Source organism: Paracoccus sp. Ld10 (assembly GCF_045064235.1).
In the GTDB taxonomy this organism is placed as follows: Bacteria; Pseudomonadota; Alphaproteobacteria; order Rhodobacterales; family Rhodobacteraceae; genus Paracoccus.
Genome location: NZ_JBISHD010000024.1, coordinates 1 through 46417 on the forward strand (window position 1 = coordinate 1; position 46417 = coordinate 46417).

The 46417-nt window shown below is 64.2% G+C and carries 46 protein-coding genes, 1 tRNA gene and 1 pseudogene; 15 read left to right on the forward strand and 33 right to left on the reverse strand.

Annotated elements, in window-relative coordinates; genetic code table 11:
* Positions 1 to 315 (forward strand): hypothetical protein (locus ACJJVR_RS07760; RefSeq protein WP_405403569.1); only part of this gene is annotated, 315 nt, incomplete at its 5' end.
* Positions 316 to 719: 404 nt separating this feature from the next.
* On the opposite strand, the gene ACJJVR_RS07765 is transcribed toward ACJJVR_RS07760, so the two are convergent.
* The 5 genes from ACJJVR_RS07765 to ACJJVR_RS07785 all read right to left on the reverse strand — a co-directional run bounded on the left by ACJJVR_RS07765 (position 720) and on the right by ACJJVR_RS07785 (position 4921).
* Complete coding sequence (locus ACJJVR_RS07765) at positions 720 to 1703, reverse strand: YdiY family protein (RefSeq protein ID WP_405403570.1); 984 nt, start codon at positions 1701 to 1703, stop codon at positions 720 to 722.
* Positions 1704 to 2148: 445 nt separating this feature from the next.
* Positions 2149 to 2631: a transcription antitermination factor NusB gene (gene nusB / locus ACJJVR_RS07770; RefSeq protein ID WP_405403571.1), complete on the reverse strand. Its 483-nt coding sequence runs from the start codon at positions 2629 to 2631 to the stop codon at positions 2149 to 2151.
* Positions 2628 to 3167 carry a 6,7-dimethyl-8-ribityllumazine synthase gene (locus ACJJVR_RS07775; RefSeq protein ID WP_405403572.1) on the reverse strand — a complete coding sequence of 180 codons (540 nt, stop codon included), beginning with the start codon at positions 3165 to 3167 and terminating at the stop codon, positions 2628 to 2630. The genes nusB and ACJJVR_RS07775 overlap by 4 nt, the downstream gene beginning before the upstream one ends.
* Before the next feature lie 4 nt (positions 3168 to 3171).
* Complete coding sequence (ribB, locus tag ACJJVR_RS07780; protein ID WP_405403573.1) at positions 3172 to 4290, reverse strand: 3,4-dihydroxy-2-butanone-4-phosphate synthase; 1119 nt, start codon at positions 4288 to 4290, stop codon at positions 3172 to 3174.
* Positions 4291 to 4312: 22 nt separating this feature from the next.
* The gene (locus ACJJVR_RS07785) at positions 4313 to 4921 is read right to left on the reverse strand and encodes a riboflavin synthase (RefSeq protein WP_405403574.1); all 609 of its coding nucleotides are present in this window, start codon (positions 4919 to 4921) and stop codon (positions 4313 to 4315) included.
* Positions 4922 to 5110: 189 nt separating this feature from the next.
* On the opposite strand from ACJJVR_RS07785, the gene ACJJVR_RS07790 reads away from it, so the two are divergent.
* From ACJJVR_RS07790 to ACJJVR_RS07800, 3 genes are all read left to right on the forward strand, one after another.
* Complete coding sequence (locus ACJJVR_RS07790) at positions 5111 to 6457, forward strand: capsule biosynthesis protein (RefSeq protein ID WP_405403575.1); 1347 nt, start codon at positions 5111 to 5113, stop codon at positions 6455 to 6457.
* Between the two features lie 156 nt (positions 6458 to 6613).
* Positions 6614 to 7702, forward strand: a complete 1089-nt coding sequence (locus ACJJVR_RS07795; RefSeq protein WP_405403627.1) for a polysaccharide biosynthesis/export family protein — start codon at positions 6614 to 6616, stop codon at positions 7700 to 7702.
* A 130-nt stretch (positions 7703 to 7832) separates the two neighbouring features.
* A complete protein-coding gene (locus ACJJVR_RS07800; RefSeq protein WP_405403577.1) occupies positions 7833 to 9710 on the forward strand; it encodes a capsular polysaccharide biosynthesis protein in 1878 nt (625 codons plus the stop codon).
* On the opposite strand, the gene ribD is transcribed toward ACJJVR_RS07800, so the two are convergent.
* Positions 9707 to 10714 carry a bifunctional diaminohydroxyphosphoribosylaminopyrimidine deaminase/5-amino-6-(5-phosphoribosylamino)uracil reductase RibD gene (gene ribD / locus ACJJVR_RS07805; RefSeq protein ID WP_405403628.1) on the reverse strand — a complete coding sequence of 336 codons (1008 nt, stop codon included), beginning with the start codon at positions 10712 to 10714 and terminating at the stop codon, positions 9707 to 9709. The genes ACJJVR_RS07800 and ribD overlap by 4 nt on opposite strands.
* Positions 10714 to 11178: a transcriptional regulator NrdR gene (gene nrdR / locus ACJJVR_RS07810; RefSeq protein ID WP_405403579.1), complete on the reverse strand. Its 465-nt coding sequence runs from the start codon at positions 11176 to 11178 to the stop codon at positions 10714 to 10716. The genes ribD and nrdR overlap by 1 nt, the downstream gene beginning before the upstream one ends.
* A 162-nt stretch (positions 11179 to 11340) precedes the next feature.
* Here nrdR and ACJJVR_RS07815 point away from each other — a divergent pair, with 162 nt between their 5' ends.
* The gene (locus ACJJVR_RS07815) at positions 11341 to 12012 is read left to right on the forward strand and encodes an SDR family oxidoreductase (RefSeq protein ID WP_405403581.1); all 672 of its coding nucleotides are present in this window, start codon (positions 11341 to 11343) and stop codon (positions 12010 to 12012) included.
* Here ACJJVR_RS07815 and ACJJVR_RS07820 read toward each other — a convergent pair.
* From ACJJVR_RS07820 to ACJJVR_RS07845, 6 genes are all read right to left on the reverse strand, one after another.
* Positions 12003 to 12428, reverse strand: a complete 426-nt coding sequence (locus ACJJVR_RS07820; protein ID WP_405403582.1) for a secondary thiamine-phosphate synthase enzyme YjbQ — start codon at positions 12426 to 12428, stop codon at positions 12003 to 12005. The genes ACJJVR_RS07815 and ACJJVR_RS07820 overlap by 10 nt on opposite strands.
* Positions 12425 to 13828 (reverse strand): DNA recombination protein RmuC, encoded by a 1404-nt coding sequence (rmuC, locus tag ACJJVR_RS07825; protein WP_405403584.1) that lies wholly within the window; start codon positions 13826 to 13828, stop codon positions 12425 to 12427. Before rmuC ends, ACJJVR_RS07820 begins: the two co-directional genes overlap by 4 nt.
* A gap of 65 nt (positions 13829 to 13893) precedes the next feature.
* Positions 13894 to 14319, reverse strand: a complete 426-nt coding sequence (locus ACJJVR_RS07830; protein ID WP_405403585.1) for a BLUF domain-containing protein — start codon at positions 14317 to 14319, stop codon at positions 13894 to 13896.
* Entirely contained in the window at positions 14309 to 16282 is a 1974-nt protein-coding gene (gene rpoD, locus ACJJVR_RS07835; protein ID WP_405403630.1) for an RNA polymerase sigma factor RpoD, read from the reverse strand. Before rpoD ends, ACJJVR_RS07830 begins: the two co-directional genes overlap by 11 nt.
* A gap of 153 nt (positions 16283 to 16435) precedes the next feature.
* On the reverse strand, positions 16436 to 18343 hold the full coding sequence (gene dnaG, locus ACJJVR_RS07840; RefSeq protein ID WP_405403587.1) for a DNA primase: 1908 nt from the start codon (positions 18341 to 18343) through the stop codon (positions 16436 to 16438).
* A gap of 42 nt (positions 18344 to 18385) precedes the next feature.
* Entirely contained in the window at positions 18386 to 18970 is a 585-nt protein-coding gene (locus tag ACJJVR_RS07845) for a TetR/AcrR family transcriptional regulator (RefSeq protein WP_405403589.1), read from the reverse strand.
* Between the two features lie 74 nt (positions 18971 to 19044).
* On the opposite strand from ACJJVR_RS07845, the gene ACJJVR_RS07850 reads away from it, so the two are divergent.
* Positions 19045 to 19293 carry a hypothetical protein gene (locus tag ACJJVR_RS07850; protein WP_405403591.1) on the forward strand — a complete coding sequence of 83 codons (249 nt, stop codon included), beginning with the start codon at positions 19045 to 19047 and terminating at the stop codon, positions 19291 to 19293.
* A gap of 58 nt (positions 19294 to 19351) precedes the next feature.
* Positions 19352 to 20530, forward strand: coding sequence for an L-lactate dehydrogenase (locus ACJJVR_RS07855; RefSeq protein WP_405403592.1), 1179 nt, complete (start codon positions 19352 to 19354; stop codon positions 20528 to 20530).
* On the opposite strand, the gene ACJJVR_RS07860 is transcribed toward ACJJVR_RS07855, so the two are convergent.
* Positions 20527 to 21507, reverse strand: a complete 981-nt coding sequence (locus tag ACJJVR_RS07860) for an acyltransferase family protein (protein ID WP_405403593.1) — start codon at positions 21505 to 21507, stop codon at positions 20527 to 20529. The two genes, ACJJVR_RS07855 and ACJJVR_RS07860, sit on opposite strands and share 4 nt — an antisense overlap.
* A gap of 188 nt (positions 21508 to 21695) precedes the next feature.
* On the opposite strand from ACJJVR_RS07860, the gene ACJJVR_RS07865 reads away from it, so the two are divergent.
* From ACJJVR_RS07865 to gluQRS, 3 genes are all read left to right on the forward strand, one after another.
* Positions 21696 to 22325, forward strand: a complete 630-nt coding sequence (locus ACJJVR_RS07865; RefSeq protein ID WP_405403595.1) for a 50S ribosomal protein L25/general stress protein Ctc — start codon at positions 21696 to 21698, stop codon at positions 22323 to 22325.
* A 101-nt stretch (positions 22326 to 22426) separates the two neighbouring features.
* A complete protein-coding gene (gene trmFO, locus ACJJVR_RS07870) occupies positions 22427 to 23764 on the forward strand; it encodes a methylenetetrahydrofolate--tRNA-(uracil(54)-C(5))-methyltransferase (FADH(2)-oxidizing) TrmFO (RefSeq protein WP_405403596.1) in 1338 nt (445 codons plus the stop codon).
* A complete protein-coding gene (gene gluQRS, locus ACJJVR_RS07875; protein ID WP_405403598.1) occupies positions 23746 to 24570 on the forward strand; it encodes a tRNA glutamyl-Q(34) synthetase GluQRS in 825 nt (274 codons plus the stop codon). The genes trmFO and gluQRS overlap by 19 nt, the downstream gene beginning before the upstream one ends.
* Here gluQRS and hisI read toward each other — a convergent pair.
* A complete protein-coding gene (gene hisI, locus ACJJVR_RS07880; RefSeq protein WP_405403599.1) occupies positions 24567 to 24941 on the reverse strand; it encodes a phosphoribosyl-AMP cyclohydrolase in 375 nt (124 codons plus the stop codon). The genes gluQRS and hisI overlap by 4 nt on opposite strands.
* A 54-nt stretch (positions 24942 to 24995) precedes the next feature.
* Here hisI and ACJJVR_RS07885 point away from each other — a divergent pair, with 54 nt between their 5' ends.
* The gene (locus tag ACJJVR_RS07885; protein WP_405403600.1) at positions 24996 to 25433 is read left to right on the forward strand and encodes an iron-sulfur cluster assembly scaffold protein; all 438 of its coding nucleotides are present in this window, start codon (positions 24996 to 24998) and stop codon (positions 25431 to 25433) included.
* Positions 25434 to 25706: 273 nt separating this feature from the next.
* On the opposite strand, the gene recG is transcribed toward ACJJVR_RS07885, so the two are convergent.
* From recG to ACJJVR_RS07905, 4 genes are all read right to left on the reverse strand, one after another.
* Positions 25707 to 27803, reverse strand: a complete 2097-nt coding sequence (gene recG, locus ACJJVR_RS07890; protein ID WP_405403601.1) for an ATP-dependent DNA helicase RecG — start codon at positions 27801 to 27803, stop codon at positions 25707 to 25709.
* Entirely contained in the window at positions 27800 to 29974 is a 2175-nt protein-coding gene (gene ligA / locus ACJJVR_RS07895) for an NAD-dependent DNA ligase LigA (RefSeq protein WP_405403602.1), read from the reverse strand. Before ligA ends, recG begins: the two co-directional genes overlap by 4 nt.
* A gap of 90 nt (positions 29975 to 30064) precedes the next feature.
* Positions 30065 to 30775, reverse strand: a complete 711-nt coding sequence (gene ctrA, locus ACJJVR_RS07900) for a response regulator transcription factor CtrA (RefSeq protein WP_405403604.1) — start codon at positions 30773 to 30775, stop codon at positions 30065 to 30067.
* A 99-nt stretch (positions 30776 to 30874) separates the two neighbouring features.
* Complete coding sequence (locus ACJJVR_RS07905; RefSeq protein ID WP_405403606.1) at positions 30875 to 31150, reverse strand: DUF1153 domain-containing protein; 276 nt, start codon at positions 31148 to 31150, stop codon at positions 30875 to 30877.
* A gap of 177 nt (positions 31151 to 31327) precedes the next feature.
* On the opposite strand from ACJJVR_RS07905, the gene mnmA reads away from it, so the two are divergent.
* Positions 31328 to 32497 carry a tRNA 2-thiouridine(34) synthase MnmA gene (mnmA, locus tag ACJJVR_RS07910; protein WP_405403607.1) on the forward strand — a complete coding sequence of 390 codons (1170 nt, stop codon included), beginning with the start codon at positions 31328 to 31330 and terminating at the stop codon, positions 32495 to 32497.
* Here mnmA and ACJJVR_RS07915 read toward each other — a convergent pair.
* Entirely contained in the window at positions 32469 to 32879 is a 411-nt protein-coding gene (locus ACJJVR_RS07915) for a SufE family protein (protein ID WP_405403609.1), read from the reverse strand. The genes mnmA and ACJJVR_RS07915 overlap by 29 nt on opposite strands.
* A gap of 119 nt (positions 32880 to 32998) precedes the next feature.
* On the opposite strand from ACJJVR_RS07915, the gene ACJJVR_RS07920 reads away from it, so the two are divergent.
* Both ACJJVR_RS07920 and ACJJVR_RS07925 read left to right on the forward strand, forming a co-directional pair.
* Positions 32999 to 33502: a hypothetical protein gene (locus tag ACJJVR_RS07920; protein ID WP_405403610.1), complete on the forward strand. Its 504-nt coding sequence runs from the start codon at positions 32999 to 33001 to the stop codon at positions 33500 to 33502.
* Positions 33503 to 33544: 42 nt separating this feature from the next.
* Positions 33545 to 33634: transfer RNA gene (locus ACJJVR_RS07925), tRNA-Ser, on the forward strand.
* 514 nt (positions 33635 to 34148) lie between these two features.
* On the opposite strand, the gene ACJJVR_RS07930 is transcribed toward ACJJVR_RS07925, so the two are convergent.
* The 13 genes from ACJJVR_RS07930 to ACJJVR_RS07990 all read right to left on the reverse strand — a co-directional run bounded on the left by ACJJVR_RS07930 (position 34149) and on the right by ACJJVR_RS07990 (position 46327).
* Positions 34149 to 34772 (reverse strand): SOS response-associated peptidase, encoded by a 624-nt coding sequence (locus tag ACJJVR_RS07930; RefSeq protein ID WP_405403611.1) that lies wholly within the window; start codon positions 34770 to 34772, stop codon positions 34149 to 34151.
* A 6-nt stretch (positions 34773 to 34778) separates the two neighbouring features.
* Positions 34779 to 37643, reverse strand: a complete 2865-nt coding sequence (locus tag ACJJVR_RS07935) for a class I SAM-dependent DNA methyltransferase (RefSeq protein WP_405403612.1) — start codon at positions 37641 to 37643, stop codon at positions 34779 to 34781.
* Positions 37644 to 38170: 527 nt separating this feature from the next.
* Entirely contained in the window at positions 38171 to 38452 is a 282-nt protein-coding gene (locus ACJJVR_RS07940) for a hypothetical protein (RefSeq protein WP_405403614.1), read from the reverse strand.
* Positions 38439 to 38984, reverse strand: a complete 546-nt coding sequence (locus ACJJVR_RS07945) for an HGGxSTG domain-containing protein (protein WP_405403616.1) — start codon at positions 38982 to 38984, stop codon at positions 38439 to 38441. Before ACJJVR_RS07945 ends, ACJJVR_RS07940 begins: the two co-directional genes overlap by 14 nt.
* Before the next feature lie 397 nt (positions 38985 to 39381).
* Positions 39382 to 40884, reverse strand: a complete 1503-nt coding sequence (locus ACJJVR_RS07950; protein WP_405403617.1) for a DUF3987 domain-containing protein — start codon at positions 40882 to 40884, stop codon at positions 39382 to 39384.
* Positions 40881 to 41762 carry a toprim domain-containing protein gene (locus ACJJVR_RS07955; RefSeq protein ID WP_405403618.1) on the reverse strand — a complete coding sequence of 294 codons (882 nt, stop codon included), beginning with the start codon at positions 41760 to 41762 and terminating at the stop codon, positions 40881 to 40883. Before ACJJVR_RS07955 ends, ACJJVR_RS07950 begins: the two co-directional genes overlap by 4 nt.
* Positions 41755 to 42054 carry a hypothetical protein gene (locus ACJJVR_RS07960; protein ID WP_405403619.1) on the reverse strand — a complete coding sequence of 100 codons (300 nt, stop codon included), beginning with the start codon at positions 42052 to 42054 and terminating at the stop codon, positions 41755 to 41757. The genes ACJJVR_RS07955 and ACJJVR_RS07960 overlap by 8 nt, the downstream gene beginning before the upstream one ends.
* Positions 42055 to 42162: 108 nt before the next feature.
* Positions 42163 to 42345 carry a helix-turn-helix transcriptional regulator gene (locus ACJJVR_RS07965; RefSeq protein ID WP_405403620.1) on the reverse strand — a complete coding sequence of 61 codons (183 nt, stop codon included), beginning with the start codon at positions 42343 to 42345 and terminating at the stop codon, positions 42163 to 42165.
* Positions 42346 to 42447: 102 nt separating this feature from the next.
* Positions 42448 to 43179, reverse strand: coding sequence for a hypothetical protein (locus ACJJVR_RS07970; protein WP_405403621.1), 732 nt, complete (start codon positions 43177 to 43179; stop codon positions 42448 to 42450).
* A complete protein-coding gene (locus tag ACJJVR_RS07975; RefSeq protein ID WP_405403623.1) occupies positions 43179 to 44375 on the reverse strand; it encodes a tyrosine-type recombinase/integrase in 1197 nt (398 codons plus the stop codon). Before ACJJVR_RS07975 ends, ACJJVR_RS07970 begins: the two co-directional genes overlap by 1 nt.
* A gap of 228 nt (positions 44376 to 44603) precedes the next feature.
* Positions 44604 to 44951, reverse strand: coding sequence for a hypothetical protein (locus tag ACJJVR_RS07980; protein WP_405403624.1), 348 nt, complete (start codon positions 44949 to 44951; stop codon positions 44604 to 44606).
* Entirely contained in the window at positions 44935 to 45804 is an 870-nt protein-coding gene (locus ACJJVR_RS07985) for an alpha/beta hydrolase (protein ID WP_405403626.1), read from the reverse strand. Before ACJJVR_RS07985 ends, ACJJVR_RS07980 begins: the two co-directional genes overlap by 17 nt.
* Positions 45805 to 45853: 49 nt before the next feature.
* Positions 45854 to 46327, reverse strand: a complete 474-nt coding sequence (locus ACJJVR_RS07990) for a TonB-dependent receptor domain-containing protein (protein WP_405403631.1) — start codon at positions 46325 to 46327, stop codon at positions 45854 to 45856.
* Between ACJJVR_RS07990 and ACJJVR_RS07995 the strand changes: the two are divergent.
* Positions 46259 to 46417: pseudogene (locus ACJJVR_RS07995) on the forward strand (IS5/IS1182 family transposase); the annotation flags it as partial. The gene ACJJVR_RS07990 and the pseudogene ACJJVR_RS07995 sit on opposite strands and share 69 nt — an antisense overlap.

The following is a 46417-nucleotide window of genomic DNA, read 5'->3' on the forward strand; positions in this document are numbered from 1 at the left end:
ATATCTCTTCAGATATCCATCAATGTCAAAAAGCAAGAGAACCAAAATCACGATCACGACGTCAACTCGACGCCACAACCGTCACCAAATCCCCAGAATGTCTCCCGATCCAACCGCGCCTCTCAGCACCGCCTTCCCGGCCCCTCCAGCGTTCCCGCCTTCGGTGAAGCGGTGTTTAGGCCGAGCAATCCAAACCCGCAAGCGAAAAAACGACGCTATCGCAAATATTGTTGCAAGCTACTGGTTTTACTTGAATTTAATGCTCACAATTTGGGCTTTGTGACTAGGCGAGCGGAGAATCAGAAACCCGCGTGACGCATGACATGCCTGCTGCCCCTGCCCTTTCGCACGACATACAGCGTCGTCACTTGAACAATGACCTGCTTGGACCTAGATTCAGGGCGTGGCGGGCTTCTGCTCTTCTCGCGAACGGCCAAATTTCCACTGGCCTATAAGTTTTCCGAGGGCGCTGGCTCTGTTGTGACCTTGGTCACATTACCCGGTACCCACCTGTTCAATCAGGCTTTCGGGAAATCTGATGCCGTTGCGGTCGCTGCGGTTCCCGCCACACCATCCCACTCATGACGCCAGACACGCTGCAGACCATCCATGGCGCTGTCTGGTGTTATTCGCGTCGTCTCACGCCCTCAGCGGTGTGGAAACGCAAAAGGGCGGCCCGAGGGCCGCCCTTTCGTGATCCGATCATCCTGTGGGATGGATCAGAAGCCGTAGACCACTGCCAGACCGACGGTGTTGTCGGTGCGGATCGCACGGTCTTCCTGGTATTCGGTGGTGTAGCTCAGGCGGGTCGCCAGCTGCTCGGACACACGGAAGTTCACGCCAAATTCGTTCGTCAGAACGTCCGCGGATTCATCCGAACCAAGGTAGTCGGTATCGTTCGTGATGAAGACGTTCTCGTTGAAGCGGTGGTACAGACGCGACGACGCGATGTAACCGACATCGGTATCCGACGAATCGGCAACAGTGTTGCCCAGTGCGTCAAAGCCGGCTTCCTGTGCACCCGTCTTGGTGTAACGAACGCCGACGCCAGCCTGAACGCGCCAAGTGGTGTCCTGGGTATTCAGGATACGGTAACCAGGACCAAAGCCCAGGAACGCGTCAGTGCGCAGGTCGCCGAACTCGTCCGTAAAGTCGGTGTCGCCGGTGTAGTTCGCAACACCGTCAACAAGGCCATCCTGGCTGATACGACCCAGTGCGAATGCATAGAACTGATCGTTGAAGTAATACTGCGCGTCATAGATCGCGTTGATTTCTTCTTGATCTTTGTTGCCGTTGTCGTCCTCACCGAACTCAACCGACAGACCAACGCTCTGCGCAAAGACGCCTTGGTTGTAGTTCACGCGACCACCGATCGCCAGATCCTGGTTCTCGGTGTTACCGGTACGGCCGGTGTAGCTCAGCGACATGGTGCCGAACAGACCCTGACGACGGTCAGCCGGACCAAAGCGGTCGGAATCGTTGTCGCGGTCGAACCGGTCGGTCACGTCGTCTTCGATATCCGTGATACGGTCATCGATTGCCGAGATGCCCGTCGCGTCGGCGCCGGTCGAAATTTCGGATTGCGCGAATGCCGGAACCGACAGGGCGGCCAGGATTGCGGCGGTGCTGGTCAGCAGCGTAACTTTTTTCATTTTGTCGTCCTCACGAGCTGAGTAGGATTGTCCCGGCCCCACGTCGGGCACCAGAGCATCTCTGCTGCGAGAACAATTAGCGCGCCCCCATTCTGGTTCACAGGCCACGACGTTTCTTCTGCGGGTCGCGCAATCGTGAGGGTTCGTAGACCTTGACACAAAATGGCGAAACTTTGCCGAAATCGACGTGTAATGTTTGGTGATGCAACCAATCAGCGATTCGGGCAATGCGCTTGCAACATGGCATTTTTATGGCATCACGTCGCTGCATTGATGAGGTGCACCTTGGCGTGCATAATGAAACATCGACGTGATCGCCTAATTTAAAGGCAGGGCGCTAAACATGTCGAACTGGCGTAATTGTTGCACAGATGCCACGATACAGCGATCAGAACACCACGACATTCCTCCCATTCGCGGGCTCTCAGCTCCGGGCCTCGCAACGAAAACGGCCCGGATCGTCGATCCGGGCCGTGAAACTGTGCTGTCAGCCCGCCTAGTCGAGGGAATCGGGTTTGAAGTCGCGGGCCATATGATCCAGCACGGCGTTTACGAACCGCGCCTCACGACCGTCGGGGAAAAAGGCCTGGGTCAAGCGGACGTATTCGGTGATGACCACCTTGGCCGGTGCACGCTCTGCCACCAGTTCTGCGCCAGCGGCACGAAACACGGCGCGCAGGACCGGGTCGATCCTGTCGATGGGCCATTTGGCCACCAACCCCCGATCCGTCGCCTGGTCGATTCTGGATTGCCACATGACGACGTCATCAACGATCCGGGTGAACAACGCCTCGTCCGCCTGATCGGTCGGGCCGTCGCGGTCATCAAAATCGATCCGAAAGCTCTGGAACTCGCGCGTGACGCGGTCGGCGGACTGGCCTGCAGCCTCCATCTGGAACAGGGCCTGAACCGCGTACATCCGTGCCGCACTGCTCAGCGCGCGCCTGTTGGGGCGCTTGTCCTGGTGGTGGTCGGTCATGCCTTGCCCTGCCCTTCAAATTCGCCCGCCAGGCGGATCACGTCATGCGCCGCCTTTTGGGGTGTCGCCGCCCAACGACGGGCCAGCGCCACCAGATGCAGCGCGGCTGCAGCAGCCCCACCGCCCTTGTTCTGGCCTGCAGGGTCCGCGCGGACCTGCGCCTGTTCCAACGTCTCGACCGTCAGGATGCCATTGCCGGCGCAAACGCCCTGCAACCCCAACAGCGTCAGCGCGCGAGAGCTGTCGTTGCAGACGGTGTCGTAATGCGTCGTCTCTCCACGGATGACGCAACCCAGGGCCACAAAACCGTCATACTGCCCGCTGCGGGCGGCAAGGCCGACCGCCGTCGGAATCTCCAGCGCGCCGGGCACCTCGATCACGTCAAGGCTTGCGCCTGCGGCATCCGCCGTGGCCCGAACCCCCGACAGCAACCCGTCGGTGATATCCTTGTAATAGGGTGCAACGACCGCCAGCAGGCGCACCGGAGCATCCAGACGCGGCAGCGCCAGTTCGTGATGTTGCGTGTTCGAGGCCATGTACCTAGTCCTTGGGGATAGGCCGGGTGGAATGGATGGAAAGCCCGTAGGCGTCAAGCCCAACCACCTTCACCGGCGCCGAATTGGTCAGCAGGATCAGGTCCGACAGACCCAGTGCCGACAGGATCTGCGCCCCCAGCCCATATTGGCGCAACGTGTGCGGCCCGACATCGCCCGGATCGGCAATGGCATGCGACAGGTCACGGATCAGCACGACGACGCCGCGCCCTTCATCCGCGATGGCTTGCATCGCGGCAGGCAGGCTGCCCGCGCTTTCGCGCCCGACACCCAACACGTCGTGCAACGGGTCCAGCGCATGCATGCGCACCATGACCGGCTCCGCAGTCGTCAGATCGCCCTTGGTCAGCACGATATGCTCGGTGCCCTGCGTCTCGTCGGCAAAGACCCGCATCGTCCAGTCGCCACCATGGACGGAATGGACCGCCCTCTGGGATCGTTCGGCGATCAGGTTGTCGTGGCGGCGGCGATAGCGGATCAGGTCGCTGATCGTGCCGATCTTCAGGCCGTGACGCTGCGCGAAATCGACCAGATCCGGCAGGCGGGCCATGCTGCCGTCATCGTTCATGATCTCGCAGATAACGCCCGACGCGTTCAGCCCTGCCAGCCGCGAAATATCGACCGCGGCCTCGGTATGGCCCGCACGCACCAGCACGCCGCCGTCGCGCGCGCGCAGCGGAAAGATGTGGCCCGGCGTCGCGATATCGGGCGCGCCCTTGGTCGGGTCGATCGCCACGCTGATCGTGCGCGCCCGGTCGGCCGCGCTGATGCCGGTGGTGACGCCTTCGCGCGCCTCGATGGACATCGTGAACGCGGTCTCGTGACGGCTGGAATTCTTAGGGCTCATCAGCGTCAGGCCAAGGGTCTCGATCCGGTCGGCGGTCAGGGTCAGACAGATCAGACCGCGCCCGTGGGTCGCCATGAAGTTGATCGCGTCTGGCGTGGCCATCTGCGCGGGAATGCACAGGTCGCCCTCGTTCTCGCGGTCCTCGTGGTCGACCAGAATGAACATGCGGCCGTTGCGGGCCTCGTTGATGATGTCCTCGATCGGAGAGATGGTGCCGGAGAGGTCGCGTTCGACGGGGCCGGGTTCTTCGAATTGCATCTGTTCGTCCTTCACGCAGGCGTCACGCGCCGATCGGTTGTCCGGCTTCGGCCAGCCGCGCGACATAGCGGGCCAGCGTGTCGATTTCCAGGTTCACGGCATCGCCCACCGCCGCATCGCCCCAGGTTGTCACCTGCTGCGTATGCGGGATCAGGTTGATGCCAAAGCTGTTGCCCGCGACCTCATTGACGGTCAGAGAGGTACCGTTCAACGTGACCGACCCCTTTTGCGCGATGAACCGCGCCAGATCGGCGGGCGCCTCGAAGGTCAGGCGCAGGCTGTCGCCCTCGGTCATGGCGGCGGTGATGCGGGCCACACCGTCGACATGGCCGCTGACAATATGCCCGCCCAGCTCGTCACCCACACGCAGCGCGCGTTCCAGGTTCAGGCGCTGGCCGACCGACCAGCCCGCGCCGCCGATGCTGGTCTTGGACAGCGTCTCGGCCGAGATGTCGACATCGAACCAGTCCTGCCCTTTGGCCACGACCGTCAGACAGACCCCGTCGCAGGCGATGGACGCGCCCAGATCGACGCCCGCCATGTCATAGGCGCAGCCGATGCGCGCGCGCATGTCGCCGCGCATCTCGACCGCGCGGACGATACCGATATCCGTGATGATGCCCGTGAACATCGCAGCCCTTCCCTGATGATCCCCGTCCGAACTAGGCCATCGGCCCTGTCCGTTCAAGCACCAAGCCCCCACCCCTGCCCCGGGTCGCTAAAGCCTGACGCATAAAAGGATGGATCGGCGCTGCGTGACATGGCATGTCTGAACCATGGCCCCGGGCATCGCGGCCGCCCCTTTTGATCAAATCCCCACATGTTGCACACCGGCGCCACCACCCTGCCCCAGACCTCGCACGCCCCATCGCGCGGTGCACCCGTCCGCGATGGCGCGGTGTTTCTGATGCTGCAGGGACCGCACGGACCGTTTTTCGACCGCCTTGGACGGCTGTTGCGGGCGGCCGGTGCGGCGGTCTGGCGCTGCGGCTTCAATGCGGGTGACGAATTCTTCTGGTCTGACGCCAAAAGCTTTATCCGTCATCAGGGCAGCGCGGACGATTGGCCTGACCACCTGGCCGCCATCCTGGACGACAAAGGCGTGACCGACATTGTTCTGTACGGCGATGTCCGCCCCATCCACGCCACCGCCCGTCGCCTGGCAGCAGAGCGGGGCTTGCGTGTCCACGTCTTCGAAGAGGGTTACCTGCGGCCCTACTGGGTCAGCTATGAACGGCAGGGGTCGAACGGCAATTCGGTGTTGATGCGCATTCCGTTGGCCCAGATGCGCGCCGCGCTGCGCGAGCAGATCAACGAGGTTCGTCGCCCGCCTGCGCATTGGGGCGACATGCGTCACCACAAATTCTACGGCGCCTTTTATCATTTTCTGATCCTGATCGCGAACAATCGGTATCGCGCCTATTCCGGGCACCGCGCGATCAGCGTGGCACAGGAGTTCCGGCTGAACCTGCGCCGGCTGGTGCTGGCCCCGGCCTACAATCTGGGCCGCGCACTGCAATGGCGTCGCCTGCGGCTGTCGGGTTGGCCCTACAACCTTGTCCTGATGCAACTGGAACACGATTCCAATTTCCTGGGTCATTCGCCTTTCACCCGGAACGCCCAGTTCGTCCGCACCGTGATCGAGGGGTTCGCCCGTGCCGCCCCCCGCCACCATCACCTGATCTTCAAGGCCCATCCGCTGGAGGACGGGCGTGCGGGCAATCGCGCCGCCATCCACGCCGCGGCGGTGGAACATGGCGTGTCGGACCGCGTCCACTATGTGCGCGGTGGAAAATTGGCGGAAATCCTGTCTCATGCCCGCGCCGTGGTCACGGTGAACTCCACCGCCGGCCAGCAGGCCCTGTGGCGCGGCATTCCGGTCAAGACCCTCGGCCGCGCCGTTTATGAAAAGCCGGGACTGGTGTCGGAACAGACGCTGGATGAATTCCTGGCCGATCCGGATGCCCCCGATCCACAGGCATATCGGGTGTTCCGCGACTATCTGTTGCAGACCAGCCAGATTCCCGGCGGCTTTTATGCAAGCCGCTCGCGCGCCCATGCCCTGCGTTTGGTGGCCGACATGCTGCTGTCTCCGGACGATCCCTATCAGGCGCTGGCAACCGGCCGTATCCTGCCAAGACAACAGCTTACGGACCGACATGGCTGAAAGGCAACGCTTCGTCGTCATTGCTGAAGATGTTATAGCCTGTCTTTGCAGACAGGGTTACAGTGCGTGCAAACCGGCATACAACGCCAGAGCCAGATATTAGGAGTATTAGAGGTGACAGTTTTATCCCGGTCGTCGACCACCCTGCGGCTGTTGATGATCGCATCGGTCAGCCTGCTGGCGGCCTGCGCGCTGCCCCGTTCCGGTCCCAACAAGAACGAGATTTTTGACGGTGCCGTCGAACGCGGCGGCAACACGCAGGTCATCTATGTCAACGACCACGTCACCCGCGCTTCGGCCTTTGCGCCGGCCTATGGCTTTTCGAACAGCTTCCGAAGCGCCGGACAGGTCGGCGCCGACGAAATCCGCGCCGGCGACACGCTTGGCCTGTCGATCTGGGAAAACGTCGATGACGGCCTGCTGACCTCGCTTGGCGCCAGCTCGACCACGCTGACCGAGATTCAGGTCGACAGCGACGGGTTCATCTTTGTGCCATATGCGGGTCGGGTCCGGGCGGCGGGCAATACCCCCGATCAGCTGCGCTTGGTCATCACCGAGGCGCTCAGCGCGCAGACCCCTGATCCGCAGGTCACCGTCCAGCGCGTTGCCGGCAACGGGGCGACCGTGTCGGTTGTGGGTCGCGTCGGCGCTCAGGGCGTCTATCCGATCGAACGGCCGACCCGGTCGCTGTCCGCGATGCTGGCACGTGCCGGCGGCGTTGCCATCGAGCCTGAGGTTGCGGTCGTGACCGTCAAGCGCGGCAACGACAGCGGCCGCGTCTGGCTGACCGACCTGTACAGCAGCCCGACCAACGACATCGCCCTGCGCCCGGGCGACCTGATCGTGGTCGAAGAGGATCAGCGGACCTTCACCGCGCTTGGCGCCCTGGGTGGCCAGACGCGCGTTCCGTTGGGCAACGAGGTCATCAACGCCGCCGAAGCGATCGCCATGGTGGGCGGCCTCAGCAGCGCGCTGGCCGATCCGACCGGTGTCTTCGTCCTGCGCGACGAGCCTGAATCGGTGGCCTCCCGCGTCCTGGGCAAGCCGGTCACCGGCACGCAGCGCTTTGCATATGTGCTGGACCTGACGCGCCCGAACGGCCTGTTCCTGGCCCGCGATTTCGTCATCCGCGACGGCGACACGGTCTATGTCACCGAAGCACCGTACGTGCAGTGGCAAAAGACCCTGTCGGCCGTCACAGGCAGCGCCGCGACAGCGGACAGTCTGTCCAGCATCGGCGACTGATCTGCTGCCAAAGCGACAGATCGACCTTTCAGCCGCCGGGGAAACCCGGCGGCTTTGCGTTTTCAACCTGGGCTTTCTGACCCGCCCGCGAATCGCGCGCATCCTGACCCTTGCGGGATACCGCCCGGTCGTGTCCCTTCCCCGTCCGGGTGACGCGGTGGGCATCTGGGGCAACAGCCCCACCGCCTGGCGTGGCCGGTCCCTGGCCCGGCGCCATGACTGCCCGTTGATCACGGTCGAGGATCCGTTCCTGCGTTCGGTGCTGCCCGGGCGGGCCCGGGGTGCACTGGCGGCACGCGGTCCGATCGGGCTGATGATCGACCCACACGGCCTGCATTTCGACCCCGATCAACCATCCCGCCTGGAACATCTGATCGGCCAACCGCTGGCACCGACAACACGCGACCGCGCGGTGCGTTTGTTGACGCGGCTGCGTGCGGCGGATCTGTCAAAATACAACATGCACGACCCCGACGCCCCCCTGCCACCGCCCGGCTATGTCCTGGTCATCGACCAGACGCGGGGCGACGCATCTTTGCGTGGGGCAGGCAGAGAGGTGTTCATAACCATGCTGCAGGCCGCACGCGATGAATATCCCGGCAGCCGGATCATGATCCGCAGCCATCCGGAGACCGCTGCGGGCCTGCGTCCCGGCCATTTGACCGAAGCGGATCTTTGCCCGGGTGACACCCTGTGCGACGGCCCCGTCTCCCCATGGCGGCTGGTCGATGGTGCGGACGCGGTCTATGCTGTCAGCTCTCAGCTGGGATACGAGGCGCTGCTGGCTGGCCACCGTCCGCGCCTCTTCGGGCAACCATTCTATGCCGGCTGGGGCCTCAGCGACGACGAAACGCCACCCCCCCGTCGCGGACGCGCCACGCGCGAGGCGTTGTTTGCCGCCAGCCATCTGACAGGCCCGGTGTGGTACGACCCCTGCCGCGATCGACTGACCGACTTCGAAGGTGCCCTGGATCAGCTGGAGGCTGAGACGCGTGCGTTTCGTCAGGACCGGAACGGCCACATCGCCTATGGCATGCGCCTGTGGAAACGACGCTTTGTGGCGCGTGAGTTCGGCGACGCCCGCCCGTTGCGCTTTGCCCGCGAGCCGGGGTCGCAGGTCACCTTGGCCTGGGCCGGATCGGCGGCGCAGGTTCCACAGGCGATCCGGGTCGAGGACGGCTTTCTGCGGTCGAACGGCCTTGGCGCCGCGTTGACCCCGCCACTGTCGGTGGTGGCCGACGATCTGGGGATCTATTTCGACCCGACCGCCCCCTCCCGACTCGAAGCGCTGATTTCACGCGGTCCACCGCCATGCGGGCGGGATCGTGCGCAACGGCTGATCACCGCGCTGATCAGCACACGGCTGACAAAGTACAACCTGGGCGGGGCCACGGACCTGCCACCGCGTGACAGTCGCCGCCGCATCCTGGTGCCCGGACAGGTCGAGGATGACGCGTCGATCCTGAAGGGCGCAGGTGCGGAACGCACCAATCTGGCACTGTTGGAACGGGTACGCAGGGATAATCCGGATGCCTGCCTTATCTACAAACCGCACCCGGACGTGGAGGCGGGCCTGCGGCCCGGTGCGATCGATGCCGCGACATTGGACGCACTGGCCGATCACGTCGCCCACGATGCGGACACTGTCGCGCTGATTGATATGGTGGACGAAGTCTGGACCATCACCTCTACCCTGGGATTCGAGGCACTGCTGCGCGGCAGGCAGGTCACGGTTCTCGGCGCGCCCTTTTACGCGGGCTGGAGCCTGACACGCGACCTTGGGCCCCTGCCCGCCCGCCGTCAGGCGCGACCCGATCTGGCGGCGCTGGTCCATGCGTGCCTGATCGCCTATCCGCGTTATCGCGATCCGGTAACAGGCCTGCCCTGCCCGGTCGAGCTGGCGTTGGAACGCCTTGCCGCGGGACAGGCGCATCCGCCCCCCGCGCTGCGGCTGCTGGCCAAGGCCCAAGGCGCGCTGGCCGGCCACGCGTGGATCTGGCGTCGCTAGGTGCGCGTCCAGCGATGGAACAGGTCGCCGCCAATGGCCCGCGTCTCGGCCAGACGGAACCGGGGCGCATCGGCCAGACGGGTCCAGCCGGTGGCCCCCAGAAACGGCCGCGCCTCGGCCCCAAGCGCCAGACCGGCGGTATACCCGACCAGCTGATCGACCAACCCCGCCGCCAGCAGACTGGCCGCCAGCCGCCCGCCCCCTTCGCAGAAAACCCGCGTGATGCCGCGAGCTCCCAGATCCGCCAGCATCTGTCCGGGCGCCCCATCGACCCGCCACAGCGGTCCATGATCGGCGTCCTGCGGGGGCAACGCGGGCAGCATCTGCCCCGAAACGATAATGCGGACCGGCTGCTGCGGTGTGCGGATGCCCCGCACGTTCAACTGTGGGAGGTCGGTTCGCGCGGTCGCGCCTCCGACCATGATCGCATCATGCTGGGCGCGCAGCGCATGGACATGCGCCCGTGCGGCGGGACCGGTGATCCAGCGGCTTTCCCCACTGGCCATCGCGATCCGACCGTCCAGGCTGCTGGCCAGCTTGAGCGTCACAAAGGGGCGGCCCGCGGTGATGCGCAGCAGGAACCCCGCCTGCAGGTCGGCAGCGTGATCCGCCAGCACACCTTCGGTCACGGGAATGCCCGCATCGCGCAGCATCTGATGTCCACGACCTGCCACCCGAGGGTCGGGGTCGGTCAACGCGGTGACCACGCGCGCCACACCCGCACCCACCATCCCTTCGGCGCAGGGGGGCGTGCGGCCGTGATGGGCACAGGGTTCCAGTGTCACATAGGCGGTCGCGCCTGCCGCCAGCGGGCCCGCATGGTCCAGCGCCATGCGTTCGGCATGCGGCCTGCCACCGGGTTGGGTCCAGCCACGCCCGACCACGCGCCCGTCACGCAGCAGAATGCACCCCACCGCGGGGTTCGGCCAGACATTGCCCAGACCGCGCCGCGCCAGGCGCAGGGCATGGGCCATGTGCCGGGCGTCGTCTGTCGGATCGGGTATCAATCGTTGGCGGCGCCGGGGCGCAGCTCGGACACGAACTTGTCGAAATCATCAGCGTCCTGAAAGTTCTTGTAGACGCTGGCGAACCGAACATAGCCGACATTGTCGATGCGCGACAAAGCCTCCATCACGATCTCTCCGATCGCCTTTGAGGGTATGTCGGTCTCTCCTGTGCTTTCCAGCCGGCGCACGATGCCGCTGATCATCTGTTCGATGCGTTCCGGCTCGACAGGGCGTTTCTGCATGGCGATGCGGATCGAACGCGCCATCTTGTCGCGATCGAAATCCTCGCGCTTGCCGTTGGTCTTGACCACGACAAGATCGCGCAGCTGCACGCGTTCGTACGTGGTAAAACGCCCACTGCAGGACGGGCAAAAGCGGCGGCGGCGGATGGCCACATTATCCTCCGCGGGTCGCGAGTCCTTGACCTGCGTATCGGCGTTTCCGCAAAACGGGCAGCGCATTCCGTTGTCCCTGTACTGAGGCAATCCGCCGTAACCATAGGCAGCTTGGCATAGATTGGGTAGCGTTATCCACGGGCCACAAGATAGGGGCCCCGGAACCTGTGGCGCGAATGACGCGTTGCCGCCTGCAATTCTGACCAAGTTCAAACCATCGAGGCACCCATGACCCAGACCCTGTTCATCACCGGCGCATCGTCTGGCATCGGCGCTGCGACCGCGCGCGCAGCCGTCGCCGCAGGCTGGAACGTCGCCCTGTTCGCCCGTTCGGCGGACAAGTTGTCCACCTTGGCCGACGAGCTTGGAGACAAGACGATGGTCGTCAGCGGCGATGCGACCGACATCGACGCGTTGACTGCGGCAGCGGCGCAGGTTGCCGATCGTTTCGGTGGCATAGACGCGGCCTTTGCCAACGCCGGACGCGGTCTGTCAAAGCCCGGAACCGAGGCTGGCGATCTGGACGACATCCGCACCATGATCGACCTGAACGTGATGGGCGTGGTGCTGACCGCCCGCGCGCTGCTGCCCCACCTGCGCAAGACACGCGGCACGCTGGTCCTGACAGGGTCCGCGGCCGGACGTCAGCACATCAAGGGCTCGATCTATGGCGCGACCAAATGGTTCGTTCATGGCTATGCTGGTAATCTTGCCGAAGAGATGCGTGAGTGGGGCGGGCGGTGCTGCGTGGTCGCGCCGGGGATGGTCGACACCGCGTTTTTCGACAACGGCGCACCGGACAAGCTGCAACCTGACGATGTCGCCGCCGCTGTGCTGCATATGATTGCCGCGCCCGAACGGGCCGCGATACGCGAGATTTTCCTGATGCCTCAGGCTTGAGGCACGAACATCGCCACGACCTGACGTCGATGCGGCGCGTGGCGATGTTCGACCAAGTACACGCCTTGCCACCGACCCAGCATCATCCGACCCCGATCGACCGGGATCTGCAGGGTCGTCGGCAACACGGCGGCCTTGAGATGCGCGGGCATATCGTCCGGTCCCTCATAGCGATGCGTGATCCAGCCCATCGACGGATGGTCGGCAGGTGGTGCCAGACGATCCAGCCACGCCAGCAGATCCGCCTGCACTTCGGGATCGGCGTTTTCCTGTATCAACAGCGATGCCGACGTGTGTTGCACGATCAGCGTCAGCACACCCTGCGCAGCATCGATGGTGGTCAGCCAATCGGCCAGATCGGTGGTGATCTCGTGGCAGGCGGGGCCGTGGGTGGCAACGGTCAGGACATGCATCATTCGGCGGCCTCCGGGCCCAGCAGGGCGTCGTCGCGGTCGTGGTCAAGGTCGATCTGCTTGCTGGCGCGGGCGCCTAGGGATCGCAGCATCTCGACCTGGCGGATGACATTGCCGGACCCGCGCGTCAGACGGTCCATTGCCTGCCCATGGGCACGGTTGGCCTGATCCAGCGCGCGGCCGACGCCATCCATCGCCTCGACGAAACCCGCGACCTTGTCGTACAACTGTCCCGCCCGGCGCGCGATCTCCAGCGCGTTGCTTTCGCGGCGCTCGACCGCCCAGATGTGATCGACAGTGCGCAGGGTCAGCATCAGCGTCGTGGGCGTCGTCAGCCCCACGCGCCGTTCCATCGCGAATGCCGCCAGTGTCGGATCGGCCCGCAGCGCATCCGAGAACGCCCCCTCGATCGGGATGAACATCAGGACGTAATCGACTGAATTGTCGTCCATCCGCTGATACCCCTTGCCCGACAGCGTGGCGATATGGGTGCGGATCGCGGCGACATGCCGCCGCAGCGCCGCAGCCGCCGCAACCGGGTCGTCCAGCGTCACCGAGGCCTCGTAATCGTTCAGCGACACCTTGCTGTCGATCACCATCACCTTGCCCTGCGGCATCTTGACGACCACATCGGGGCGCCACAGCTTGCCGTCGTCATCGCGCCAGCTGGATTGCAGGTCATAATGCGTGCCCGCCATCAGGCCCGAATCCTCCAGGATCCGTTCCAGCACCATCTCGCCCCAGGCACCCTGCTGCTGTTTGTCGCCCTTCAACGCGCGGGTCAGGTTCACAGCCTCGCGGCTGATCTGTTCGCTGCGGTTGTGCAGTGACAGGATCTGTTCGCGCAGGCGGGCCGATTCCTCATCCAGAACCTTGTTGCGGGTCTGCAACTCGGTCTGGAACCGGCCCACTTGGTCGCGGAATGGGGTCAACAGGGCTGCCAGCTGGTCGTTCTGCAACCGTTGCAGGTCATCCTGCTGCACGCGCAGCGTCTCTGCCGACAATAGCCTGAACTGCTGGGTCATCTCGGCGCGCAACTCTCGCAGGGTGGCGACCTCGCGGGCACTGGCCTCGGCGTCCTTCTGGGCGCTCAGGCGCGTTTCGGCCAGTTTGGTTTCCGTCTGGGCCGCGTGATGGCGGGCCTGATGCAACGCGTCGGTCAGGCCGTCACGCTCTTCGATCAGGTCGGCAGTACGGGCTTCCCCTGCCTCGGCGCGGGTCCGGACACGGGTCAGATCAAGAGCAGCGTCGTGCAGCCGATCTTCGGCCTGCGTTGCACGAATGCGCATTTCCGTCAGCGTCTGCCGTCCGCGCCACCATGCATACACGGCAAGCGCGACGACCAGCACAGGTCCGATCACCGTGACGTCCGTCAGCCAGACACCGGCACCATCAAACTGCATCCTGTTGTCACCCCATCATTTTCAGGGCCAGTGTTCACAGTTTGTGCCAGCAGCGCAAGGCGTCGTCAGATATCGATACCCATCATGAAAGCCACCACGCCGCCGGCATAGTCGCTGCGATGGACGGTCGAACTGTCAGACCGTGCGAACCAGTCCATCAGCGATGCCCGGTCCCGGTCGGAAAAACGCATCCGCCAGTCCTGAAACCGTCTGTGATCCAATGCGCCCTGATCCAGTATCTCGAACTCCAGATGCCGTTCGTCATTCAGCAAGGAGGACAGCACCAGCCGCAGGCTGTCCGCGGGTCCCTCCAACCACTGAAAGAACAGTCCGTCCTCATGGTGCAGGCAGCCGGTCAGTCCAAGCAACTGGTTGCGCTGGCGCGCCGTGCGCAGGATGTCCTGCATCGCCGCGCCGTCCAGACCGGGACGCGCAGAGCTGCGATACAGGACGAAACCCAAACCTTGCAGATCGTCCAGATTACTGGTCAAGGAACGACCGAAGCTTTCTGCTGCGCGACGGATGCTTCAGCTTGCGCAGCGCCTTGGCCTCGATCTGACGGATGCGTTCGCGGGTCACGCTGAACTGCTGCCCGACCTCTTCCAACGTATGGTCCGTGTTCATGCCGATGCCGAAACGCATGCGCAGCACACGCTCCTCTCGCGGCGTCAGGCTGGCCAACACGCGGGTCGTGGTTTCCTTGAGGTTCTCCTGAATCGCACTGTCCAGCGGCAGGACGGCATTCTTGTCCTCGATGAAATCGCCAAGCTGGCTGTCCTCCTCGTCCCCGATCGGGGTCTCAAGGCTGATCGGCTCCTTGGCGATCTTCATCACCTTCCGAACCTTCTCCAGCGGCATCTGCAGCTTTTCGGCCAGCTCCTCCGGGGTCGGCTCGCGGCCGATCTCGTGCAGCATCTGGCGGCCGGTGCGGACCAGCTTGTTGATCGTCTCGATCATGTGGACCGGGATGCGAATCGTACGCGCCTGATCCGCGATGGACCGGGTGATCGCCTGACGAATCCACCAGGTCGCATAGGTCGAGAACTTGTAGCCGCGGCGATACTCGAACTTGTCGACGGCCTTCATCAGGCCGATATTGCCTTCCTGGATCAGGTCCAGGAACTGCAGGCCGCGGTTCGTGTATTTCTTGGCAATGCTGATGACCAGGCGCAGGTTGGCCTCGACCATCTCCTTTTTGGCCTGCCGGGCCTCTTTTTCGCCGCGCTGGACCTGGCTGACGATGCGGCGGAATTCCTCGATGTCGACGCCGACATACTGGCCGACCTCGGCCATGTCGCCGCGCAGACGCTCGACTTGGTCGCGCGACCGGTCGAACAGCGCCTGCCAACCGCGCCCGGCCTGTGCGGACATACGGTCCACCCAGTTCGGGTCCAGTTCCGAGCCGCGATAGGCGTCGATGAACTCGCGGCGGTTGATGCGGGCCGCATCGGCCAGCTTGACCATGCCGCTGTCGATGGTGACGATCCGACGGTTGATGCCGTAGAGCTGGTCGACCAGCGCCTCGATCCGGCCGCTGTTCAGGTGCAGCGAATTCACCAGAACAACGATTTCCGAGCGCAGGGTCTGATAGTCTGTTTCTGCGCTTGCGGAAAAGCTGTTGTCCTCGTTCAGGGTCGCGGACATGCGCTGGTCCTGCATGTCGGCCAGCCCCTCGTAGTGATGGGCAATGGCCTCCAGCGTCTCAAGGACCTTGGGCTTGAGGCTTGCCTCCATCGCGGCAAGCGACAGGTTGGCACCCTCGTCCTCGTCCTCATCGTCCTCGACGCGCAGGGGGTTGCCGTCCGCATCGAACTCTTCGCGCTTGGTGGCGGTGGTGCTGGCCTCGCCCTCGGGAGTCAGCTCGACCTCTTCGGCCTCCTCGTCGTCCATCGACTGGCCAAAAGTGGTTTCCAGGTCGATGACGTCGCGCAGCAGGATCTCTTCGTCCAGCAGTTCGTCGCGCCACAGCGTGATGGCCTTGAAGGTCAGCGGGCTTTCGCACAGGCCCGCGATCATCGTGTTGCGACCGGCCTCGATCCGCTTGGCGATGGCAATCTCGCCTTCGCGCGACAGCAGTTCGACCGATCCCATTTCGCGCAGGTACATGCGGACCGGATCGTCGGTGCGGTCAAGTTTCTCGGTTTCGGTGGTCGAGACCGCCAGATCGCGCGACCCTGCTCCGGTCGTGACGATGGCCCCGCCCTCGGATTCCTCGGCGGCGTCGTCGTCCTCGATGACGTTGATGCCCATCTCGGACAACATCGACATCACATCCTCGATCTGCTCGCTGCTGACCTGTTCGGGCGGCAGGACCGCATTCAACTGGTCATAGGTGATGTAGCCACGCTCGCGTGCCTCGGCGATCATTTTCTTGACCGCCGCCTGGCTCATGTCCAGCGTATGGGCATTGTCGTCCTTGTCGGTCTTGTCGTGGTCATCATCCTTGGCGGCCATCCAGGGCTCCTTCTCGGCAAGATCATGGGCGGGTGATTCGCACATGCGGGCGAATCGTCGCAAAGTTGCATCGTTTCTAGCGTGGTTCCCGACCGAATCAAAGACCGGCCAAACTGATGATTCGCAACCCGCAAGGGATGCGATTCGCGACCGTCACCGGGGCGGCTTGCGCCAGATCTGACCCGACAGCCAGTCTGCCAGCTGCGCCGACATGGCATCGCGGTCCTCGTTCATGTCGCCCGATGTTTCCATCTCGGGGTTTTCGGCACGGTGGCGGGCGCGGGTGATCTGGCTGATGCGCCATGTCAGACCCTCGTCGGCCTCTCCCTGCATCTCGGATTCCGCGCGGGGCAGTTCATGCGTCGTGGCGCGCGCGACCTCGATGCGGTCCAGAAGGTCCAGAAGCATCGTCACGGCGCCGTCGTCGTCCTTTCGTTCGATGATTGCAGGCGTCAGGCCCAGATGGGCGTCGCGGCGCAGGGTTTCAAGGCCGCGCCGACCGGCCGGACTGTCGGTTCGCGTCAGCAGGTCGTGCAACAGGGCCGCACGATCCGGGTCGCGCGGCAGCACGCGTTCCAGCCGCGCCTCGACCTGCGCCACGACCGACGGCCGCAGCGCGCAGATCAATAGGGCCGCGCCCTCCAGCGTGCCCTCTCCCTGTTCCGGGACGTTGAGCCCGATCGGCAGTGACGGCGCCCGTGGGGCCATCGAGGCCCCTTGGCGCCGGGCCGGGCCGCGCCCGGCCGCGCCCCCCCGTGGGGTGGTCTTGCGCGCGCCACCCCCGAACACATCCCACTGCTTACGGCGAATATCGGCGGAATACAGCGCGCGGGTGCGTTCGTCGGGGATGCGCGCCACGGCCTCGGCCAGGCGGCGATCAAGAGCGGCCTTGCGCTCGGGGCTGTCAAAGACCTGGCCCTGAGTTTCCCGTGCCCACAACAGGTCCAGCATAGGCCGTGCCTGATCCAGCAATGCGCCCATCGCGCCGGGGCCGGATGCCTTGATCAGATCGTCCGGGTCCTGCCCTGCCGGCAGGATGACAAAGCGCAACGCCTGCCCCGGCCCGGTCAGCGGCAACGCCAGATCGATCAGCCGCTGTGCCGCGCGCTGGCCTGCCGCGTCACCGTCCAGCGCGATGACCGGTTCCGGAGAGACGCGCCACATCAGGCGCAGCTGCTCCTCGGTGATGGCGGTGCCCAGGGGGGCTACCGCACCCTCGAACCCCGCGCGGGCCAGCGCGATCACGTCCATGTAGCCCTCGGCCACGACCAGCCGCTGCCCCTTGGCCACTGCACTGCGCGCGGGGCCGAGATTGTAAAGGTTGCGCCCCTTGTCGAACAGCGGGGTTTCCGGGCTGTTGAGGTATTTCGCACGCGCGTTCGGGTCCATCGCCCGCCCGCCAAAGCCGATGCAGCGGCCCTGCCCGTCGCGGATCGGAAAGATGATGCGCCCCCTGAACCGGTCATAGGCCGCGCCGCCGCCCTCGGGGCGGGCGGACATGCCGGCCTCGACGATCTGATCCTGGGCAAAGCCCTTTTCGCGCAGGGCGGCGGTCAGAGCAGTGCGGTGGTCGGGGGCAAAACCGATCTCGAACCGGTCCAACGCGGGGGCGTCCAGACCGCGGCGGTCCAGATAATCGCGGGCATCCGCCGCGGCACCCGTCTGCAGTTGCAGCCGGAACCAGCGGCAGGCAGCCTCGGTCACGTCCAAAAGCTTGGTCCGCTTGTCGGTCTTTTCGCGGGCGCGGGGGTCGGGTTCGGGCATGGTCAGTCCGGCCTCGGCGGCCAGCAGCTTGACGGCCTCGATGAACTCCATCCCGTCATGGTCGCGCAGGAACCCGATGGCGTCACCCTTGGCCTGACAGCCAAAGCAGTAATAGTAACCCTTTTGATCGTCGCAGTGGAAACTGGCGGATTTTTCCTGGTGGAACGGGCATGGCGCCCACCAGTCGCCGCGCGCCTGGTTCGACTTGCGCAGATCCCACACGACCTTCTTGCCGATCACCCGGCTGATCGGGACGCGGTTGCGAATCTCGTCAAGGAAACCGGGGGGCAAGGACATGGGTGCGATTATCCGGCATGGCGCGGTGGGCAGCAAGCGGGTTCAGGCCCCCACGGCACCGCGGGCAAGCCCCCAATAGATCTGGGCAATGCGGGTGCGGTCCAGGCGCCCCCCGTCGCGGTACCAGTTCGTCACCCCTGTCAGCATCGCGATCAGCGCAAGCGTGGTCAGCTTGGGGTCCTCGATCCGCATGACGCGGGCGGTGATCCCGTCGCGCAGGATCTGTTCCAGCGCGGCCTCGTACCGACCCCGCAGCGCCGCGATGCGCGCGAAATTGTCGGGCGTCAGGTTGCGCAGCTCCATGTAGGACAGGAAGACCGCATCGCCGTGATCCAGGCTGAAGCCGATGTGGAACCGCACGAACCGCTCCAGCCGCGCCAGCGGATCGGCATCGGGGTCGTCGGACCATGCACCCAGCAGATCGTGCATGTGGCTTTCCAACAGGTCGGCCAACAGCGCCTGTTTGTCGGGCGTATAGGCATACAGCGCCCCGGCCTGCACCCCCACGGCCGCCGCGATCTGGCGCATCGACACGGCGGCATAGCCCTGTCGCGCGAACAGACGGCGGGCCTTGTCGCGGATCAGGGGGCCGGTGACGTCGGCGCGGGAACCAGTGGTGCGGGCCATGGCCGTATCTAGCGCGCCGCCAGGGCCGAGGGAAGGCGTTGCCGGGCGGCAATGACCCGCGTATCGTCGCCGGCATGAAACATGCCCTGATCCTTGCGCTGACGCTGGCCGCCTGCACCGCCGACGGGGACTATCCCAGTCTGCTGCCGACGGAACAGGCCTTGGCCGAACCCACCCTGCCCGCCCACGCGACCGCGGCCCGTACCGACCCCGCACCGCTGGAGGATGCCACCGCCGCGCGAGCCGCCGCCCTGCAGGCGCGGGCAGATGCGCTGCGCGGGCCGGTCGTCGAACCGGGCCTGCAAAGCCGGGCGGGCGGGTGATTGCCAGAACTGTGCGCCACTGGTAACAAGTTTTGACCAGTTTGCGAAAGGCCATGCCATGCCCGTCATCACCTGCATCGACGACCTCAAGCGGATGCACCGCGCCCGCACGCCCAAGATGTTTTATGATTACGCGGAATCGGGCAGCTATACCGAACAGACCTTTCGCGACAACACGACCGATTTCGCGCGGCTGAGGCTGCGCCAGAAGGTCGCCGTGGACATGTCCGATCGCCGCCTGTCGCGCCAGATGGCAGGGCAGGACGTGACCATGCCGGTGGCGCTGGCCCCGGTCGGCATGACCGGCATGCAGCACGCCGACGGAGAGATCCACGCCGCCCGCGCGGCCGAAAAATTCGGCGTGCCGTTCTGTCTGTCCACCATGTCGATCTGTTCGATCGAGGACGTGGCCGCGCACACGACCGCACCGTTCATGTTCCAGCTGTACGTGATGAAGGACCAGGATTTCGTGGCCGCGATCATCGACCGCGCCAAGGCCGCGAATTGCAGCGCATTGGTGCTGACGCTGGACCTGCAGATCCTGGGCCAGCGGCACAAGGACCTGAAGAACGGCCTGTCCGCGCCGCCCAAGATGACCCTGCCCACCATGATGGATCTGGCCACCCGCTGGCGGTGGGGCATGGGCATGATGCGCACGAAACGCCGGTTCTTTGGCAACATCGTGGGCCACGCCAAGGGCGTGGGCGACACCTCCAGCCTGATGAGCTGGACGGCGGAACAGTTCGACGAACGCCTTGACTGGGACAAGATAGCGGCGATCCGTGACATGTGGGGTGGCAAGCTGATCCTGAAGGGCATCCTGGACCCGGACGACGCCCGCATGGCCGCCGATTTCGGGGCCGATGCCATCATCGTCAGCAACCATGGCGGACGCCAACTGGACGGTGCGCTGTCGTCGATCCGCATGCTGCCCCATATCGTCAGGGCGGTGGGCACCTCGGTCGAGGTGCACATGGACAGCGGCATCCGGTCGGGTCAGGACGTGCTCAAGGCGCTGGCGCTTGGCGCGCATGGCACCTGGATCGGACGCGCGTGGCTGCACGGGCTGGGTGCGATGGGTGAGGCCGGGGTGACCCGCGCGCTGGAGATCATCCGCAAGGAACTGGACACCAGCATGGCGCTGTGCGGGGAACGCGACCTGGACAATATCGGACCCGAGCACCTGCTGATCCCGCGCGATTTCCTGGAGGAATACCAGATCGGCCAGCCCGCCTAGAACAGGCGCGACATCCAGCGGTGGCGCCGGCCCGCAAGGCTGATGCCCCAGACCAGCACAAAGGGTAGCACGATCCCCAGGATCGCGGTGATGCCGGGATAGTCGATCCCGACCTGTGGCAGACCCTGCAGCACGATCACGTGCAGCACATAGATCCCAGCAGCGGCCCGCCCCAGGGGCAGCGCAGTGACGGGTACACGCAGCCGCATGACCAGCAGCAGCAGCGCCGGGCACAGGATCAGGTGGCCGACCGGGATCTCCAGCAGCGGATCTTCTCCGATGCGGCGCAGCCAATACAGACTTTCGCCGATGGTAAGGGCTAACCCCACCGCCGCCGCCGCCCACAGCAGGCGCGTCGACACGCGTGGCGGATGCGCGGCCATCAGCCAGCCCATCGCCAGATAGGGATACAGGTAGAACGGTCCGTTGCGGTACTGTTCGACCGGCACCTCGGAAAGGCCGGCCATCCGCGCATATTGCAGCGCGATGCCCACCAGGCCCAGCATCACCGCCGACGCCACAACCGCCCCCGATCCCAGCAGGCGCACCGCCCCCAGGATCACGCCCGAGATCGCCAACCCCTCCAGAAACCACAGATGCATGAAGCCAAGCGTCAGTTCGGTCGCGGTCAGACCAACGGGTCTGTTCGCGTAATAGGGCCACAGGAACAGCAGATAGACGGCCGACCACACCGCATACAGCACCAGCAGATGCCCCACCCATTTCGACAACCGGCCACGGCGCAGCGCGGATGCCAGAAAATAGCCCGCGATCAGCGTGAACACCGGCACCGCAACGCGCAGCACGCTGTTGCCCGTGGCCAGCGCCACCAGGCCCGCATCGCCCCAGCCGCGAAACGTCTCGCGGGCCAGGCCGGAATGTGCGACAACCACAAAGGCGGCCAGAACCACCCGCAGATAGTCCACCGCCATCAGCCGCGCCTGCGTCTTGTCCACCGCCGCCTCCAGGTCCCGCATGCGCCTTGTGCCCATGCCCTGTCGGGCCATAGGGCCCGGGGGGCGGACAAGTCAATTCGCCAGCGCATCAGCGGTGCGCTGCGTGGCATTTCGGACTTCACAAACGAGCGTTGTTGCGCTAAGGGCACCGCTTGGCGCCACGCACCCTTGGAGGGTGGCGTCTTCAATCATGGTTAAGGATTAAGAAAATGGCCAAAGAGATTCCGAATCTGGTGGCCGAGGCACGCGCGGGGTCAGGCAAGGGGGCCGCCCGCCAGACCCGCCGCGATGGCAAGGTGCCCGGTATCGTGTATGGCGACGGCAAAGAGCCCGTCTCGATCGCGTTCGACTTCAACAAGCTGCTGACGCAACTGCGCGCAGGCCGCTTCATGTCCACGCTGTGGAACCTGCAGGTCGAAGGCCAGGACGATGTCCGCGTCATCTGCCGCGGTGTCCAGCGCGACGTGGTCAAGGATCTGCCGATCCACATCGACTTCATGCGCCTGCGTCGCACGTCGAAGGTGAACCTGTTCATCCCCGTCGAGTTCGTCAACGAGGACAAGTGCCCGGGCCTCAAGCGTGGCGGCACCCTGGTCACCGTGCGTCCCGAGGTCGAGCTGGTCGTGACCGCGGGTGACATCCCCGATCACCTGACCGTGGATCTGGAGGGCCGCGAGATCGGCGACACCATCCACATCAGCGACGTCAAGCTGCCGAACGGTGCCAAGGCGACGATCGACCGCGACTTTGTCATCGCGAACCTGGCCGCTCCGTCGGCCCTGCGCGCCGAGGATGACGCCGCGGACGGCGATGCCGCCGAGGCACCCGCCGAGGCCTGATCCCGCGCGGATCAGTCGCATGACCTTGGGGGCGGTGCCGATGGCGCCGCCCCTTTTCATTCCGCCACCGCCTTGCTAGCCCAACCGTCAAGGAGACACGCATGGAACCCGTTCACATCATCGGTGCCGGCCTTGCCGGTTCGGAAGCTGCCTGGCAGATCACCCGCATGGGCGTACCCGTCGTGCTGCACGAAATGCGCCCGCAGGTCGGGACATTCGCCCACAAGACCGGCGATTGCGCGGAAATGGTCTGTTCCAACAGCTTTCGTTCCGACGACGACGTGATGAACGCGGTGGGACAGCTGCATTGGGAAATGCGCGCTGCCGGTGGGCTGATCATGGAGATGGCGGGCCTGCACCGCCTGCCTGCGGGTGGCGCACTGGCCGTCGACCGCGATGCGTTTTCCGCCGCGGTCACCGCCCGGTTGCAGGCGGAACCGCTGATCACCATCCTGCCCGGAGAGATCACCGAACTGCCTGACCACGGCAACTGGATCGTGGCCACGGGGCCGTTGACGTCGGACGCGCTGGCGGGGGCGATCCGCGGCGTGACGGGAACCGATGCGCTGGCGTTTTTCGACGCCATCGCACCGATCGTGCATGCCGACACGATCGACATGTCGATCGCCTGGGAACAGTCCCGTTATGACAAGGGCGAGACGCTGGCCGAGCAAAAGGCCTATATCAACTGTCCGATGACCAAGCCCGAATACGAGGCCTTCATCGACGCCCTGATGGACGCCGAAAAGGCCGAGTTCCACGAGGGAGAGACGGCGGGCTATTTCGACGGCTGCCTGCCGATCGAGGTCATGGCCGAACGCGGGCGCGAAACCCTGCGCCATGGCCCGATGAAGCCGGTCGGCCTGACCAACGCCCACAAGCCCGAGGAAAAGGCCTATGCCGTGGTCCAGCTGCGCCGCGACAACGCTTTGGGAACGCTGTACAATATCGTGGGCTTTCAGACCAAGATGAAATACGGCGCGCAGACGCAGGTGTTCCGGATGATCCCCGGCCTGCAGAATGCGGGCTTTGCGCGGCTTGGCGGTATCCATCGCAACAGCTTTCTGAATTCGCCCACGTTGCTGGATGACCGGATGCGTCTGCGCCTGGCGCCGAACCTGCGCTTTGCGGGCCAGGTCACCGGGGTCGAGGGCTATGTCGAAAGCGCCGCGATGGGGCTGCTGGCGGGCCGGATGGCCGCGGCACAAGCCATGGGGCGCGACCTGGGGCCACCGCCCTTCACCACCGCGATGGGGGCGCTGGTCAACCACATCACCGGCGGCGCCGAGGCCAAGACGTTCCAGCCGATGAACGTGAATTTCGGCCTGTTCCCACCCCTGCCCGACACCCGGTCGGGCCGTCGCGGACGCAAGGACCGCTATCCCGCCTATACGCAGCGCGCCAAGGACGACTTCAACGCATGGCTGGCGGCGCAGTAACGCGGTTCGCGCCATCCCCCACGGGGCTGCTGCATCTGGGGCATGCGTTCTCGGCCCTGACGGCGGCGGCGTATGGCGACTTTCATCTGCGGATCGAGGATATCGACCGCGACCGATGCCGTGCGGAATACGAGGCCACGATTTTTGACGATCTGGCGTGGCTGGGCCTGTCATGGCCGCAGCCGGTCATGCGGCAATCTGACCGGATGCCGGCCTATCGGGACGCGCTGGCGCGGTTGGGGCCGCTGACCTATCCCTGCCGCTGCCGCCGGGGCGACATTCGCGCAGCCCTGTCCGCCCCGCAGGAGGGCGCCCTGCCCGCCGGGCCTGACGGGCTGATCTATCCCGGCACCTGCCGCGACCGCGATCTGCGCGATGCCGGTCCCGACGACGTGATCCGGCTGGACGCGGGCCGCGCCTTTGACGCGCTTGGGCTGGATGCGGTGCGTTTCACCGACCAAGGCCGCGACCATATTTTAACCCGGCAGCAGTTTCTGGACAGCATCGGCGATGTCATCCTGTCGCGCCGGGGGATGGGCACGTCCTATCATCTAGGGGTCGTCGTCGATGATGCGGCGCAGGGGATCACGCTGGTGACGCGGGGGATGGATCTGTTCGCATCGACCCACATCCATGTGCTGCTGCAACGGCTGCTGGACCTGCCGACCCCGGCCTATCTGCACCACCGCCTGATCCGCGACACTGCGGGGCAGCGGCTGGCGAAACGCGACGACGCCCGTGCCATCCGCCAGTACCGCATCGACGGCGCAACGCCCGACGACATCCGGAGCATGGTGGGGCTTTAGACCATCGGTTCGGTCAGCACGACTTCGGCCCCGTCATGGATGCCGGTATAAAAACAACTGCGCCGGTTGGTATGACAGGCGGGCCCGGTCTGGTCGACCAGCACCAGCAGGCAATCGCGGTCGCAATCGACCCGCATCTCGACGAGCCGCTGCACGTGGCCCGAGCTTTCGCCCTTGATCCAGAACGACGACCGCGACCGCGACCAATAGGTGACGCGCCCGGTCTGCAGCGTCCGGGCGACGGCATCGACGTTCATCCACGCCATCATCAGCACCTCGCCCGATGCGGCATCCTGCGCAATGGCAGGAATCAGGCCAGCCGCGTCATATTTCAGCGTCTGCGGGTCGAACATCGGGTTTCCTTTCGGCATGGCCGTTCCTATCTACTCTTCGATCCGCGCTGATGAAACCCCAAGGGATGATGCATGGCCGAAACCGATCTGATGCAGCTCTATTCGCGACGCATCCTGGCGCTGACAACCGCTATTCCCCATCAGGGCACGCTGGACGGTGCGCAGGCCAGCGTGCAACGCCGGTCGCCGCAATGTGGATCGTCGGTCACGGTCCACCTGTCGCTGGCCGATGGCCGCATCAGCGATTTCGCGCAAGAGGTGCGCGCCTGTGCCTTGGGACAGGCCTCGGCGTCGGTGCTGGGACAGGCGGTGATCGGCATGGACCGGGCGGGCATCGTTCACGCGCGCGATCAGTTGCGCGCGATGCTGACCCAGGACGCCCCGGCACCCGACGCGCCATTTGCCGATCTTGATGCACTGACGCCTGCGCGCGCCTATCCCAACCGTCATCCGTCCATCCTGCTGGTATGGGACGCCACGCTGGAGGCGCTGGACAAGGCATCCGCATGAAAAGGGCCGGCCCCCTGCGGGGCCGGCTAGGTGCGCGAGCTTTGGGAACGGACGGCGCACAGGCGGGGCGCCATCCCTGCGTCGCGGGGCAGTCGGTCAGACCTGCAGGATGGCGGGCAGCCACAGCAGGACAATGGTGGTCAGGCTGAGCGCGGCGGCCCCGATCAGGTCGATGGCGGTATCTTTGGTCATAGCGGCAACTCCTCTCTGTTGCTGCTTTGTTCTCATGTTCTCTCGATTCGGTAAAGAACTTTTTAAGAACATTCCGCTTGGTCAGCCAACCTGAATCAATCGAATCGCCTGATCCTGCTGCATCAGCCACATTAACAGCCGCAACGCCTGCCCGCGCGGGGTATCCAACATCGCGTCGCGTTCCAGCAGCGCGCGTGCATCCTGACGCGCAACGGCCATCAGCCCCGCCTGATGTTCCAGATCCGCGATGCGGAACCGCGGCAGGCCCGATTGCGCCGTACCAATCACGTCGCCCGCGCCCCGCATCTCCAAATCGACCTCGGCGATGCGAAACCCGTCCTCGGTATCACGCAGGGTCGTCAGGCGGCGTGCGCCCGTCTCGTTCAGCGGGCCGTGATACATCAACAGGCAGGTCGATGCGCCCGACCCGCGCCCCACCCGTCCCCGCAGCTGGTGCAGCTGCGCCAGGCCAAAGCTTTCGGCGCGTTCGATCACCATGATCGTGGCCTGCGGAACGTCGACGCCCACCTCGATCACCGTGGTGGCGACCAGCAGCTGGGCCGTGCCGCCAGCGAAATCGGCCATCGCCGCGTCCCGCTGATCGGGGGGCATCTGGCCGTGGATCAACCGCACCGTGTCGCCGAATATCGCGCGCAAATGGGTGAACCGCGCCTCGGCCGCGGTCAGGTCGGTGACCTCGCTCTCCTCGACCAGGGGACAGACCCAATAGGCGCGCGCGCCTTGGGCCATCGCGGCGCGCAGGCGTTCGGTCACCTGATCCAGCCGCGTATCCGCGATCATCACCGTGGTGATGGGTTGGCGTCCGGGCGGTTTCTCGTCCAGCGCCGACAGGTCCAGATCGCCGTATTGCGACAGGGCCAGCGACCGCGGAATGGGCGTTGCGGTCATGATCAGCATGTCGGGCGGCACCACGCCCTTGGCAGACAGCTCCAGCCGCTGTGCCACACCGAAACGGTGCTGTTCGTCAATGATGGCCAGCCGCAGGTCATGGAATTCGACATCCTTCTGGAACACCGCATGGGTCCCGACCAGAATGTCGATGGTGCCGTCCGCCAGATTGGACAGGATCTGGCCGCGCTGGTCGCGCTTGTCGCGCCCGGTCAGCGCCGCCAGCCGCACCCCCGCCGCCCGCGCCAGCGGTTCCAGCGCGCGGGCATGCTGGCGGGCCAGGATCTCGGTCGGGGCCATCAGCACGGCCTGGCCCCCCGCCTCGACCGCGACCAGCGCGGCCATCAGCGCGACCAGCGTCTTGCCCGCGCCGACATCACCCTGCAACAGGCGGTTCATGCGGCGGTCGCTGGCCATGTCGTCCGCGATCTCGCGCACCGCCCGCGTTTGTGCGCCGGTCGGCGCCCAAGGCAGGCTGTCCAGCACCCGCGCGCGCAGGGAACCGTCGCCCGCACTGGCCCGCCCCTTGAGCCGCCGCTTGTCGCGCCGCACCAGCGCCAGCGTCATCTGATGCGCCAGAAACTCATCATAGGCCAACCGTGCCCGCGCCGGGCTGTCGGGCGACAGCGCGCCCGGCGATTGCGGCGCGTGCGCCTGATGCAGCGCATCGGCGAATGAGGGCCAACCGCGCGTCGCGATCAGCTGCGGGTCGATCCATTCGTCGACCTCGGGCAGACGGGTCAGTGCGGCATCGACCGCCTTGGCCATGCCTTTTTGCGTCAGACCGGCCGACAGGGGATAGACGGGTTCAAAGGCAGGCGGCAACGCGTCGTCCTCGGCCAGGATATGGTCGGGATGGACCATCTGGGCCAGACTGTCGAACAGTTCCAGCTTACCGCTGATGACGCGTCGCCCCCCCACGGGCAGTTGGCTTTCGATCCAGTTCTCGCGCGGACGAAAGAACACCAGCGTCAGATCGCTTTCGCCGTCGGAACAACGCACCCGGAACGGGCGGCCGCGGACCTGGGGCGGGTGGTGGCGCGTCACGGTGACGGTGATCGTCACAATCTCGGGGGCGCGGGCGTCGGCGATGGTGGTGATCCGCCGGCGGGTGATGCCGCTGGCGGGCAGCGTCATCACTAGGTCGCGTGGTTTGTCGATGCCCATCTGTTCCAGCGCGGCGCGGCTCTTGGGACCGATGCCGGGCAGCGTGTCGATGCCCGCGAACAGCGGGAACAGCGCGGGCGGGCGACCCTTGGGCGCGGTCATCCGGCCCCCGCGATGCGCAGCCATTCGTCCTCGTCGACGACGGTGACACCCAGGGCCTCGGCCTTGGCGGCCTTGGACCCGGCCCCCGGACCCGCGATCAGCAGGTCGGTCTTGGCGCTGACCGATCCGGCGACCTTGGCGCCCATCGCCTCGGCCCGGGCCTTGGCCTCGGCGCGGGTCATGCGTTCCAGCGTGCCGGTAAAGACCAGCGTCTTGCCCGAAATCTGCGTCTGCACCGCGTTGGCCGTATCTGCGGGCCGAATGTCCAGCAGGGCCGCCAGGCGGTCGATGCTGGCGCGTTCCGTCGGTTGCGCAAATGTGGTGACCAGCGAATCGACCAGCACCGCGCCGATGCCGTCGATGCCGGTCAGTTCGGCCCAGTTCGGGCTGTCGCCCAGCACCGCGCGACGGGCCTTGTCGTCGGGGGCGGCAAAGGCCGGTTCGGCGGCGGCGCCGTCGATGGCCGCGATCAGGGCGGGCCAATCGTGGAAATGGCGCGCTAGGGTCGCGGAGGCGACCTCACCGACATGGCGGATGCCAAGGGCAAAGATCAGCCGTGCCATGGGGATGGCGCGGCGGTCCTCGATCGCGGCAAACAGCTTTTCGGCGGACCGTTCGCCGAACCCCTCGCGGTTCTTCAGCTTGGTAAAGTTTTGGGCGTCGCGTGCGGCAAGGGTAAAGATGTCGGCAGGCTCGCGGATGGGCAACTGGTCATCGGCAAAGAACATCTCGATCTGCTTGGCGCCAAGCCCGTCGATGTCGAAGGCCGCGCGACTGACGAAATGCTTCAGCTTTTCCACCGCCTGCGCGGGACAGATCAGGCCCCCGGTGCAGCGTCGCACGCTGTCGCCCGGTTCGCGGATCGCGTCGGAGCCGCATTCGGGGCATTGCGCCGCAAAGACATAGGGCACGCTGTCGGCAGGCCTGCGTGACAGGTCGACGTCGGCGATCTTGGGGATCACGTCGCCTGCGCGATAGATCTTGACCCAATCCCCTTCGCGGATGTCGCGGCCATCGCGGATCAGCGCCCCGCCATTGTCCCGTCCGGCAATGTAATCCTCATTGTGCAGGGTCGCGTTCGACACGACGACGCCGCCCACGGTCACCGGCTCCAGCCGCGCGACCGGGGACAGGGCGCCCGTGCGGCCCACCTGGATTTCGATCCGGTCAAGGCGGGTCCAGGCGGTCTCGGCCGGGAACTTGTGCGCCAAGGCCCATCGCGGCGTGGTCGAGCGAAAGCCAAGCCGCCCCTGAAACCCAAGGTCATTCACCTTGTAGACAACGCCGTCGATGTCATAGCCCAAGGTTGCGCGCTGCTGTTCGATACCAGCCCAGATCGCGATCATCTGCGCCGTGTCCGTGCACAGGCGCGTCAGGGGGTTCGTCTGAAACCCCAACGCGGCCAGCCGGTCCACCGCCTGCATCTGCGTCGGCGCCAGGGGTTCGGACAGCTGCCCCCAGCCATAGGCAAAGAACCGCAGCGGCCTGCGCGCGGTCACCGCCGGGTCGATCTGGCGCAGCGACCCGGCTGCCGCGTTGCGCGGATTGGCAAAGACCCGCCCCGCACCGTTCAGGATCGCAAAGTCGTCATGGCCCATGTAGACCTCGCCGCGCACCTCCAGAATGGAGGGAACGGCGCCCTCCAGGTGGTGGGGAATGTCGGCGATCGTACGGGCATTGGCGGTCACGTTTTCGCCCACCACACCGTCGCCGCGGGTCGCGGCGTGGACCAGCACCCCGTCCTCATAGCGCAGCGACAGGGACAGGCCGTCGATCTTGGGCTCGGCAGTGACCTCCAGCGGCAGATCCGCAGGCAGGGCCAGAAAGCTGCGCACGCGGGCGGTGAAATCGGCCACGTCCCCTTCGGTGAAGGCATTGCCAAGCGACATCATGCGTTGCGCATGGACAATCTTGCCGAACCCTTCGGACGGGGCGGCGCCCACCTGTCCGGTCGGGCTGTCTGGCAGCGCCAGATCGGGATAATCCCGTTCCAGCGCCGCCAGCTGGGCCTTCAGCGCGTCATAGTCGGCGTCCGATATCTGCGGTGCATCCTGCCCGTGATAGGCGTGGTTCGCCGCGTCGACCCGCGCCACCAGGTCCCGGATGCGATCCGCGGCCCGATCGCGGTCCATCTTTGCGTTCGGCTGCCCCACCGACTTGTCCTGCGCCATCGCTGCCCCCATCATCCGCATCCGGCCGGGAAGATCGGCCGTCTCAGATGTGGGTATCGCCCAAGGGCAGGCAATCGTCCAGAAGCTGCGTCAGGCGCCGATCGCCAGACGTTCCGCCTGACCCGGACCCGGATCGCGCAGCACATAGCCACGGCCCCAGACCGTCTCGATGTGGTTTTCGCCACCCAGAGCCTCGGACAGCTTCTTGCGCAGCTTGCAGATGAAAACGTCGATGATCTTCAGTTCGGGTTCGTCCATGCCGCCGTACAGGTGGTTCAGGAACATTTCCTTGGTCAGTGTCGTGCCCTTGCGCAGGCTCAGCAGCTCCAGGATCTGGTATTCCTTGCCGGTCAGGTTCACCGACTTGCCCCGCACCTCGACCGAACGGGCGTCCAGGTTCACGGTGATCTCTCCGGTCCGGATCAGGGCCTGGCTGTGCCCCTTGGAGCGGCGGATGATCGCCTGAATGCGGGCCTGCAGCTCCTCCCGGTTGAAGGGCTTGGTCATGTAGTCATCGGCGCCAAAGCCGAAACCGCGCAGCTTGCTCTCGGTATCGTCCGAACCCGTCAGGATCAGGATCGGAGTGTCGATACGGGCCAGGCGCAGGTGTCGCAACACCTCCATCCCATGCATGTCAGGCAAGTCCAGATCCAGCAGTATCAGATCGTAATCGTACAGCTTGGCAAGATCGATTCCCTCTTCGCCCATGTCGGTCAGGAACACGTTGTAGCTGGCCGCGGTCAGCATCAATTCGATCGCCCGCGCAGTGCTTGGGTCGTCTTCTACCAAAAGGATTCGCATGGCTTGGTGTTTCCCCGATTCGCCAAAGGTCATGTCCCGACAATCTGACGAACAGGTTAATATGTCGTTACCACTTGCGCGCCTTGTGCGCGATGCATCCTATGGTTGTCTATACCTTTGCAGGGCCGTCACCTTCAGTGCGGCCTTGCCATGGCGTGCGACCGCTGTGCACCAGCCGTCGAACTCCTCTTCGGACAGACCATAACGCCGCAGCGCATCGTCGCGGCTGATCAGCCCATGCGATACGGCAAGCACGACAGTCTGTTTGCGACTGGCCACCCACCGTGTATCCGGCATCGGCAGATCCGCCACACTGAGGATGCGCCCGTCTGCCAGCGTCACGATCCGCGGGCCTGAGGTCTTTTTCACGAACATTGCAGCGTCCTTCCGTCACGTTCTGCAAGTTCTGGTCGAAACCACTTAAGGCGCGGTTAGCCTGACCGGGAATATGGCCCTGCATGGGGTTGAGAATTCGGTCAATTTACCTATATTTCGACATAAATCCGTATGCCGCCCGACCAGCATCGCCCTTGGCGGGCCGAAAGATCATCCATGACCCTGACGTTCCCCCTGCACGCCGATGAGCCCGCGACCCAACTCAACAGCCTCGGTTTCGCCAAATCGCCCGTACAGACACGTGTCGTGGTGGCGATGTCGGGGGGCGTTGACAGTTCCGTCGTCGCGGCCCAGCTGAAATCCGAAGGCTATGACGTGATCGGTGTCACGTTGCAGCTGTACGACCACGGCGCGGCGTTGGCGAAAAAGGGCGCCTGCTGCGCGGGTCAGGACATCCACGATGCGCGCCGCGTGGCAGAACGCATGGGCTTTCCGCATTACGTCCTGGACTATGAAAACAAGTTCCGCGAATCGGTCATCGATGAGTTTGCGGATGCGTATCTGGCGGGGGCGACGCCCGTCCCCTGCATTCGCTGCAACGAGCGCGTCAAGTTCCGCGACCTGCTGGAAACCGCGCGTGATCTGGACGCCGACTGCATGGCGACCGGCCACTACATTCAGCGCAAGGATGGCGGCCATCGCGCGGAACTGCACATGGCGGCCGACCCGAACCGCGACCAAAGCTATTTTCTGTTCTCGACCACACAGGAGCAGCTGGATTTCCTGCGCTTTCCGTTAGGACATCTGGTCAGCAAGGCGGAAACGCGCGCCTTGGCCGCCGATTACGGCCTGTCGGTGGCGGACAAGCCCGACAGCCAGGACATCTGCTTCGTGCCCAATGGCGACTATGCGGCGGTGATCGAAAAGCTGCGCCCCGGCGCCGCCGATCCCGGAGAGATCGTGGACCAGCAGGGCACCGTCCTGGGCACGCATCGCGGCGTAATCCATTATACCATCGGTCAGCGCCGCGGTCTGGGCATCGGCGGCGGAGAGCCTCTGTACGTCCTGCGGCTGGAGCCGGAGACCCGACGCGTCGTGGTCGGCCCGCGCGAGGCGCTTTCGACCCGCACCATCGCCGTGACCGAGGTCAACTGGCTGGGCGATCAGGCATTCGAGGGCGAGATCGCCTGCCTGGTCCGCATCCGGTCCACCCGTCCGCCGCGCCCCGCGATCCTGCGCCCCCTGCCCGGCCGCCGCGCCGAGATCGAGCTTTTGGACCCCGAGGACGGCGTCAGCCCCGGCCAGGCCTGCGTCTTCTACGAGGCCGAAGGGACGCGCGTTCTGGGTGGCGGATGGATCAGCCTGCGTCGGCGGCCAGTTGCCTGACCCGACCGATCATCGCGCGCACGCCATTCGACCGCTGTGCCGACAGGTGTTCGTCCAGGCCAAGTCGCGCCAGGGCGGCCTGGGCATCGACCGCGCCGACCTGTTCGACCGGCAAGCCTGAATACAGCGCATGCAGCACCGCGATCAGCCCGCGCACGATCAGCGCGTCGCTGTCGCCCTGAAAGTCAAAGCTGCGCCCCTCGATCCGCGGCAGGATCCACACCTGGCTGGCACAGCCGTCGACCTTGGTCGCGGGCACTTGGACCGCGGCGTCCATCGGCGGCAGGGCCTTGCCCATCTCGATCAGGTGGCGGTAACGGTCTTCCCAGTCATCCAGAAAGTCGAAGGTTTCGGCGATGTCCTCAAAGGCGGGGGTGGCCATGGGTTTCTCCTGATATCAGGGGACATGGCCTAACGCGGCGCGGCGGTCAGGTCAAAGAGGCTTTTCCGCGCGGTCCGGATCGCCTATCACGGAGCCCAAGACCGCCAAGGGGACATGCCATGACCAGACTTACCCTGCCGCTGCTGATCGGTGCCCTTATCCTGTCCGGCTGCGGTCGGTTTGGCGACAGTGGCTGGAACCCGCTAGGCTGGCGTGGACCGGCAGCGACGACGCCCGAAACGCTTGCCCCCGAAGGCGGCTATCCCAAGGCCCAAGACGATCGCCCCGTGGTGCCGCAGATCCTTGGCGCCGAATGGCAGCCCCTGAGCGACGGCCGCTTGCTGGTCCTGCGCGGGTTCGCGCCGTTAAAGGGTTATCATTCCGCAGCGCTGGTCCGGTCGGTGCCGCGGTCCGGCGACCAGTTGCAGCCCGATGCCGATGGCGTCCTTCGCATGCGCTTCGTGGCGTCCCCTCCGCCTGCGGGCAGCGCTGCCGCGTCGATGCCCGCAAACACTGCGACGGACACGATCACCGTGGCACTGCCCATCAGCTTTCTGCGCCTGTCGCGCCTTTCCGCCATCCAGATCGAGGGCGGCGACCGCGTGATCACCCTGACCCGCTGAAGGCTTGCGCATGTCCCCGCGCCGCGTTAGTCCGCAGCAGTCGGAGGCGTGGCAGAGTGGTTTAATGCACCGGTCTTGAAAACCGACGTGGGTGAAAGTCCACCGTGGGTTCGAATCCCACCGCCTCCGCCACACATTCATATTAAACCTCTGTATTTGTAGCTTTTAACGGGGCTGGTGGTTTTTACTTCCCCCACGCCTTCCCCCATTTAATCTCAGCACTCGTCGGAATTGCCCGGAACGCCTGGGCATTTGTCAGGTGCCCGCCCTTCCCCATACCCCCCTTTCACATTCCGTTCTCAGTGAGAATGCAGCATTGCTTCGGGTCCACGGGCACGCCCCCTGTCTTTATTTTTCGCGGGGTCCGTTCTGGCCTGCCGCTCTGGTCTTTCGTGCCGCGAAAACCAACAGCCCATCCCGCGCCCGCCTGCGCGTGACGCAGAAAAACCTGTATTAGCTGAAAGCGCGATTACCCACGGCGGTCCCGCGCAACGCATCCGGCAGACTTTGAAGCGCCCCCCTCCAGGCCTCTGTGTCAGATGCCTTGAATTGTGGATGCGCGGATTTCGTGCCTGTGCCGGTCCTGCCGTAACCGCGCGTTGGGGTTTCCGACTGCCCCCACTTTGCCCCCTGGGGGCGAATGAAGTCACGAATCGCAGGCTTCGATCAGGTCGGGGCCATCGTCGTGCAAATCGAACCGCGGGACGGGATGGGACCGTATGCGGGCTTTTGCGCCCAGATCGGGGGTATCGGCACCTGACAACCAAGCATCGCGTTCGTCCGCATCTAGGACAACCGGCATCCGGTGATGGATGGCTGACACGGCATCGGTGGCGGCGCGGGTCAAGATGGTGCAGGTCAACAGATCCTGCCAGCGGGATGCCAGACCGGCAAACCACAGGGTTTCCTCGTTAGCGGCAGACAGGATGGCGTGGGGTTGCTTGGCGCCCTTGTCGCCGGTCCATTCGTAATAGCCGCCAGCCGGGATCAGGCAGCGGCCATGTTTCCAGACGGCGCGGAAGGTTGGCTTGGTCGCGGCATCCTCGATCCGGGCGTTGAAGGTGGTGGCCTTCCAGCCGCGCAGATCGCCCTTGTGCCAGGACGGGACCAGCCACCAGCGGGCCATGGCCGCCTTGGCCGGGTCAGATGGCACGACAAGAACATCCTGCGTCGGCTTGATATTGAAGCGGCGCGGGAGCGGGTCGATCTTGATCTGCGACAGTTCCAGTTCGGTGCCGCGCAGGTTGGGATCGATGAACCGCCCGCACATCGCGCCCTAGCCGCCCTGTGCCGCAGCGCGGTCCTGATTAAGCCTGAACAGGCGGGCCAAGATTTCATCATCGGTCAAGAGGCCCGCGCGCCAATCATCGCCCCAACCATAGGCGTCCGCAACGGCGGCATCTAGATCGGCATGGGCATGGGCCAGCCATGCGGGGCGGGCGTTATACAGGTTCGTCAGGGTGCGCTTCTTCAACTCCTTTTCCGCCTTGTCATCAACGGGCAGGATGCGGTCGGGATAGCCCGGCACGACTTCGGGGACGCGGCGCACCAGATCGGACGGGTTCAGCCAGCTTTCGCGCAGTTCGTTCAAACGGGCGGCGGCCACAGCGATGGCCTGCGCGCGAGGGTCGGCGGCATAGTCAGCGGCGGGAATGTCGGGGGTCAGGCCCTGCGGGAAGGGGAAGGTCTCGAACGTGCTTGAAGGGGTGTAGCGGGGATCGTTGCCCACCCCCAAAAACGTGCCCATCCTCAACGACCAGAGTTCATGGAAGCGGGAATGCAGGATGCCGAAGGTCGTGTCATCATCGCGGGCTATCGCGACACACAGATTTTCCGGTATCTGAACGATTGGAAGCCATACAAAAGAGCGATGCTTCGCCACCATAGATGTGACAATCATTCTACTCAATTTCGACACCGCAAGACGCAAACCTGGGCGATTTTCGCCGTATTGCCACCATTTCTCCCGATGCCCAAGCCTGCGCAAGTTTATGCGCGTCGGTCTCACTTGAGTTTCGACGCGGGCGAAAGGCATTTCGTAGAATCGAGCTTCCTCCAGTGGCAGGTCATTGAAGTCAATAATCCAAGTGTCCGATGAGCGACGGGTTATATCCATGCCGTTAGTCCAGCGGCGGACAATATCGGTATTTTTGCGTCCGTTGGGATTAGCAGGCTGGGCCAGCATCAATTCGGCTTCGGATCGTGTTAAGGTAAATGGTCCGTTCCGCTGTGTGCCAATGAAGGAGACTTTCTTATTTTCATGCAGCCTTACCGCACCAGAAAGGTCCGCAGCGTTAACGGCGGTCAAATCAGAAAAAATCTGTTGCACAGGCTTGCCGTCCAAGAGTGAGACGCCTTCTCCAACAGAGTTAAAGCTGACCATCGACACGCGCACGGCCGCACCATCCACTGTCCACGGTTCGTCGCTCCAAGCCTCGAAAATGCGCCCAACATCCACAATCGGCTTTAACACCTCACGGTTGGCCCCGCCCCGGATCGAGTTCGTTGCCACCAGTCCGGCGCGGGTTAGTGCGCCCGCCTGCATCTGCCGCCACGCCTTGGCGAACCAGTAGCAGACCAGATCGGCCCCGCCCGGCACGCTCGGCCATGCGGCGCGCAGGCGGGTCGCGTAATCCTCACCCATCGCCCCGATCATCTTTTTGTTGCCCAGAAACGGCGGGTTGCCCACGACCGCATCCACCGTAGGCCATTCGGCGGGTGTGCCATCGGGGGCCAGCACGGCATCGCGGTTATCGATGGTCGCCAGCGGGCGCAGGATCGGGTTGCGCGCGGCCTCGAAGCCGTTGCGGCGCATCCATTGAATTTCGCCGATCCAGACCGACACGCGGGCCAGTTCGGCGGCATAGGGGTTCAATTCGATGCCATAGACACATTCCGGCCCGACACGGGGAAAGCCGCGCGGCAGGCCCAGCGCCTCGGCATCCAGGTTGATGCGGTGTTCGGTATCCTTCAGCGCTAGCAAAGACAGATACAGGAAATTTCCCGATCCACAGGCCGGGTCCAACACCCGGAAATTAGCAAGGCGTTCCAGAAAGGCATCCTTTAGCGCCTCGGCCTGTTTCGCGGCGCGGGTGCGGGCGGCGGGGGATTTTGCGGCCCGCGCCTTGTCCAGCGCCTCGGTAATAGTGGCGCGCACCGCGTCCCATTCCGCCAGCAAGGGGCGGATGATGACGGGTTCGACGATCTGCATGATTTTATCGCGGTCGGTGTAATGCGCGCCCAACTGGCTGCGCTTGTCGGGATCCAGACCGCGTTCGAACAGCGTGCCCATGATGGATGGGTCGATTTCGGACCAATCCAGCCGGGCAGCGGCCAGCAGTTCCTTGACGTCATTCGCTTCCAGCGGCAGGGCGTCCGCGTGGTCGAACAGCCCTCCATTGAACCATTCCACCTGTTCGAACCCCACGCGCCCGCCTGATTGCATGGCCTTGAATAGTGTGCCCGCATCCACTTCGAACATGCCCGGATCGCGCTGCGCGCCCTCGATCATGCGCTGGAACATGCGGTTGGGCAGCAGGTTCACATCCTCGGCAAACATGCAGAAAATCAGGCGGTTCACGAAGTGCGCGACAGACTGGGCATCGTGGCCGCGCTGGCGCAGATTCATCGCCAAAGCCGCAAAGCGGCGGGCAGCTTCCTCGGTCAGCGCCTGCCGGGTCTTCGACGGGCGTAGGCGTTCGGGATCGGTGAAGGCGGCTTTCAACAAGTCGCGCTTGCCCGCGTCCGCCAGTTCGCCCAGCCCGATTTCATGCACTTGCTGGATGGTATTCGTCCAGTTCGTGTGGATCTGGATGCGGTCCATGTCCGACACGATCAGCAGCGGCGGGTTCTCCAGCGCAATCGCGTATTGCTGAAGCTGGGCAAAGGCGGCCTTGAGATCCTTGCGACGGCCTTTGTATTCCCAGGCAAAGCATTCCTTGCGCCATACATCGGCCCAGCCTTCGCCCCCGGTGGTCTTGCTTGCGCCTTTCTCGAACGTGAACCAGTCGCCCTTGGGGTCCGCCGTCACAGGATCTTCAATGTCCAACAGGCGGCACAGGTCCAGAAAATGCGCCTGCGATGCGCTGCGCTCCTTCAGTTCAACGTTCTGCCATTTCGCGATAAAGCTGTGCGGTGTCATAGGCCCTCCGGTGGCGGCATAAGACTGCGCAAGCGGGACGGCGACAAGTCAGGAATGCCTGCGGATCGCATGGGATGCGTCACAGCACATAGGGCGCTTTGCGACCCCTAGGGTCATCTTAGGGTGCACCCCGGCAGTTCAGACGGGACCGGTAGACCCGATACCGAGATTGCGGCACCGTAGTTTCAGCCTATCGCGCGTGCGCGTAATTGTCCGCGAACCCGGCAGGGCACGTGTGAAAGCCGCACATCTGCGCGCTCGCACGTCAAAATAATGTGGCCTCGATAGCCTGGAGAAACACAGAGTCGGAAGTTTCCGATCAGGAGCAGGACGGGGCCAGGCCTGCCATGGGTTCCGCGCCCGCCCTTATTGCTAGAGGTTGCGATCGATCAAAGCAAGTTTTGAGCGCGGCAGAGCCAAAGAGGATTGCCGGGTCGATTGATTGCAGCCCATGCACCAGCGGTCCGTCTTGATTATTTTTCAAGTACGCTGTCCGACTAACACCCCATAACGGAACCCCTGGCCGATCAGTTACGGTTCTGTAACGGTTTGCCCGGCAGCTTTCGCCTGTTGCGAGATACACGCTTTCGGCATCCCTCGCAGCAGTAGCGGGCATCGGCGCGACGGTATTCCGGCACGGGGCCGCCACAATTTCGGCACGCCCAGCCATCGCGGTGCAGGTTCGCCAAGATGCGGCGCGCGCGGGCCTTGCGCTGGGTGCGTCCTAACAGCAGGAAAGTTTCGATCAGCAGCGACCAGCCGTTGCCCTGCACTTCGATCGTGATGCCATGCGGGTCAGGTGCGGGCATCGGTGGCAGCCTGTATTTGAAGGGTCACAGCCGGATCAGTCACTTGTTCCCGGTCAGCCCGCCATTTTGACCAGCGGCGGCGCTGCGCCTCGGCAATCCGGGCCTTGCCCTCTGGCGTTCTGGCGCCGGTCGATCGACCTCCGTGAAACTTGCACCGGTGCTTGCCCGGTTCCGATTTCATTCGGCAGGGTGCGCTCTTGCGCGTCTTGGCCCCACAGCGCACGCGGCGGGTTGCCTTGAATGCCTCACAGCGGGCTTGCAGGCGGTCCACCATGGCGATGAATACCGCATCCCGCGCGGTCAGTTCGGCATCCATGCGTGCCGCCCAGCAGATAGCGACAGGATGGCGGGCGGGCATATCGGGCAAGGACAGCGCACCGGCCATGCGTTCCACCGCCCAAGCACAGCGGTCAACCTGCGGCTTGCACTCCCAATAGCTGACAGCGTGACGCCCGATGCCTGCACGCTGGGCCAGTTCGGTTTGCGATAGCCCAGTGGCTTTGCGGATGGCTGCCAGTTCCACCCCGGTCATGCTGCACCGCCGTCCGCTTTCCAGCATCCGCGCTGGGGGCATCCGCCCTCACGGTTCACCCATGAATGACAGATGCCGCAGAACAGCCGCCCAGCCGGGCCGTGCCGGTCCCACGCCGAAAGCTGCCGCCATTCGTCCAGATGCACCACGCGACCCGTCCATGTGTGGCAGCGGCCATAGGCGTCGGGGCGGGGTTCATCATGCCGTGGAGGGGAAGCCGGGGCGGGCGGCTGGGTGATTTCGTTAGGCAGGCGGGCGGGTTCAGCGACGTGACAGACTGACGAAACTGACACAACTGACGAAACCTGTCCGGGCGCGCGGCTCAGGGGGGTTTTGTCAGTTACGTCAGTTCTGTCTAATGGCATGGCGCTGGAAAGCGCCGCTTGCAGCCACCGGGTCATGCCGTCACCTCATGCAGCGCAGGGTTTACCAAATAGCGGCGCGCGGGCCGCCCGCCCTGTGCCGCAATCTGTTCGGGGATGGCGCGTATCAGATCTGCATCTTCCAAGGCGGACAGGGCGGGATTGATTGCCGCCATGCTATCCAGACCCTTGCGCTGCATCCGCCGCACCTCGCGTGCCGTGAATGCGTGCCAGCCCATTTCACCAATGAGCCCGGCCAGCCTTCGCCCCGCACGCTCGGCTTGCGTCCCGCTAGCATCGCCATAGGCCCGCCGCGCCATCGGCAGCGCATAGCTTTCAAGGAAATGGCAGGCCCGTCCGAAAGCCGCAGGCGTTATCTGCCGCTGGGCAGGGTCGGCCTCGCCATCGAATGCAAAACTGATGGCGGACAGCACAAGCGACAGGCGCGCAGCCATTCCCGGCAGCTTGCCGATATAGGACAGCAGCAATCCGTCTGCCCCCGCTTCCCATTCAGCGCAGGCGGTGCGCCATTCGTTCATCAGCGCGCGGGCGTCATCATCAAAGGTGACAATCCACGGGCGGGGTTCGCCATCATCGCCCTGCGGCATTTGCAATCCGGTCAGACGGGTCATGGCCTCATCTGCAAGCGTGTCAGAGGCGAACCGGCGTGGCTGACGAACCGGGGCGCGTTCCGGCCATATCGGCAGGAAGCGGGCCAATAGGCCATCATCACTGGTCTTGGTCAGTAGCTGCGAAAGCCGGTCAGGCTGGATGCCACCCAACGCACCGATGGTCAGCCGTGAAATTGTTAGCGGTGCCCGCCCCATTCGCTCCACGGTGAAACTGCGCCCGCCGAACGCTTCCAACCAGAATGCCCGGTCGGAACCACCATTGCGGGCTTCCATCGTCAGCAGCCATCCCGCCAATTCATCGCGCATTTGCAAGACGCCCTTGGGCTGCGCTTCCATGATAACGCCCAGGCGTTCCACCGTCCCGTCATTCACCACCAGCCGGGGAATATGGGGGGCGGTGCCCGCGTCCGCATCGCTGGGCATAGGTGGTGGGGTCAGACCCTTGGTCATCGCGGCCTTGACCTTGCGTTCCCATTCCGCCTCGGCCAACTTTGCCAGCTTGTCTCGCGCCTGCCATTCGGCCAGCTTCACCTCGGCCTCTGCGCGTAGCGGCTTCTCGGCACGGCGCAATGGCGCTAGCACGGCGTCGATGGCCGGGCTTTTCCCGGCGCTGGGGTTGCCGATGCACATGGCCCAGATAGTGGGCGGTTCTGTCCATCCATGCCAAGGCGACACCCAGCGGGCATTTCCCATCGCGGTGCCCGTTACGCACAGCAACGTTGCCAGCACATAATCTGCCGGTGCCCCTGCACCCTCGGCAGTCGCGGCCACCCATTCGGCCGCGTGTGGGGTCAGAATTTCCGCGAGGGGCAGCAGCGGCGCGGGCGCAAGTGTTGGGCGCAGAAAGCGCACGTCTGCATCCGGCCAATCGGCCTTGAACGGGATGGGTTCGGGCATGACGTTCATGCGCTGGCCCCTTTCGTGGTCAAAACATCGTTCCAGTCGCGCCCCAGCGGCGCGGGAAGAAGGCTGACAGTCCAGCCCAGGGCGGCGGCACGTTCGGCCAATGCGGTTGCGGCGGCCTGCCCTACCGGGTCGCCATCAGCAGCGACGGTCAGGCGATGCGGGCGGTCGGGGAGGCGCAGCGCCGCGATGCCAGGGGCGGACAGCGCGGCCCAGACGGTCGCAGGGGCGCGCAACAGGCCGCTGGACAGGCTTAGAGCGGTTTCGATGCCCTCGGCCACCACAAGCGGTCCCTGCGCCTCAGTGAGTCGCACAGCGCCGCCACGGGTGGCACCCTGCATGGCCTTGGCCGGTTCGGCATCCGCCTTGCCGGTGCCATCGGCGCGCAGATAGGTCCGATGGATGGCGGCGCGGGGCAGCCCCTCCACAAGCGCCACCATGGCCGGGAAGCGCCGGGCGGTCGGGTGCCAGCATTCGGGATGAAAGCGCAGCGTGCCCGGCAGCGGGCAGGTGATGCCCCGGTGGCGCAGATAGGTTTCGGCAATCGTGCCACCGATCGGCAGCGCCTCGCCCCACGTCGCCAGCGCCCTATGTTCGGCACGGTCGGCTTCGGCCCGTTCCTGCGCCTCACGGCGGGCCAGTTCCCCGGCATCGGGCGGCTGGGGGCGGGACATGCCGTGCAACAGGCCCTTACCTCGCAGGGCGTCCAAAACGTCCATGAAGCCGCAGCCGGTCTTGCAGTTCAACAGCAAGCGCCCATCCGGGGCATCCGCCAATGTCAGGCTGGGCTTGCGGTCGCGATGCGCGGGGCACAGCGCCAGCCCATAGGTGCGGTGCCACTTGCCGCCCAGCGAAAGGGTGAGGGCTTGCGCGTTATTCATGTGCCGCCCCGTCCAGCCGGTCGCACAGCGACTTGGCGCTGGGGGGAAGGCGCAGGCGGGCAATATCGGTTCCGGGTGCCAGACGATAATGGGCCACGTTCTTAGGTCCGCGATAATCAGTCAGGATCGGCCAGCCATATTGCTTGCGCAGCTTTTCGGTGATGGCTGCCAGACGCCAGCCTTTCACCTCGCGGATTTCGGTTTTGGTAGATAGAATGCGGCCCCCGATCAGGGCTTTGCAGGTCCAGTAAATTTGGGTAGGATCGGAATACCAGCGTTCAGAATTTGCCATCTCTTGGCCTTTTTCTTGCGGGCCGGGGCGCGGGTGGCTATATTCAGGGTGTTCGCACCACCGATGATAAAGCCGCCGCCGCCCTTGTGCCCAAGGGTGGCGGTTTGCTTATGCGGCGTGCTGGCGGCTGTTCAGCCAATCGGACACGTCGCTTTCTGGCCAGCCAACAGCTTTGCCGGTCAGCTTCACGGGGCGCGGAAACAGCCCCTTGCTCATCATGGCGTAAATGGTGCTGCGGCTCAGGCCAGTGATTTCTTCTACGGCGCGGCGGCGTAGGTGCTTCTGAGCCATCTCATCTTCCTCTTATCTATGGGGCAATACAGAGGAAGATGGCGGACAGCTATAGCATATCCAAATAGTATAAATCGAAAATACTTATAGGGGATTTTTTCGCTATTCTTTCGAAGTTTTTTCCGCCAGCTTAGCCAATCCGGCCTTAATTGTCTTTTGGTTTACGCCGATTTCATCTTCGATTTGTTTCCATTTTTTGCTTTGGCCTTCATGGCCGTTAGGGTACAGCGCCAAGTATCGTTTGGCCGCATCTAGTGCAATCAAAGGCCTTCCTACGGTTGGAGCTTTAATAGGACTATTAGGGGTCCACAATTTATGAATGCCATCCCGCGAAATATTAACTTCGTCAGCACAAAAACAAACACTCCAGCCGTCTAGGTGGGAAAATCGAGAAATCGCTCGATTTTGCCAAGTCTCGCCATCAGCTAAATCAGTCCATTCGCTCATTCGCTTTGCGACTCCCTGTAAATCGACCACGCCGTCCCAGATATCGACATATAGAAGGTCAGGATGCCGGGCGAAGCGTTCATCATAGGAATACCAATGATTATATATAGGCGGCCGCATTAACGTTCGAGTGAGCTTGAAAAGCTTACCATCTGGAGAACATGCCGTTGCTTTGCAGGCATTAAGATGCAGAAAATTTTCGATGAGTTTACCGTGCACGACCAAATCTAAATCCCATTTGGAAATGGCTGCCGTTTCAGGATCAGTTTTGACGTCTGAGAAGATATCGGCTGTTTCCTGCATTTCTCGGACAATCAAGCTGGCCACAATTTCGCATTGTTCCCGCAACTCCACTATGGAGACATATCCTACTGGACACCAACCCATTACCCAATCCTCACTACATTATCGCGCTTTTCGGCCAGGAAAGCCGCCCACGCATCCATCATTTTGCGGCGCTTCTCAAAGACGTCACTGCGGGCATAGGCCCGTTCCACGGCATCACCTGACAAATGCGCCAGCGCCGCCTCGGCCACCTCGCGGGGAAATGTCGTGCGTTCCTGCGCCCAGGTGCGGAAGGACGTGCGGAAGCCGTGAACATCGGCGTTGAACCCCAATTCCTTCACCAGCTTGGACAGCGTCATGTCCGACAGCGGGCGGCCTGTCTTGGTGCCGGGGAACACTAGCCCGGACCCATCGGCCAGCGCCTCGGCCTCGTGCAGCAATGCGACGGCGCGCGGCGACAGCGGCACGCGGTGCGGGCGTTTCATTTTCATGCGGGCGGCAGGGATTTCCCAGACCTTGGCTTTCATGTCGATTTCATCCCAATGCGCCTCGCGCACCTCGCCCGATCGGGCGGCGGCCAGCACTAGAAATTCCAGTGCCAGCTTTGTCACTTGCCCGGCGCCGGATGCGCGCACCGTGTCGATGCAGCCTGCCACGGCGTCATAAGGCAGCGCCTTGCGGTGTTCCTGCGCCTTGGACACCTTGGGCAGTGCGCGGCTGATATTCTCGGCTGGATTGTCCTGCCGCCACCCTTGGGCGATTGCCCATTTCATCACGGCACCGATGCGCTGGCGCACGCGGCGGGCGGTCTCGGGCTTTTCCGTCCAGATCGGCATAAGAACCGCCAGCACATCCCCCGTGGTCACGTCCTGCACCTTCAGCTTGCCCAGTCGTGGGAAGGTGTAGGTTTCGAGCGTGGCAAGAAACTGTGCCGCATGTTTTGCATTCGCCCAAGTCGGCTTGTGCAGGGCGTGAACCTTGCGGGCCGCTTCCTCGAACGACAGCATGGCTTGCGTGTCACGCTTGGCTTGCAGGGGGTCGCCGCCTTCACGGGCCAGCTTGCGGTTCTCTAGCGCCTTAGCTCGCGCCTCGGCCAGCGTCACCAGCGACGGTGAACCCAAGCCAAGTTCGCACCGCTTGCCGCGCACGGTGATGCGCTGCACCCAGAATCGCGAACCGTTGGCATCAACGCGAAGATAAAGCCCGTGCCCATCAAAATACTTGCCCGGAACGGTCGCGCTGCGCACAGCTTGCGCTGTCAGGGCCTTTTCCGGTCTGCGGGTCAAATGGACGGCCATGGCTTCCCCCGTTCTTTCCCCCTTCTAATGGGGGAACAACCCGGACAATGCCGGAACACTAGGGACATGGGAAGCCCCTTAGTGCGTTGCAATGGATGATTGAATCGGAATTGTTCGGAACATGGCGGATTGTGGAACGGCAGACACCGCCTCCGCCACTCACCATTTTATGTGACCTTTGAATCATCGCATTCTAGCGTACAGGCCACTGAACCTGTGCGCTGATTTTCATTCCTTTCTTTTTGATTGCGCCCAGTTCTGTTCATTTTGTGGTATGAACGGTGGTGCGAAATATGGGCTACGCTTCAGGAAAACCGATGAAGAATCCTGTTCGCACACTTGGCCCCGGACGACATAGTGACGGTGCTGCCGCTGAACGGCGCTGCGCTTGCCTTTATGCCCTGCAGTCATCCATCCCGCATCGAGCACCACCTTACGAAGCCCATCCAAGCCAGCCAGATCATTATAAATTCGATCCACGAGATGCAGGGGCTGAACACCCAGCTTTTTGTCGCCGCTGTGTTGGGTGCCAAGCGTAATCTGCTCAATCGTGCCCCTCTTATCCCCGGCCCTCACGACAATCCGCTGCGGCAGAAAAGCAGCACCGTTCCGCATCGATCAAACCGATTGTCTGCAGCCAATCGGCGAAGTCTTCGAACCAGTGGTCGGTTGCCTTTCCCTGAGGTTTGAGGCCGAAGCCATGACCACCATCTTGATAGAGATGCAGTTCTGCCGGAACGCCCGCGTGTCGCCAGGCTGCGTAGATGTGCAGGCTGTCATCGGGCAGAAAAGCATCATCAGCAGCGGCGGCAATGAATGCAGGAGAGGCAGTGGCGGGAACGGGCGTCCGCAGACCACCGTAGAGGAGAGCCACGAAGTCAGGCCGGGTCTCGACATCGCCAATGGCCAGATCGACAGCCAGAAAAGCGCCAGAGGAGAACCCCAGCATGCCGATCTTTGCCTGGTCGATGCCCAAGTCCGCCGCATTCTCCCGCAAAAGACGCATGGCGCGGCGGCCATCCTCGACCGCAGCAGGTTCGCCTGCGAAGATCGGGATCTGCGCCGGCTGGCTTGTCTCTGCCCGCTGCATCAGGACATTCATTTCCTGGATATGAACCTCGGGCATGTGCATGCCGTCATCCGGGCTTTCGATTGTGCGGTATTTCAGGACGAATGCTGTCACGCCAAGATCGGCAAGGCGGTGCGCGACCGCCATGCTTTGTTCATAGGCCAGTCCTACGAAACCGCCGCCGGGCGCGACGATCACCGCTGTGCCGTTCGCCGCCCCTTCCGTGGGCCGGATGACCTCCAGCATCGGCACGCTGACATTGAAGACGAACATCTCGCCCTCTATCAAGTCCTGGCTTTCGGGGCGGGGCAGCGGCACGACAGTGCCTTCCGGGTAAAGCGGTATGACCGTGTCGGCCATAGACGCCATTGGGAGGAGGAAGGCGCAAAGTGCAAGAATCCGTATCATCTCAGAACCTCTTGCTGATGTTGAGGAGGATCTGCCGCTCGGCACCGGGCACCACGCGACCGCCCATGTATCCATACATCGGCAGGTCGTATTCGGTATCAAAGAGGTTTTTTACAGCCAGCGCATAGGTCATCGCGTCCTGCGTGTGGCTGGCCGAGGCATTCACCGTGGCATAGCCCGCAGTCTTATAAGTGTTCATCTGATCAAGCGGGGAGGAAGAGACAGCGTGCAGCCCGGCACCGGCGCGCCAGCCGTCGCCATTGTCAGCCCGTGCATCGTAATCCACCCAGATGCCACCGGAATGACGCGGCACACCGGGAAGCTTTGACCCATCTGAGCGGCATTGTTGCAGAACTCTCCCTGGCGAGGATTCCCGCGGGGGCTGCTGTAGGTTCAGCGCCCTGGCATGACGAAGCCCGAGCCTGCCCGCTCCCGCACGACGAACTGCAAGTCCTGCAATGACGCCCTCAAGCAGCGCGGCTCGCTGCTGAGCTGGCTGGACAAGGACATGGCGTGGGTGGCGATCAGGGAGGGCCGACCGCCCGTGTTCTTCGACGCTGCGGTC

Excerpts from the sequence above, each read along its gene's own strand:
- ACJJVR_RS07855 (WP_405403592.1), top strand. The coding sequence starts at position 19,352 with ATGCCCGTCATCACCTGCATCGACGACCTCAAGCGGATGCACCGCGCC.
- ACJJVR_RS07930 (WP_405403611.1), bottom strand. The coding sequence starts at position 34,772 with ATGTGCGGGCGGTTCATCGATCCCAACCTGCGCGGCACCGAACTGGAA.
- gluQRS (WP_405403598.1), top strand. The coding sequence starts at position 23,746 with ATGGCTGGCGGCGCAGTAACGCGGTTCGCGCCATCCCCCACGGGGCTG.
- ligA (WP_405403602.1), bottom strand. The coding sequence starts at position 29,974 with ATGGCGCAGGACAAGTCGGTGGGGCAGCCGAACGCAAAGATGGACCGC.
- ACJJVR_RS07860 (WP_405403593.1), bottom strand. The coding sequence starts at position 21,507 with ATGCGGGACCTGGAGGCGGCGGTGGACAAGACGCAGGCGCGGCTGATG.
- ACJJVR_RS07965 (WP_405403620.1), bottom strand. The coding sequence starts at position 42,345 with ATGGCTCAGAAGCACCTACGCCGCCGCGCCGTAGAAGAAATCACTGGC.
- rmuC (WP_405403584.1), bottom strand. The coding sequence starts at position 13,828 with ATGCAGTTTGATGGTGCCGGTGTCTGGCTGACGGACGTCACGGTGATC.
- ACJJVR_RS07935 (WP_405403612.1), bottom strand. The coding sequence starts at position 37,643 with ATGACACCGCACAGCTTTATCGCGAAATGGCAGAACGTTGAACTGAAG.
- ACJJVR_RS07795 (WP_405403627.1), top strand. The coding sequence starts at position 6,614 with ATGATCGCATCGGTCAGCCTGCTGGCGGCCTGCGCGCTGCCCCGTTCC.
- ACJJVR_RS07920 (WP_405403610.1), top strand. The coding sequence starts at position 32,999 with ATGACCAGACTTACCCTGCCGCTGCTGATCGGTGCCCTTATCCTGTCC.
- ACJJVR_RS07815 (WP_405403581.1), top strand. The coding sequence starts at position 11,341 with ATGACCCAGACCCTGTTCATCACCGGCGCATCGTCTGGCATCGGCGCT.
- ACJJVR_RS07975 (WP_405403623.1), bottom strand. The coding sequence starts at position 44,375 with ATGGCCGTCCATTTGACCCGCAGACCGGAAAAGGCCCTGACAGCGCAA.
- ACJJVR_RS07865 (WP_405403595.1), top strand. The coding sequence starts at position 21,696 with ATGGCCAAAGAGATTCCGAATCTGGTGGCCGAGGCACGCGCGGGGTCA.
- ACJJVR_RS07905 (WP_405403606.1), bottom strand. The coding sequence starts at position 31,150 with ATGTTCGTGAAAAAGACCTCAGGCCCGCGGATCGTGACGCTGGCAGAC.
- ACJJVR_RS07940 (WP_405403614.1), bottom strand. The coding sequence starts at position 38,452 with ATGCCCGCACCTGACCCGCATGGCATCACGATCGAAGTGCAGGGCAAC.
- ACJJVR_RS07790 (WP_405403575.1), top strand. The coding sequence starts at position 5,111 with ATGTTGCACACCGGCGCCACCACCCTGCCCCAGACCTCGCACGCCCCA.
- hisI (WP_405403599.1), bottom strand. The coding sequence starts at position 24,941 with ATGCCGAAAGGAAACCCGATGTTCGACCCGCAGACGCTGAAATATGAC.
- nusB (WP_405403571.1), bottom strand. The coding sequence starts at position 2,631 with ATGACCGACCACCACCAGGACAAGCGCCCCAACAGGCGCGCGCTGAGC.
- trmFO (WP_405403596.1), top strand. The coding sequence starts at position 22,427 with ATGGAACCCGTTCACATCATCGGTGCCGGCCTTGCCGGTTCGGAAGCT.
- ACJJVR_RS07785 (WP_405403574.1), bottom strand. The coding sequence starts at position 4,921 with ATGTTCACGGGCATCATCACGGATATCGGTATCGTCCGCGCGGTCGAG.
- ACJJVR_RS07885 (WP_405403600.1), top strand. The coding sequence starts at position 24,996 with ATGGCCGAAACCGATCTGATGCAGCTCTATTCGCGACGCATCCTGGCG.
- dnaG (WP_405403587.1), bottom strand. The coding sequence starts at position 18,343 with ATGTCCTTGCCCCCCGGTTTCCTTGACGAGATTCGCAACCGCGTCCCG.
- nrdR (WP_405403579.1), bottom strand. The coding sequence starts at position 11,178 with ATGCGCTGCCCGTTTTGCGGAAACGCCGATACGCAGGTCAAGGACTCG.
- ACJJVR_RS07820 (WP_405403582.1), bottom strand. The coding sequence starts at position 12,428 with ATGATGCATGTCCTGACCGTTGCCACCCACGGCCCCGCCTGCCACGAG.
- ACJJVR_RS07915 (WP_405403609.1), bottom strand. The coding sequence starts at position 32,879 with ATGGCCACCCCCGCCTTTGAGGACATCGCCGAAACCTTCGACTTTCTG.
- ACJJVR_RS07970 (WP_405403621.1), bottom strand. The coding sequence starts at position 43,179 with ATGGGTTGGTGTCCAGTAGGATATGTCTCCATAGTGGAGTTGCGGGAA.
- mnmA (WP_405403607.1), top strand. The coding sequence starts at position 31,328 with ATGACCCTGACGTTCCCCCTGCACGCCGATGAGCCCGCGACCCAACTC.
- ribB (WP_405403573.1), bottom strand. The coding sequence starts at position 4,290 with ATGCAATTCGAAGAACCCGGCCCCGTCGAACGCGACCTCTCCGGCACC.
- ACJJVR_RS07985 (WP_405403626.1), bottom strand. The coding sequence starts at position 45,804 with ATGGCCGACACGGTCATACCGCTTTACCCGGAAGGCACTGTCGTGCCG.
- recG (WP_405403601.1), bottom strand. The coding sequence starts at position 27,803 with ATGACCGCGCCCAAGGGTCGCCCGCCCGCGCTGTTCCCGCTGTTCGCG.
- ACJJVR_RS07960 (WP_405403619.1), bottom strand. The coding sequence starts at position 42,054 with ATGGCAAATTCTGAACGCTGGTATTCCGATCCTACCCAAATTTACTGG.
- ACJJVR_RS07950 (WP_405403617.1), bottom strand. The coding sequence starts at position 40,884 with ATGAACGTCATGCCCGAACCCATCCCGTTCAAGGCCGATTGGCCGGAT.
- ctrA (WP_405403604.1), bottom strand. The coding sequence starts at position 30,775 with ATGCGAATCCTTTTGGTAGAAGACGACCCAAGCACTGCGCGGGCGATC.
- ACJJVR_RS07850 (WP_405403591.1), top strand. The coding sequence starts at position 19,045 with ATGAAACATGCCCTGATCCTTGCGCTGACGCTGGCCGCCTGCACCGCC.
- ACJJVR_RS07955 (WP_405403618.1), bottom strand. The coding sequence starts at position 41,762 with ATGAATAACGCGCAAGCCCTCACCCTTTCGCTGGGCGGCAAGTGGCAC.
- ACJJVR_RS07945 (WP_405403616.1), bottom strand. The coding sequence starts at position 38,984 with ATGACCGGGGTGGAACTGGCAGCCATCCGCAAAGCCACTGGGCTATCG.
- ACJJVR_RS07775 (WP_405403572.1), bottom strand. The coding sequence starts at position 3,167 with ATGGCCTCGAACACGCAACATCACGAACTGGCGCTGCCGCGTCTGGAT.
- ACJJVR_RS07845 (WP_405403589.1), bottom strand. The coding sequence starts at position 18,970 with ATGGCCCGCACCACTGGTTCCCGCGCCGACGTCACCGGCCCCCTGATC.
- rpoD (WP_405403630.1), bottom strand. The coding sequence starts at position 16,282 with ATGGCCGCCAAGGATGATGACCACGACAAGACCGACAAGGACGACAAT.